General features: G+C 62.8%; 60 protein-coding genes and 1 riboswitch. Of the genes, 34 read left to right on the top strand and 26 right to left on the bottom strand.

Annotated elements, in window-relative coordinates:
• Positions 1-28: 28 nt before the first annotated feature.
• Positions 29-889 carry a hypothetical protein gene (locus tag CCD76_RS10190; RefSeq protein WP_087719415.1) on the bottom strand — a complete coding sequence of 287 codons (861 nt, stop codon included), beginning with the start codon at positions 887-889 and terminating at the stop codon, positions 29-31.
• A 75-nt stretch (positions 890-964) separates the two neighbouring features.
• Positions 965-1,068, top strand: a riboswitch (TPP riboswitch).
• Between the two features lie 31 nt (positions 1,069-1,099).
• On the opposite strand from CCD76_RS10190, the gene CCD76_RS10195 reads away from it, so the two are divergent.
• From CCD76_RS10195 to CCD76_RS10210, 4 genes are all read left to right on the top strand, one after another.
• Positions 1,100-1,843, top strand: coding sequence for an ABC transporter ATP-binding protein (locus tag CCD76_RS10195; RefSeq protein ID WP_087719417.1), 744 nt, complete (start codon positions 1,100-1,102; stop codon positions 1,841-1,843).
• Entirely contained in the window at positions 1,836-2,612 is a 777-nt protein-coding gene (locus CCD76_RS10200) for an ABC transporter permease (protein ID WP_087719418.1), read from the top strand. Before CCD76_RS10195 ends, CCD76_RS10200 begins: the two co-directional genes overlap by 8 nt.
• Positions 2,613-2,697: 85 nt before the next feature.
• The gene (locus tag CCD76_RS10205; protein WP_247643241.1) at positions 2,698-3,720 is read left to right on the top strand and encodes an ABC transporter substrate-binding protein; all 1,023 of its coding nucleotides are present in this window, start codon (positions 2,698-2,700) and stop codon (positions 3,718-3,720) included.
• A gap of 24 nt (positions 3,721-3,744) precedes the next feature.
• A complete protein-coding gene (locus CCD76_RS10210) occupies positions 3,745-4,644 on the top strand; it encodes a hypothetical protein (RefSeq protein ID WP_087719420.1) in 900 nt (299 codons plus the stop codon).
• A 26-nt stretch (positions 4,645-4,670) separates the two neighbouring features.
• On the opposite strand, the gene CCD76_RS10215 is transcribed toward CCD76_RS10210, so the two are convergent.
• Both CCD76_RS10215 and CCD76_RS10220 read right to left on the bottom strand, forming a co-directional pair.
• The gene (locus tag CCD76_RS10215) at positions 4,671-5,462 is read right to left on the bottom strand and encodes an alpha/beta fold hydrolase (protein ID WP_087719421.1); all 792 of its coding nucleotides are present in this window, start codon (positions 5,460-5,462) and stop codon (positions 4,671-4,673) included.
• Positions 5,463-5,604: 142 nt separating this feature from the next.
• Positions 5,605-6,285 (bottom strand): 7-cyano-7-deazaguanine/7-aminomethyl-7-deazaguanine transporter, encoded by a 681-nt coding sequence (locus CCD76_RS10220; RefSeq protein ID WP_087719423.1) that lies wholly within the window; start codon positions 6,283-6,285, stop codon positions 5,605-5,607.
• Positions 6,286-6,555: 270 nt separating this feature from the next.
• Between CCD76_RS10220 and CCD76_RS10225 the strand changes: the two genes are divergently transcribed.
• The gene (locus tag CCD76_RS10225; protein WP_071231228.1) at positions 6,556-6,858 is read left to right on the top strand and encodes an ArsR/SmtB family transcription factor; all 303 of its coding nucleotides are present in this window, start codon (positions 6,556-6,558) and stop codon (positions 6,856-6,858) included.
• Positions 6,859-6,903: 45 nt separating this feature from the next.
• Here CCD76_RS10225 and sohB read toward each other — a convergent pair whose 3' ends face one another.
• Positions 6,904-7,944 (bottom strand): protease SohB, encoded by a 1,041-nt coding sequence (sohB, locus tag CCD76_RS10230; RefSeq protein WP_087719424.1) that lies wholly within the window; start codon positions 7,942-7,944, stop codon positions 6,904-6,906.
• Between the two features lie 238 nt (positions 7,945-8,182).
• Here sohB and CCD76_RS20055 point away from each other — a divergent pair, with 238 nt between their 5' ends.
• Positions 8,183-8,503: an SCP2 sterol-binding domain-containing protein gene (locus tag CCD76_RS20055; RefSeq protein WP_179208896.1), complete on the top strand. Its 321-nt coding sequence runs from the start codon at positions 8,183-8,185 to the stop codon at positions 8,501-8,503.
• A 10-nt stretch (positions 8,504-8,513) separates the two neighbouring features.
• Here the strand turns inward: CCD76_RS20055 and nudC are convergent, their stop codons facing one another.
• From nudC to CCD76_RS10255, 4 genes are all read right to left on the bottom strand, one after another.
• The gene (nudC, locus tag CCD76_RS10240; RefSeq protein ID WP_087719427.1) at positions 8,514-9,284 is read right to left on the bottom strand and encodes an NAD(+) diphosphatase; all 771 of its coding nucleotides are present in this window, start codon (positions 9,282-9,284) and stop codon (positions 8,514-8,516) included.
• Entirely contained in the window at positions 9,284-10,033 is a 750-nt protein-coding gene (dnaQ, locus tag CCD76_RS10245) for a DNA polymerase III subunit epsilon (protein WP_071231232.1), read from the bottom strand. Before dnaQ ends, nudC begins: the two co-directional genes overlap by 1 nt.
• Before the next feature lie 93 nt (positions 10,034-10,126).
• On the bottom strand, positions 10,127-10,585 hold the full coding sequence (gene rnhA / locus CCD76_RS10250) for a ribonuclease HI (RefSeq protein ID WP_071231233.1): 459 nt from the start codon (positions 10,583-10,585) through the stop codon (positions 10,127-10,129).
• 193 nt (positions 10,586-10,778) lie between these two features.
• Positions 10,779-11,660 carry a class I SAM-dependent methyltransferase gene (locus CCD76_RS10255; protein ID WP_087719429.1) on the bottom strand — a complete coding sequence of 294 codons (882 nt, stop codon included), beginning with the start codon at positions 11,658-11,660 and terminating at the stop codon, positions 10,779-10,781.
• 175 nt (positions 11,661-11,835) lie between these two features.
• Here CCD76_RS10255 and gloB point away from each other — a divergent pair, with 175 nt between their 5' ends.
• From gloB to CCD76_RS10285, 6 genes are all read left to right on the top strand, one after another.
• The gene (gloB, locus tag CCD76_RS10260; RefSeq protein ID WP_087719430.1) at positions 11,836-12,603 is read left to right on the top strand and encodes a hydroxyacylglutathione hydrolase; all 768 of its coding nucleotides are present in this window, start codon (positions 11,836-11,838) and stop codon (positions 12,601-12,603) included.
• A gap of 76 nt (positions 12,604-12,679) precedes the next feature.
• Positions 12,680-13,843 carry a transglycosylase SLT domain-containing protein gene (locus CCD76_RS10265; RefSeq protein ID WP_179208897.1) on the top strand — a complete coding sequence of 388 codons (1,164 nt, stop codon included), beginning with the start codon at positions 12,680-12,682 and terminating at the stop codon, positions 13,841-13,843.
• A gap of 105 nt (positions 13,844-13,948) precedes the next feature.
• Complete coding sequence (locus CCD76_RS10270) at positions 13,949-15,808, top strand: extracellular solute-binding protein (RefSeq protein WP_087719434.1); 1,860 nt, start codon at positions 13,949-13,951, stop codon at positions 15,806-15,808.
• Positions 15,809-15,817: 9 nt separating this feature from the next.
• Entirely contained in the window at positions 15,818-16,894 is a 1,077-nt protein-coding gene (locus tag CCD76_RS10275; RefSeq protein ID WP_087719436.1) for a microcin C ABC transporter permease YejB, read from the top strand.
• Positions 16,894-17,997, top strand: coding sequence for an ABC transporter permease (locus CCD76_RS10280; RefSeq protein ID WP_087719437.1), 1,104 nt, complete (start codon positions 16,894-16,896; stop codon positions 17,995-17,997). Before CCD76_RS10275 ends, CCD76_RS10280 begins: the two co-directional genes overlap by 1 nt.
• A complete protein-coding gene (locus CCD76_RS10285) occupies positions 17,994-19,586 on the top strand; it encodes an ABC transporter ATP-binding protein (RefSeq protein ID WP_087719439.1) in 1,593 nt (530 codons plus the stop codon). Before CCD76_RS10280 ends, CCD76_RS10285 begins: the two co-directional genes overlap by 4 nt.
• A 102-nt stretch (positions 19,587-19,688) precedes the next feature.
• Here CCD76_RS10285 and CCD76_RS10290 read toward each other — a convergent pair whose 3' ends face one another.
• Entirely contained in the window at positions 19,689-20,390 is a 702-nt protein-coding gene (locus CCD76_RS10290) for a pseudouridine synthase (RefSeq protein WP_087719440.1), read from the bottom strand.
• Between the two features lie 23 nt (positions 20,391-20,413).
• Entirely contained in the window at positions 20,414-21,217 is an 804-nt protein-coding gene (locus tag CCD76_RS10295; protein ID WP_087719441.1) for an amidohydrolase, read from the bottom strand.
• A 142-nt stretch (positions 21,218-21,359) separates the two neighbouring features.
• Here CCD76_RS10295 and rarD point away from each other — a divergent pair, with 142 nt between their 5' ends.
• On the top strand, positions 21,360-22,310 hold the full coding sequence (gene rarD / locus CCD76_RS10300; RefSeq protein ID WP_087719443.1) for an EamA family transporter RarD: 951 nt from the start codon (positions 21,360-21,362) through the stop codon (positions 22,308-22,310).
• Between the two features lie 74 nt (positions 22,311-22,384).
• Here rarD and fliE read toward each other — a convergent pair whose 3' ends face one another.
• A complete protein-coding gene (gene fliE, locus CCD76_RS10305; RefSeq protein ID WP_087719444.1) occupies positions 22,385-22,711 on the bottom strand; it encodes a flagellar hook-basal body complex protein FliE in 327 nt (108 codons plus the stop codon).
• A 305-nt stretch (positions 22,712-23,016) separates the two neighbouring features.
• On the opposite strand from fliE, the gene fliF reads away from it, so the two are divergent.
• The 13 genes from fliF (at position 23,017) to fliR (ending at position 35,175) form a co-directional block, all read left to right on the top strand.
• Positions 23,017-24,846, top strand: a complete 1,830-nt coding sequence (gene fliF / locus CCD76_RS10310; RefSeq protein WP_087719445.1) for a flagellar basal-body MS-ring/collar protein FliF — start codon at positions 23,017-23,019, stop codon at positions 24,844-24,846.
• Positions 24,843-25,841: a flagellar motor switch protein FliG gene (gene fliG / locus CCD76_RS10315; RefSeq protein WP_071231246.1), complete on the top strand. Its 999-nt coding sequence runs from the start codon at positions 24,843-24,845 to the stop codon at positions 25,839-25,841. Before fliF ends, fliG begins: the two co-directional genes overlap by 4 nt.
• A complete protein-coding gene (locus tag CCD76_RS10320) occupies positions 25,828-26,751 on the top strand; it encodes a flagellar assembly protein FliH (protein ID WP_087719446.1) in 924 nt (307 codons plus the stop codon). Before fliG ends, CCD76_RS10320 begins: the two co-directional genes overlap by 14 nt.
• Entirely contained in the window at positions 26,741-28,162 is a 1,422-nt protein-coding gene (gene fliI, locus CCD76_RS10325; RefSeq protein WP_087719447.1) for a flagellar protein export ATPase FliI, read from the top strand. The genes CCD76_RS10320 and fliI overlap by 11 nt, the downstream gene beginning before the upstream one ends.
• Positions 28,163-28,366: 204 nt before the next feature.
• A complete protein-coding gene (fliJ, locus tag CCD76_RS10330) occupies positions 28,367-28,816 on the top strand; it encodes a flagellar export protein FliJ (protein WP_256961265.1) in 450 nt (149 codons plus the stop codon).
• Between the two features lie 80 nt (positions 28,817-28,896).
• The gene (locus CCD76_RS10335) at positions 28,897-30,345 is read left to right on the top strand and encodes a flagellar hook-length control protein FliK (RefSeq protein ID WP_087719449.1); all 1,449 of its coding nucleotides are present in this window, start codon (positions 28,897-28,899) and stop codon (positions 30,343-30,345) included.
• 481 nt (positions 30,346-30,826) lie between these two features.
• Positions 30,827-31,297, top strand: a complete 471-nt coding sequence (fliL, locus tag CCD76_RS10340) for a flagellar basal body-associated protein FliL (protein WP_256961253.1) — start codon at positions 30,827-30,829, stop codon at positions 31,295-31,297.
• Between the two features lie 18 nt (positions 31,298-31,315).
• A complete protein-coding gene (gene fliM / locus CCD76_RS10345) occupies positions 31,316-32,326 on the top strand; it encodes a flagellar motor switch protein FliM (RefSeq protein ID WP_087719451.1) in 1,011 nt (336 codons plus the stop codon).
• Entirely contained in the window at positions 32,319-32,828 is a 510-nt protein-coding gene (gene fliN / locus CCD76_RS10350) for a flagellar motor switch protein FliN (RefSeq protein WP_071231251.1), read from the top strand. Before fliM ends, fliN begins: the two co-directional genes overlap by 8 nt.
• Positions 32,825-33,268, top strand: coding sequence for a flagellar biosynthetic protein FliO (fliO, locus tag CCD76_RS10355; RefSeq protein ID WP_071231252.1), 444 nt, complete (start codon positions 32,825-32,827; stop codon positions 33,266-33,268). Before fliN ends, fliO begins: the two co-directional genes overlap by 4 nt.
• Before the next feature lie 38 nt (positions 33,269-33,306).
• Entirely contained in the window at positions 33,307-34,038 is a 732-nt protein-coding gene (fliP, locus tag CCD76_RS10360; RefSeq protein WP_373419416.1) for a flagellar type III secretion system pore protein FliP, read from the top strand.
• 59 nt (positions 34,039-34,097) lie between these two features.
• The gene (gene fliQ, locus CCD76_RS10365) at positions 34,098-34,367 is read left to right on the top strand and encodes a flagellar biosynthesis protein FliQ (protein WP_087719452.1); all 270 of its coding nucleotides are present in this window, start codon (positions 34,098-34,100) and stop codon (positions 34,365-34,367) included.
• A gap of 16 nt (positions 34,368-34,383) precedes the next feature.
• Positions 34,384-35,175 (top strand): flagellar biosynthetic protein FliR, encoded by a 792-nt coding sequence (gene fliR, locus CCD76_RS10370; RefSeq protein WP_087719453.1) that lies wholly within the window; start codon positions 34,384-34,386, stop codon positions 35,173-35,175.
• 192 nt (positions 35,176-35,367) lie between these two features.
• On the opposite strand, the gene flgL is transcribed toward fliR, so the two are convergent.
• The 11 genes from flgL to flgB form a co-directional block, all read right to left on the bottom strand.
• Positions 35,368-36,591 carry a flagellar hook-associated protein FlgL gene (flgL, locus tag CCD76_RS10375; protein WP_087719454.1) on the bottom strand — a complete coding sequence of 408 codons (1,224 nt, stop codon included), beginning with the start codon at positions 36,589-36,591 and terminating at the stop codon, positions 35,368-35,370.
• Between the two features lie 69 nt (positions 36,592-36,660).
• Positions 36,661-38,289, bottom strand: a complete 1,629-nt coding sequence (gene flgK, locus CCD76_RS10380; RefSeq protein ID WP_087719455.1) for a flagellar hook-associated protein FlgK — start codon at positions 38,287-38,289, stop codon at positions 36,661-36,663.
• A 127-nt stretch (positions 38,290-38,416) separates the two neighbouring features.
• A complete protein-coding gene (gene flgJ, locus CCD76_RS10385; protein ID WP_087719456.1) occupies positions 38,417-39,487 on the bottom strand; it encodes a flagellar assembly peptidoglycan hydrolase FlgJ in 1,071 nt (356 codons plus the stop codon).
• The gene (locus CCD76_RS10390) at positions 39,487-40,626 is read right to left on the bottom strand and encodes a flagellar basal body P-ring protein FlgI (RefSeq protein WP_087719457.1); all 1,140 of its coding nucleotides are present in this window, start codon (positions 40,624-40,626) and stop codon (positions 39,487-39,489) included. The genes flgJ and CCD76_RS10390 overlap by 1 nt, the downstream gene beginning before the upstream one ends.
• 5 nt (positions 40,627-40,631) lie before the next feature.
• Complete coding sequence (locus CCD76_RS10395) at positions 40,632-41,285, bottom strand: flagellar basal body L-ring protein FlgH (RefSeq protein ID WP_087719518.1); 654 nt, start codon at positions 41,283-41,285, stop codon at positions 40,632-40,634.
• Between the two features lie 59 nt (positions 41,286-41,344).
• Positions 41,345-42,127, bottom strand: coding sequence for a flagellar basal-body rod protein FlgG (gene flgG, locus CCD76_RS10400; RefSeq protein ID WP_071231260.1), 783 nt, complete (start codon positions 42,125-42,127; stop codon positions 41,345-41,347).
• Positions 42,128-42,181: 54 nt separating this feature from the next.
• A complete protein-coding gene (locus tag CCD76_RS10405; protein WP_087719458.1) occupies positions 42,182-42,949 on the bottom strand; it encodes a flagellar basal body rod protein FlgF in 768 nt (255 codons plus the stop codon).
• Between the two features lie 166 nt (positions 42,950-43,115).
• On the bottom strand, positions 43,116-44,408 hold the full coding sequence (flgE, locus tag CCD76_RS10410) for a flagellar hook protein FlgE (RefSeq protein ID WP_087719459.1): 1,293 nt from the start codon (positions 44,406-44,408) through the stop codon (positions 43,116-43,118).
• 63 nt (positions 44,409-44,471) lie between these two features.
• The gene (locus tag CCD76_RS10415; RefSeq protein WP_087719460.1) at positions 44,472-45,173 is read right to left on the bottom strand and encodes a flagellar hook assembly protein FlgD; all 702 of its coding nucleotides are present in this window, start codon (positions 45,171-45,173) and stop codon (positions 44,472-44,474) included.
• 29 nt (positions 45,174-45,202) lie between these two features.
• Entirely contained in the window at positions 45,203-45,613 is a 411-nt protein-coding gene (flgC, locus tag CCD76_RS10420; RefSeq protein WP_087719461.1) for a flagellar basal body rod protein FlgC, read from the bottom strand.
• A gap of 4 nt (positions 45,614-45,617) precedes the next feature.
• Positions 45,618-46,037 carry a flagellar basal body rod protein FlgB gene (gene flgB, locus CCD76_RS10425; protein WP_087719462.1) on the bottom strand — a complete coding sequence of 140 codons (420 nt, stop codon included), beginning with the start codon at positions 46,035-46,037 and terminating at the stop codon, positions 45,618-45,620.
• 216 nt (positions 46,038-46,253) lie between these two features.
• Between flgB and flgA the strand changes: the two genes are divergently transcribed.
• The 3 genes from flgA to CCD76_RS10440 all read left to right on the top strand — a co-directional run bounded on the left by flgA (position 46,254) and on the right by CCD76_RS10440 (position 47,965).
• A complete protein-coding gene (flgA, locus tag CCD76_RS10430; RefSeq protein ID WP_143543274.1) occupies positions 46,254-47,090 on the top strand; it encodes a flagellar basal body P-ring formation chaperone FlgA in 837 nt (278 codons plus the stop codon).
• Between the two features lie 115 nt (positions 47,091-47,205).
• Positions 47,206-47,478: a flagellar biosynthesis anti-sigma factor FlgM gene (flgM, locus tag CCD76_RS10435; protein ID WP_218777018.1), complete on the top strand. Its 273-nt coding sequence runs from the start codon at positions 47,206-47,208 to the stop codon at positions 47,476-47,478.
• A 34-nt stretch (positions 47,479-47,512) separates the two neighbouring features.
• Positions 47,513-47,965: a flagella synthesis protein FlgN gene (locus CCD76_RS10440; protein WP_087719465.1), complete on the top strand. Its 453-nt coding sequence runs from the start codon at positions 47,513-47,515 to the stop codon at positions 47,963-47,965.
• An 86-nt stretch (positions 47,966-48,051) separates the two neighbouring features.
• On the opposite strand, the gene CCD76_RS10445 is transcribed toward CCD76_RS10440, so the two are convergent.
• Complete coding sequence (locus tag CCD76_RS10445; RefSeq protein WP_087719466.1) at positions 48,052-48,432, bottom strand: histone-like nucleoid-structuring protein, MvaT/MvaU family; 381 nt, start codon at positions 48,430-48,432, stop codon at positions 48,052-48,054.
• 560 nt (positions 48,433-48,992) lie between these two features.
• On the opposite strand from CCD76_RS10445, the gene CCD76_RS10450 reads away from it, so the two are divergent.
• The 4 genes from CCD76_RS10450 (at position 48,993) to CCD76_RS10465 (ending at position 52,396) form a co-directional block, all read left to right on the top strand.
• Positions 48,993-49,895 carry a sensor domain-containing diguanylate cyclase gene (locus tag CCD76_RS10450; protein WP_179208899.1) on the top strand — a complete coding sequence of 301 codons (903 nt, stop codon included), beginning with the start codon at positions 48,993-48,995 and terminating at the stop codon, positions 49,893-49,895.
• Positions 49,896-50,061: 166 nt separating this feature from the next.
• Positions 50,062-50,694: a hypothetical protein gene (locus tag CCD76_RS10455; RefSeq protein WP_087719468.1), complete on the top strand. Its 633-nt coding sequence runs from the start codon at positions 50,062-50,064 to the stop codon at positions 50,692-50,694.
• Positions 50,691-51,437 carry a DUF3307 domain-containing protein gene (locus CCD76_RS10460; RefSeq protein WP_087719469.1) on the top strand — a complete coding sequence of 249 codons (747 nt, stop codon included), beginning with the start codon at positions 50,691-50,693 and terminating at the stop codon, positions 51,435-51,437. Before CCD76_RS10455 ends, CCD76_RS10460 begins: the two co-directional genes overlap by 4 nt.
• Positions 51,434-52,396 (top strand): N-acetylmuramoyl-L-alanine amidase, encoded by a 963-nt coding sequence (locus tag CCD76_RS10465; protein ID WP_256961256.1) that lies wholly within the window; start codon positions 51,434-51,436, stop codon positions 52,394-52,396. Before CCD76_RS10460 ends, CCD76_RS10465 begins: the two co-directional genes overlap by 4 nt.
• Here the strand turns inward: CCD76_RS10465 and CCD76_RS10470 are convergent.
• Positions 52,378-52,929 carry a helix-turn-helix domain-containing protein gene (locus tag CCD76_RS10470; protein WP_087719471.1) on the bottom strand — a complete coding sequence of 184 codons (552 nt, stop codon included), beginning with the start codon at positions 52,927-52,929 and terminating at the stop codon, positions 52,378-52,380. The two genes, CCD76_RS10465 and CCD76_RS10470, sit on opposite strands and share 19 nt — an antisense overlap.
• Positions 52,930-53,095: 166 nt before the next feature.
• Between CCD76_RS10470 and CCD76_RS10475 the strand changes: the two genes are divergently transcribed.
• The gene (locus CCD76_RS10475; RefSeq protein ID WP_087719472.1) at positions 53,096-54,286 is read left to right on the top strand and encodes a benzoate/H(+) symporter BenE family transporter; all 1,191 of its coding nucleotides are present in this window, start codon (positions 53,096-53,098) and stop codon (positions 54,284-54,286) included.
• Positions 54,287-54,336: 50 nt separating this feature from the next.
• Here CCD76_RS10475 and CCD76_RS10480 read toward each other — a convergent pair whose 3' ends face one another.
• Positions 54,337-54,756 carry a hypothetical protein gene (locus CCD76_RS10480; RefSeq protein ID WP_087719473.1) on the bottom strand — a complete coding sequence of 140 codons (420 nt, stop codon included), beginning with the start codon at positions 54,754-54,756 and terminating at the stop codon, positions 54,337-54,339.
• A 136-nt stretch (positions 54,757-54,892) separates the two neighbouring features.
• Entirely contained in the window at positions 54,893-55,498 is a 606-nt protein-coding gene (locus CCD76_RS10485; protein ID WP_087719474.1) for a Yip1 family protein, read from the bottom strand.
• Between the last annotated feature and the right edge of the window lie 8 nt (positions 55,499-55,506).

Genomic DNA, 55,506 nt, shown 5'->3' on the forward strand with positions numbered 1-55,506 from the left:
GGCAAAGCCGGGGGATTACCTTATTTATTTAATCTTCTAGCCAGTGTGGATGGGCGATCACCCGCTCCCCGGCGCCTTCTCCATGCAGCGCCAGCAGCACCGCCAGCGCTCGCATTCCGGGGCGATAGTCGGTGAGATCCGGTATCGGATGACGGCGACCATAAGCGGCGATGAAGGCATCGCGGTGGCCGGCGTTTTCCAGCAGCAGTTCTAGCAGGCAGAGATCCAGCTCCAGCGGCGCCCACACCAGCGCTTCCCAGTCGCTCCATAGCCAGTCCGTCGCGCCTTCGAGAAATTGATCGCTGCGCAGATCCGGCAGGCACCAGACGCTCTTCGCGGGCTGCGGCCAGCTCGGCATGTGGCCTATCCAGTCGCGCCGGGGGTGATTCTCCACGAAAGCGCGAGCACGCTCCGGCCAACTCGACAGCGGCGAGATGTCACCAACTGGGTGACCAAACCCCGGCTGTGCCTCCTGGTGCAGTAGCGCCAGTTGATCGCCGAGTCGCGCGGCCAACGTCTCGCTCATTACAGGCGGGGCGGCATGACGCCATGGCAGGCTCCAGAGCGGCGCCTGCTGCAGCCGGTCGAGGAACGTCATCGGCAGCGGCGCCATCGGCAAATGGGGTGGCAGCCACCCCGGCACGCGGGTCAGGGCCTCGGGAACTTGCCAACGGTCGAACCCGAACAGCTGCTGGATACCCCACCAGAAACCGTCGTTTGCGGGCGATCTCCTCGCCAACTTCAGCAACTGCGGGGAAAGCTCTTCGCTACGCCACAGCCAGTTGGCGCTGTCCGGCCAGCGTAGCGCCAACGGCGTCAGCGACTTGCCCGTCAACGCTGTCATGCGCCGGGTGAGTTCGTCATCCGCGCGGATCGCAAGGTCTCGCATCGTCAATGCACTTCGTCCTTGTGTCGGTCCGATCATCGCCGGTGGGCAGGCGGTGATGGTCGGCGTACAATCGCAGGCACTGGATAGGGGTGCCCATGCGACGGGCTGAGAGTGCGGTATGCACAACCCTTGAACCTGAACCGGCTAATACCGGCGGAGGAAATGCCAGCAGTTCTCGCATGACTTCGCCCGGCCCCGATGGGAGTTGTCATGCCACCACCCGGACTCATCGTCCGCCAGGCTTCGCTGACCTTCGGCGATCGCCCGTTGTTCCACGGGCTTCAGGCCCGGTTCGATGCGGGCAGCTGGACCTGCCTGCTCGGTCGCAGCGGCAGCGGCAAGAGTTCCTTGCTGCGCATGATCGCCAGCCTGAGACTGCCTGACAACCATCATCTCGATCTCGCTACCAGCGACGGCGCGCCGTTGGCGGGCCGTCTCGCCTGGATGGCGCAGCAGGACCTTCTCGTTCCCTGGCAGCGCGTGGTGGATAACGTGATGCTGGGTGCGCATTGGCGAGGGCGACCCAAGCCCGAGGATCGCCAGCATGCCGAGCGCCTGCTGGACCAGGTCGGTCTCGCCGACAAAGCCGGCCAGTGGCCGGACGAACTCTCCGGCGGGCAACGCCAGCGCGTCGCCCTCGCCCGCACGCTGTTCGAGGATGCCAGCGTCGTCCTGATGGACGAACCCTTCTCGGCGGTCGACGCCATTACCCGGCTGGAGCTGCATGACCTTGCCAGCCGGCTCCTGGCCGACCGCACGGTAATCATGGTGACGCACGATCCGCTCGAGGCGCTGCGCCTGGCCGATCGAATCCTGATCCTGCAGGGTGAGCCCGCCCACCTGGTATCGATACCCGTGCCCGAAGGCGCTCGCCCGCGCCCGCTCGACAATGTCGACCTGCAGCGTCGTCAGGCCGAGCTCGTCACTCGGCTGCAGGAGTCGGCACATGCTTGAGAAGATTGCACCGGGCCGACTCGTTCGCCCCGTGGGGGCGCTCGTCGTCCTTGTTGCCATCTGGCAGTTGGTACTGATGCTGACCGGCGTGCCACGCTACATCCTGCCCTCGCCGACGGCCGTCGGTAGCGCGCTGATCGAACAGCGCGCGTTGCTTGCTCATCATGCCGGCATCACCGCCATCGAGATAGTGGCCGGGCTGATCGGCGGCATCCTGCTGGGGCTGGCAACGGCGCTGGCGCTGGCTCGCTTCCGCGCCCTGCGCCGCACGCTACTGCCCCTATTGCTGATCAGTCAGGCCATCCCGCTGTTCGCGCTGGCGCCAATCCTGATGCTGTGGCTCGGTTACGGCCTGGGCCCGAAGATTCTGATGGCCATGGTCATCATCTACTTTCCGGTCGCGTCGACCGGCTACGACGGGCTGCGGCAGACACCACAAGGCTGGCTCGATCTGGCCCGCACCTTCGGGCTGAGCCGGCGCCAGCAGCTGCTGAAGGTGCAACTGCCGGCCGCCCTGCCGTCGCTCGCTTCCGGGCTGCGGATGGCAGCCAGCGCGGCGCCGATCGGCGCGGTGATCGGTGAGTGGGTCGGCTCCAGCCAGGGGCTGGGCTACTTGATGCTCAATGCCAATGCACGGTTGCAGATCGACCTGATGTTTGCCGCTCTGGTCGTGCTCGTGGCGTTTGCCGTCCTGCTCTACTTCGGCGTCGATGCGGCATTGAGGCTGTCGATGCCCTGGCACCGGGATCGCGTGGAATCCGGGCCTTGAAACGAGATCACACCGGGTCTTTCCAGCGAATCGTATCAACCATGCATGCCTTCATGAATACATCAAAATGACAGGGGAACAAGCAATGGCAACCCAACGTGCAACCCAACGATCGACACTGTGGCGGCGCGGACTGGCGATGAGCCTGGCGCTGCTGGGCCTGATCCTGGCGACGCCGATCTTGGCGCAGGAAGACGAAGATGCCTTGGCGCCGCCACAGATGATTCCGCTGAGCGTGATGCTCGACTGGTACGTCAATCCGGTTCACGCGCCGATCGTCATCGCCAAGCAGCGCGGGCTGTTCGAGAAACGCGGACTGGATGTCGACATTCAGGCCCCGGCCGATCCCAGCGTCCCGCCCAAGCTGGTCGCCGCCGGGCGGATCGATCTTGCGGTCAGCTATCAGCCGCAGCTGCATTTGCAGGTAGATCAGGGGCTTCCGGTCGTTCGCGTCGGCACACTGATCGCGACGCCGTTGAACGCGTTGCTGGTACGCGCGGATAGCGGTATCGAAGACCTTTCCCAGCTCGCCGGGAAGAAGGTCGGATACTCAGTCGGCGGCGTCGAAGAGGTTCTGCTGTCGGCCATGCTCGAGAACAGCGGCCTGAGCCTGGACGACGTCGACATGGTCAACGTCAATTTTTCGCTGACGCCGGCGCTGATCAGCGAAAAGGTCGACGCCGTCACCGGTGCCTTCCGTAACTTCGAGCCGGCGCAGATGAAACAGGAAGGGGTCGAAGGCAAGGCGTTCTATATCGAGGAACAGGGCGTGCCCACCTACGACGAACTGATCTTCGTCGCCAATCGCGAGACGCTGGACCAGCACCGCGAAGCCGACCGACGCTTCATGGACGCCATCGGCGAGGCGACATCCTGGATCATCAATCATCCGGACGACGCATGGCAGAGTTTCATCGCCTACGATCCGGCGCTGGATACGCCGCTCAACGCGGCCGCCTGGAAAGCCACACTGCCCCGCTTCGCCTTGCGTCCGGCGGCACTCGACAGTAAACGCTACCGCGATTTCGAGGCGTTTTTGCTCGAACGAGGCCAGGTCAAGGCCCAGAGCCCGGTCTCCCGCCTCGCAGTGGATCTCAACGCACCCTAGCGAAAGATCGTCTAGATTGGTGATATGAGTTCAATATCATCGCGTTATGACGCACTGCATTACGACCCGCGGCAGGATCCGACCCAGGCGCTGCCGAGCACGACCGTCGACGACCTCGGGGCATTGCCTGCGCGGCCCGGGGTCTACGTCTTCTTCGGTCAGAATGAACTGCCGCTGTACGTCGGCAAGAGCATCAACATGCGCAGCCGTGTTCGCAGTCACGTGCAGCAGCCGGTTTCCCGTCGCCATGACCAGATGATGGCGCAGACCCGGCGCATCGCGTGGATGCGAACCAGCGGCGACCTGGGCGCTCAGTTGCTGGAGGCCGACCTGATCAAGCGATGGGTGCCGCTCTACAACCGGCAGCTACGCAAGCGTGTACGCATGGTGAGCTGGAACTGGCCCGACGGCGATGATCGCCCGACGCTCACCGACGGCCAATGGGTGGTAACGGCACGGACACGGTTCTACGGCCTGTTTCGGAATCGCCGCGATGCCCAGATGACGCTCCGGGACATCGCCAACGACGAATCGCTGTGTCTGCGTGTCCTGGGGCTGGAAACCGGACAGGGACGCTGCTTCGGCTATCAGATCGGCCGCTGCCTCGGCGCCTGCTGCGGGATGGAAAGCCTGGAAGCGCATACCCAGCGAGCGCGGAATGCCATGGAGAAACTGCGCATCGAGAACTGGCCCTGGCCCGGCCGCGTCGCCTTCAGGGAAAGCGATCGTCAGGGCGAGGTCGGCCTGCACATCGTCGATCACTGGCACTATCAAGGCAGTGTCGAACGACTCGATGATCTGGACACCTTGCCTGACACTCTCGGTTTCGATATCGATACCTATCGTATCCTCAATCGTTTCATCTCGTCCGATGACGCAGGTATCGAGCCGATCCCAATCGATGGCGGAGTCGACCCGTTATAGAACCGAGCCGACATGACGACGGGTCGCTAGGAAGCGGCGGTGAAGCGATTCACGGCATCGCGGAACGCCTCCGGCTGTTCGGCGTGAAGCCAGTGGCCGGCGCCTTCCAGGGTCTGCCATTCGACGTTGGGCATGATTGCTGCGACCGCGTCGCGATGACGATCCAGAACGTAGTGCGAGTCACCGCCACGAATCAGCAAGGCCGGACCTTCGAAGGGCTGATCGCCATCGGGCGGTGCGATGATGTCCTCGTACCCCGCGCCGATCTCGTCGAGCCCGACCCGCCAGCGCATGACGCCATCGTCGCCGCGCACCAGATTGGTCGCCAGAAACTGACGCGTGGGCGCGCTCTCGATCTCTTCTTCCATTATCGCCGCGGCTTCGCGACGGGATGTCGGCTGCCCCGTCTCGACCCGACGCATCGCCGCGAAGATCTCGTCGTGGCCGTGCTCGTACGCCACCGGCGCGATGTCGGCGACGATCAGATGCGCCACCCGCGCGGAATGAAGCCGTGCCAGCGTCATCGCGACCTTGCCGCCCATCGAATGCCCCAGCAGGTCGAAGCGTTCGACATCGAGCTCGTCCAGCAACGCGACGACATCGGACGCCATCGCCGCGTATCGCATCCCCTCGACGTGAGGCGAGCGGCCATGATTGCGCAGGTCGACGGCGATCACGCGTCGATCGACCTGCCACTGCTTGATGTGGGAGCGCCAGTTGTCGGCGCTACCGAACAGCCCGTGCAGCACGACCAGCGGAATCGCGGTATCGACGCTCTCCGCGACGCCGGTATCGATACAGTGAAGTTGCAACGTCATCCCTCCTGAAATCCAATCCGGCGGCTCGAGAGGCCGCCAGGTCGGTCAAGGATAACAAAACCCGGGACTCGACTCCGCCCCTACGCGGGCAGACGCCGTCAGCGCTCGATGACCTGCGCTGCGCGACGACAATCGGCGACGGCTATCCTCGCTGGCGCGACAAGCCAGGAAGATTGAGCCGATCCCCCTGCGTCAGCAGGCGACGTCCCAGGTAGGCCAGCAGAACGCCGTACAGCGGCAGGAAGAAGATCAGGCTGATTGACAGCTTCACCGCGTAGTCGAACCAGGCGATCTCCACCCAGTGCTCACGCATGAACGGATCGGGGCCCTGCCAGAAGGCGATGGCGAAGAACGCGAAGGTATCCGCCAGGTTGCCGAGAATCGTGGAGAGCGTCGGCGCGACCCACCAGGCGCGGAGCCGGCGCAGCCGGTCGAACACGTGAATGTCGAGCAGCTGGCCCAGCACGTAAGCCATGAAACTGGCCAGCGCGATTCGACCGACGAACAGGTTCCACTGGGCCAGCGCCTCCACTCCCTGAAACCGGCCCTGCTGAAACAGCACCGACACGGCATAGGAGATCAATAGCGCGGGCACCATGACCCTGGCGATGATCCTTCTTGCCGGCGCCTTGCCGAACAATCGGACCGTCAGGTCGGTGGCCAGGAAAATGAACGGAAAGCTGAACGCCCCCCAGGTGGTATGGAGCCCCCATAGGGTGAACGGCAGCTGGACCAGATAGTTGCTGGCAGTAATCACCAGCACGTGGAAGCTGACCAGCCACAGCAGGGCGAGTCGGCGTTGTCGATTGTCGAGTGTCAACATGAGAGACCTTTTTCGTTTGCCGTAGCTCTCATTTTCAAAGAGCTATTACCGGAGTTGGCCGAGGGGTTAGGGAACCCTCTGAATGGCGATGGTGGCCGGATGGCTTGAAGCGGGCGCCGATTATAGGGACTCCCGACTGCGATCACCAGCCGCCCGGGAGATACGCGCCAAAAAGCATTGTAACGTTCAGTTACATCACGCTAATATCAGCAATGACTGAACAGCGGGTTCAGTGTAGGCGATCCGCCAACGCGCACGCGGAATTTCACGATGACGACAATGATTACCCCACTCGGCGACCACCAGATCGGTCCTGCCACTGCGACTCTCAAAGCGATCGCCAATGAGAGCCGATTGCGTATTCTTTGCCTGCTGATGCAGGGTGAGCATTCCGTTAGTCAGATCAATAGAGAAATGACGCTGAGCCAATCGGCGCTATCACAGCATCTTGCCGTTCTGCGCCAGGAAGGCCTGGTAACGACCCGCCGCAGCTCGCAGGTGATCTACTACTCGCTCCACGGCGACGTCGCCGAGCGCCTGATCCAGACGCTCGGCAAACTGGATATCGCCTGAGCCGCTTTCGCCCGGCTTGCCTATTGCCGGGCGGTGCCGAGCGGGTCAGCGGCGCTGCCAGCGCAGATCCTCGACCCGCTGGAGAATATGGTCCACGCTTCTTTCCAGACCGCTCTCCATGCCTTTACCCAGTTTGCTTATCAGGCCAGAACGTGATGCCAGCGCCACATTGAGCACGCGTGCCTGCTGGCGCTGCTTTTCCAGCAGATAGGCGTCACTGGTTCCCACTGCATCGATCAGGCCGGCGTCGAGCGCCTCGCTGCCATACCAGATCTCCCCTGTCGCGACGGCCTCGATATCCAGGTTGGGCCGCCGCTGGGCCACGTAATGCTTGAAGAGGTCGTGGGTGGACTCGAGATCCTCGAGAAACTTGGCACGCCCCTCTTCGCTGTTTTCGCCCAGCACCGTCAACGTGCGCTTGTAGCGCCCGGCGGTCAGCAGCTCGACATCCACATCGTGCTTCTTGAGCAGCCGATGGACATTGGGTATCTGCGCCACGACGCCGATCGAGCCGATGACCGCGAACGGGGCGGCGATCAGGTGATCGGCACAACACGCCATCATGTAGCCGCCGCTGGCCGCGACCTTGTCCACGCATACGGTCAGGCGGGCACCGGCATCACGAAGGCGATCCAGCTGCGCCGCGGCGAGGCCATAGCTGTGCACCAGGCCACCCCCGGACTGTAGACGTAACACGATCTCGTCTCCGTCCTTGATCTCTTCCAGCAGCAGCGACACCAGCTCGGCCAACGCCGGCGTTCCGGAAGCTTTCAGATCGCCCTCGAAATCGAGCACCCAGACACGCTCGGCTTCGCGTTTCGCCTCTTGCTTGTGGGCCAGTTTGGAAGACTTCCGCATCTGCTTGGCCAACCGGCGTCGGCCCGCCTTGGGCACCGCCGCCAGATGCAGCTGACGACGCCGACGCTGAAAACGCTCGTCCAGCTCGACGACCTTCAGTGTCGATCCGGCGCTGCCCTGCCCCTTGCGACGCCCATGGGCGATCAGCATCAGAATCACACCGAGGGCGATCACCAGTGTCGCCGTCTTGGCGAGAAAGAGACCGTAGTCGGCCAACCATTCGATCACGTCATACTCCTTGTTCTAGCCAGTCATGATCCTGGCCGTTCATCGTTCTAACCATTCACGGCCCCGGCCGTTCACTATCCGTTCAAATTGCCGTCGCTGCTGGATCGAGATTCGCAGGGCTCGGAACATTCCCGTTCTCGACAGAGGCATCGAAGAAAATCGCCTTCCCCGCTTCCACCGCTTGCATGGCAATAGCGGCGATGATTTGCTTAGCGCTTCTGTTACAGGAGACATCATCATGGATGACGACCAGTTGATCGCCAAACTTCGTGCCCGGTTCGATACCGAGGCTGCCGAGACGGTTTCGGCCGTCTATCAGTTCGATCTCGACGATGTCGACGACTACCACATGACGATCGATCATGGCTCGCTCGACATCCAGCCGGGGCGCCACCCCGAGCCCAGCGTCACCATCTCGAGCGATACCACCACGCTCATGAAACTGGTGAGAAAGGAACTCAATGCCATGCAGGCGCTGCTGACCGGCAAGGTGAAGGTCAAGGGAGACATCGGCCTTGCCAGCCGGCTCCCCAAGCTGTTCGGAAAATCCGCCGTCTGAACCGATACGTTCAGCGTATGGCGACCGCCCCGCGATGTGTCTCGATCAACTGCCGTGAAATCGAATAGGTTGGCGGCAGTTGAGGTAGTTTTTCCGGGGTGAACCAGGCCGCGTCGACGATTTCCTCGCCGTCGATCCGTATTCGACGACTGGCCGCCTCGGCGAAGAACCCCATCATCAACGAATGCGGGAACGGCCAGGACTGGCTCTTGAAGAAACTCACCCGTCCCACCTCGACGCCGACCTCTTCCATCACTTCCCGCCGCACGGCCGCTTCCACCGACTCTCCAGGTTCGATGAAACCCGCCAGCGTCGAGTAGCGCTGCGGTGGGAATCGCGGGCTGCGCGCCAGTAGCATGTCCCTGCCGTGCGTCACCAGCGTGATGATGCAAGGCGAAATACGGGGATAACCGCGCAGGCCGCAGTTGTCGCACTGCATGGCAAACTCGTGGGACAGCCGCCGCGTGGCGTGACCGCAACGGCCGCAGAAGCGATGATCCCGCTCCCACCGTGTCACCTGCAGCGCGGTCGCCAGCAGCTCGCTTTCCGAGGCCGACGCCTGTGCCAGCCAGTCGCGAAACGGCGGCCAGTCTTCGCCGTCTGTCTCGACCACCACGGCCACCGGCTCGCCGTGCCAGTATCCCAGCCGCAGCGCCTGTTCGGGCCATCGTTCGCAATAGACGAGCATGCTGCCGGATTCAGCCCGCGCAACCCCGCTCTCGCCCATGCGCAGCAACCAGCCGCCGACGACATCCATCGGCGGTATCTCGCGGTGTAGCATCAGTGTTGGGTCTCCGGCATTTCCAGGGCATCCCATTGGCACTGCCCGGCCGATTGGCGGATCTGCTCGAGCCGCTGCTGGTGAGCCTGCCACTCGGCTTCGCTCGGCTTGAGCACCGCCAGCGGCACGCCGTTTCGTTCGACCCGACGCATGCCGCTGGCAGCGCCGGGCGCGCGGTCATCACCGTCGTCGTTACCGGCGAGCGACAATGCGGTCTGCCCCCCGGTCATGGCCAGGTAGACCTCAGCCAGGATCTCGGAGTCCAACAGCGCCCCGTGCAGTACGCGCTGGCCGTTGTCGATATCGTAACGCTTGCACAGTGCATCGAGACTGTTGCGCTGCCCCGGATGCATCTTCCGAGCCATCTTCAGCGTATCCAGCACGCTGCAATGCTCGGCCACGGGGCCGAGCACCGGCTCGCCACGCACCGCCTTCAGCAGTTTGAACTCGTGATCGAAGAAGCCGACATCGAACGGCGCATTGTGAATGACCAGCTGCGCGCCGCGCATGAATTCCCACAGCTCGTCGGCGATCTGGGCAAACACGGGCTCGTTGGCGACTCGTTCGTTGGTGATGCCGTGGATCTCGACGGCTTCCGCCTCGATATCCCGCTCCGGATTGACGTACTGATGATAGGTGCGCCCGGTAAAACGGCGATTGATCAGTTCGATGCCGCCGATCTCAATGATGCGATGGCCTTCTCGCGGGTCGATACCGGTCGTTTCCGTATCCATGACGATTTGGCGCATACGTTTTCCTCGCTTGTGCCTGGCGGCAGTCATTCGTGTTTTGACGACAGGATCACGACTTATGGTGTTCGGACCGCTGCATGAAAGACCAGATTATCGTGCCGAAGACCGACGCTTTGCGATGACTTCGTCGATCGCCTCGTTGACCAGCCGATCGGCGGCCTCGTTTCCCTCATGGCCGCTGTGACCCTTGACCCAGTGCCACTCGATGGCGTGGCGATGCGTTTCGGCAAGCAGTTCCCGCCAGAGTTCCGCATTCTTGACCGGCTGCTTGGCCGCGGTCTTCCAGCCGCGTTTCTGCCAACCGTGTATCCATTCGGTGATGCCCTTGCGAACGTACTGGGAATCCGTCCACAGCGCGACGCGGCAGGGCCGGTCCAGCGCACGCAGGGCCTGGATCGCCGCCATCAGCTCCATGCGATTGTTGGTGGTTTCGGCCTCGCCGCCCTTCATCGGCTTCTCGTGTCGACCGGAGACCAGCAACGCCCCCCAGCCGCCGGGGCCGGGATTGCCGCGGCAACCTCCGTCGGTATAGATGGTCACGGCGGGCATCGTCGGCGATTCGGAATTCGGAGCTGGCAAGACGGACTCTCTTCTGGTGATAACGCTTCTGGTGATGACACTTCTGGTGATGACGCTTCTGGTCTTCTGGTGATGACGGCTGTCTATGATGTCAGGCGGTCGTGGAGCTCAGGCAGTCGTCTGCGGAGATCTAGCGGGTGCTTCATCCTGGCGCTCGGCATGGTCACGTTTCGACGAGAGACTCACGTTTCGACGAGCGACACGGCTCGCCTGCCGTTCCCGGCGTCAGCGGCGCCGCAGCGTCGGCCGCTATGCGGCCCGCGGCCTGCATCGACGTTCGATTCGATGTCTGACAACCGTGATGACCGGTCGGCCGGGTCTCCCTGGCCAGCCCCAGCCAGGCGCCGGACTTGCCGCCACCGAGTACCGGGTCGCGCAGCTTGATCGGCTGGACGGGAATACTGCGCCGGCTTGCTACCACCAGATAGGCCGAGGACAGCGGCAGGTTGTAGCGGCGCCCGAGCGTCTCCAGACGGTCGCTGCCCAGCGCGCGGCCGGGCAACCTAAAACCGCAATAGTCTACCCGCTCGATCTCGAAGTCGACAAACGTCAGCCAGTCCCGCAGGCGCGCTGGCGTTCGCCACTGGTGCTGCCACGGCGCGGGGTGATAGCGCCGGCGCAGGCCGGTCGGCCCGAAGGGATGCCAGCCGAATATCACCAGACGACCGTCGTCACGCGTCACGCGAGCCGCTTCCTGCAGAACGTGGTGAGGTTGGTCCACAGCCTCCAGCAGGTGATGCAACACCACCAGGTCGACGCTATCGTCGGCGAGCGGCAGGCTGCCGGGCAGGCAGACCAGGCAGTTCTCGGTGCGAACGAGTTCGGTGGAAGGCGCCCAGTCGAGCGAATGGCGAATCGGGCACATGTCGCTCATCAACGGTGCCATGCCCAGTTGCAGGCTCACCATGCCGCGATGCTGCTCGCAATGCGGCCCCAGGCAGGCGCGCTCGGCACGCCACAGCGCCTGTCCGGGCGGCGATGCCCAGAACCGGCGCCCCTGGCGGACGGCTGCCTGCAGGCTTTGATCCGGCGGCGAGATTGACACGGACGGCTTTACTCCCCAAGGTTATCGCTTTTTGGACGGCAGCCCGCCGCTGAACCTGACGGCGTGAAGGCAGGCAATCCCTTGCGGGAACCCGCGCGTGCTGCACGAGGTCAGACCAACGGCTCGACCCTCGATACCCGAATCCACAGACGAACCTGCCGGAGAAGAATGCCACATGTTGACCGTGAAGCCGATTCCCGCGTTCCAGGACAACTACATCTGGCTGCTGCGCCAGGACTCGCAGGAGCGCGTCGCTGTCGTCGACCCCGGTGACGCCCAGCCCGTCATTGCCTGGCTGGAACAGGAAAACCTGACGCTCGACACCATCCTGATCACCCACCACCATCAGGACCACACGGGCGGGCTGAAGGAACTGATCGAGCGCTACGCTCCCACGGTCTACGGCCCCGCCAGCGACGCTATCTCCGGCATCGACCATCGCGTCGGTGAAGGTGACGAATGTCGCGTTCTGGGGCGCCGCTTCGAAGTCTACGCCGTCCCCGGCCACACACTGGATCATATCGCCTTCTATGCCCCCGGCACACCAGGGCTTTTGTTTGCCGGTGATACGCTCTTCTCAGGCGGTTGCGGGCGCTTGTTCGAAGGCTCCCCCGAGCAGATGCGCAACTCGCTGGCAAAACTCGACGCACTGCCGGAAGACACCCTGGTGTTTGCCGCCCACGAATATACCCTCGCCAATCTGGCTTTCGCCGCGGCCGCCGAGCCCGACAACGCCGTTCGCGACGCCTACCGGCGCGAGTGCCAGACCGCCCGCGATCTGGATCGGCCCACGCTGCCGACCACGCTGGGCCGCGAACGCCAGATCAACCCTTTCCTGCGCGTCGACGAGCCAGGCCTGCGCGAGACATTGCGTGAGCAAGGACCCGTCGATGACAGCATGGCCGCCTTTGCCACGCTGCGCGCATGGAAGGATCGTTTCTAGCATCGCAGAGCGAGACGACGTGATTCGCTGTCGACCTGTCCACTGCGGTGACCGTGTTACCAAGGATCTTGAACGAATGAATTTCCCACCGAGGCGCCGCCATGTCTTCGTCGGCCTTGCCGGTAGTCTGCTGCTGTCCGCGCTTCCCGTGGCCGCCATGGCAAAAACGGCGCCGGAGGCCGCAAGCGGCGCTTCACAACGTACCTTCTGGTCTTCGCTGGTGCTCCAGGAGCGTCGAGCGCCCGATGTCTGGAACCGCCTGCGCAAAGGGTTCCGGATGTCCCACGAGACGGCCAACCCCCGCGTGGCCGAGTGGCTGGCGTGGTATCGCGAGCACCCACAGCACGTCGAGCAAGTGGCGGAACAGGCCAAGCCCTGGCTTCGCTGGGTCACCCGGCGACTGGAGGCCCATCAGTTACCCAGCGAGATCGCGCTACTGCCCTTCATCGAAAGCGGCTACGACCCGACGGCCACCAATCCGGGCGGGGCAGCGGGCCTCTGGCAGTTCATGCCTGGCACCGGTGACGCCATGGGCCTGTCGCGCACGGCCTGGTACGACGGCCGCCACGACGTGGTCGCCGCCACCGACGCTGCCATGAACTACATCCGGCAACAGGCCGACCGCTGGTATGACGGTGACATGCTGCTGGCGCTGGCCGCCTACAACGCGGGCGCCGGCACCGTAAATGCCGCCCGAAACGCCGCGGCCAATCGCGGCGACCCGATCGACTACTGGCACCTGCGCCTGCCCGCGGAGACCATGGCGTACATTCCGCGCCTGCTGGCGCTATCCGAGGTGATCGCCGAGCCGGAACAGTACGGCGTGGCGCTGCCCTCGATTCCCGACAAGACCCAGTTCGCCCAGGTCGATACCGGCGGCCCGCTGACGCTGTCGATGGCAGCGGACCTCGCCGGCGTCGACCCGCAGACGCTGCGCGACCTGAACCCCGGCTTCAAGCGGGCATCGACGCGCCCGCGGGACGACGCCAGCCTGCTGGTACCCGCGGCAGCGAAGCAGCGCTTTCTCGCCAACCTGGCAACGCTACCCGCCGCGGAGCGTACGGCGCTCAACCGCTACGTGGTTCGTCGCGGCGACACTCTCTCCGCCATTGCCGCACGCTTCGGCGCCAGCGTCGGCGAAATCCGTCGCGAAAACGGCCTCGAGGGAAGCATCATTCGTATCGGACAGACGCTTTCCGTGCCCGCCACGACATTGGCGCAGAACGGCGATCGTCGGTAGCGGTTCTCGTCGATCGCGCTTTGACAGGGCAGCGTTTAGCGGTACAACGATTCACAACGTCTGGCGTCCACACGGGCGCTCGCACCGAGATGAAGGATATCGAAAATGGCTGGATTCCGATGGCTCCTGGCTGCTGCCGCGCTGGCGCTGACCATACCGCTGTCGGCGCCGGTCAGCGCCCAGCCGACACAAACGCCGGGGCAGAGCGCTGACGTCCCCACCGTGCATGCCATCGCGCTCTATGACGATCCGGCGCTGCCCGCCGACTTCGACCACCTGCCCTACGCCAACCCCGCCGCCCCCAAGGGCGGGACGCTGCGCCGGGCGGCCAACGGCAGCTTCGATTCCACCAATCCCTTCATCATCCAGGGCACGCCTGCCGACGGCCTCAACCAGATCTACGACACGCTGATGGAATCCAGCGCCGACGAACCTTTCACCATGTATGGGCTCCTGGCCGGCGGCATCCGGCTCGATCCCGACCGTCACTGGATGGAGATCGATATCCGGCCCGAGGCGCGCTTCCACGATGGCGCGCCAGTCACCGCCGAGGACGTGGTGTTCAGCTTCCGGCTGCTCCGCGACAAGGGCTCGCCCTTCTATCGCGCCTACTACGCCAGTGTCGAATCGGCTTCGGCGCTCAGCGAACGCACCGTGCGGTTCACGTTTTCCAACAACCAGTCGCGGGAGCTGCCGCTGATCCTGGGACAATTGCCGGTACTCCCCAAGCACTACTGGCAGGACAGGGATTTCACCAAACCGACCCTCGACAAGCTCCTGGGCTCCGGCCCTTACGAGATCGACGAAGTCGACCCCGGCCGGCGTATCGTCTATCGGCGCGTCGACGACTACTGGGGGCGGAATCTGCCGCTCAATCGCGGGCGCTACAATATCGACCGGCTGGTCTACGACTACTTCCGCGATCAGTCGGTAGCACTGGAGGCGTTTCTTGCCGGCGCGCTGGACATGCGCATCGAAAGCAGCGCCAAGAACTGGGCGACCGCCTACGATACGCCGGCCGTCGAGGACGGCGCGATCCAGCGGGTGATCGTGCCGGACGGCCAGCCGGCGGGAATGCAGGGTTACGTGTTCAATACGCGCCGCGACAAGCTATCGGATCCTCGTGTGCGCCGAGCGCTGGGGCTGGCGTTCGATTTCGACTGGCTCAACCACCATCTTTTCTACGGGGCCTACCAGCGCACCGAGAGCTTTTTCCAGAATTCGGAGATGGCCGCAACCGGGCTGCCCAGCGACGGCGAGCTTGAATTGCTGGCACCCTATCGCGACCAGCTGCCCGCCGCCGTATTCGACCAGCCCCTGCCGATGCCCCACCCGGAGGCGCTGCGTCCGCGTCTGCGTCAGGCGCTCGAACTGCTGCGCGAGGCCGGCTACGACGTCCGCGACGGCAAGCTGGTGAACCTCGAGACGGGCCGGCCTTTCACGCTGGAGTTTTTGCTCTACGACAGCCAGTGGGAGCGCATCACCCAGCCGTTCATACGCAATCTGGAGCGGCTCGGCATCGAGAGCAAGATCCGCGTGGTCGACGTCAACCAGTATCTCGACCGCCTGCGCCATTTCCAGTTCGACATGATCGTCGGCAGTTTTCCGCAATCGGCCAATCCCGGTAACGAGCAGCGCGACTTCTGGACCAGCGACTATGCCGACGTGCCCCAGAGCCGCAACCTGGCGGGCGTCCGGGATCCGGTGGTAGACGTCCTGGTCGACGAACTGATCCAGGCCGACGATCGCGAGACGCTGGACACCGCGTCCCAGGCACTCGACCGAGTCCTGCGATGGGGCTTCTACGTGGTACCGCAGTGGAATTTCGACGGCACTCGCGTCGCCGTCTGGGACAAGTTCGATTACCCTCAGCCGTTCCCGCGCTACACGCCCGATTTCACGGTGTGGTGGGTCGACCCCGACCGCGCCCAGGCCATCACCGCGCGCCAGCGCGGCCAGGAGTGATTGCCCGACATGGCCAGCTATATCGTTCGTCGCCTGCTGCTGATGATCCCCACCCTGCTGGGGATCCTGCTGCTCAACTTCATCATCGTGCAGGCCGCTCCCGGCGGACCGATCGACCAGATGATGGCCCGCTTCGAAGGCTTGAACAGCAATGCCAGCACCGGTCTCGAAAGCGGCGGCGCTGACGGTAACAACAGCGGAGGCAACGCGCAGCGGCTCCGTGGCGTCAACGACGAGCTGCGCCAGCAGCTGACAGAAGAGTACGGCTTCGACAAGCCGGCCTGGGAACGCTTCGGCCTGATGCTCAAGGACTACGCCACGTTCGATCTGGGCGAGAGCCTGTTCCGGGGCCAGCCGGTGCTCGACCTGGTGCTGGATCGGCTGCCGGTATCGATTTCGCTCGGGCTATGGACCACGCTGCTGGTCTACCTGATCTCGATTCCGCTGGGCATTCGCAAGGCCCTGCGTCACGGCAGCGCCTTCGACGTCTGGTCGTCGGGCGCGGTGGTGGTCGGCTACGCGATCCCCGGCTTCCTGTTCGCGATCCTGCTGATCGTGGTCTTCGCCGGTGGCAGCTACTGGAACTGGTTCCCGCTGCGCGGGCTGACGTCCTCCAATTTCAGCGAACTGTCACTGCTCGGCAAGATCCAGGATTACTTCTGGCACATCACGCTGCCGGTCCTCGCCTCGGCCATCGGCAGCTTCGCCACCCTCACCATGCTGACCAAGAACAGTTTCCTCGACGAGATTCACAAGCAGTACGTGCTGACGGCCCGCGCCAAGGGCGCCTCGGATCGGCGCGTGCTCTACGGCCACGTATTCCGTAACGCCATGCTGATCATCATCGCCGGCCTGCCCTCGGCGCTGATCGGCATCCTGTTCACCGGCTCGCTGCTGATCGAGGTGATCTTCTCGCTCAACGGCCTTGGCCTGCTGGGGTTCGAGGCCGTGATGCAGCGCGACTATCCGCTGATCTTCGGCACGCTCTATCTCTATACCCTGATCGGGCTGGTACTCAAGCTGATCTCGGATCTGACCTACGTCTGGGTCGACCCACGCATCGATTTCGGCACCCGGGAGTCGTGATGACATCGAGCCATCGCCGGCGCTTGTCGCCAATCACTCAGCGTCGCCTTCAGGTCTTTCGCGGCAACCGCCGCGCCGTCTGGTCGCTCTGGATCTTCGGGTTGCTGTTCATCGTCAGCCTGGGCGCCGAGCTGGTCGCCAACGACAAGCCGATCGTGATGCAGTACGACGGCCATTGGTACGTGCCGCTGCTGGTGGATTACCCCGAAACCGAGTTCGGCGGTTTCCTGCCGACGACGGCCGACTATCGCGACCCTGTCGTCTACGAACAGATCGCCGACAATGGCTGGATGCTGTGGCCGCCGGTGCCGTTTTCCTACCAGACGCTGGACCGCGACGTGCAGGGGCCGGTGCCTTCGCCGCCTGGCAGTCGCCACTGGCTGGGGACGGACGACCAGGGTCGCGACGTGTTTGCCCGCGTTCTCTATGGGTTTCGGCTGTCGGTGGCCTTCGCCCTGGCGCTCACCATCGGCTCGATCTTCCTGGGTGTGGTGATCGGCGGCGTTCAAGGCTACTTCGGCGGCAAGATCGACCTGATCGGCCAGCGCCTGATCGAAATCTGGTCCGGGTTGCCGGTCCTGTTCCTGCTGATCATCCTGGCCAGCCTGGTCGAACCCAACATCTGGTGGCTGCTGGGCATCATGCTGCTGTTCTCGTGGCTGGGCCTGGTGGATATCGTTCGCGCCGAGTTCCTGCGCGCCAGGAATCTGGAGTACGTGAGGGCCGCGCGCGCCATGGGGCTGCCCTCGCATCTGATCATGCGCCGACACGTGCTCCCCAACGCGATGGTCGCCACGCTGACCTTCATCCCGTTTCTGTTCACCGGCGCCATCACGACGCTGACGGCACTGGATTTCCTCGGCTTCGGGCTGCCGCCGGGCTCGCCCTCGCTGGGCGAACTGGTCGCCCAGGGCAAGAACAACCTGCAGGCGCCCTGGCTCGGCGTGACCGCTTTCGTCACCCTGAGCGTGATGCTGTCGCTGCTGGTATTCATCGGCGAGGGGCTGCGCGACGCGTTCGATCCCCGCCATATCCTCACTGCGAGCCGGGGCGACCGACCTGCCGCCATACCCGATAGCCCGCGTCAGGAAAGCCTGCCATGAGCGACAAGCGACTGTTCGAACTGCGCCGACTGACCATCCGCTTCGGTGCCCAGGCGGCGGTGACCGCGCTGGATTTGCATGTCGATCGCGGGGAAACCGTCGCCGTGGTCGGGGAATCGGGATCGGGCAAGTCGGTCAGCGCACTGGGCGCACTGGGGCTGCTGCCGACGGGCACCGATATCGAGGGAGAGCGCTATTTCGACGGCCGCGATATCGGCCATCTCTCGCCTCGCCAATGGAACGCGCTGCGCGGCGGGCAGATCGGCTTCATCTTCCAGGAGCCGATGACCTCGCTGAATCCGCTGCATAGCATCGGCAAGCAGCTGGGAGAAACGCTGCGCCTGCATCAAGGGCTTCGAGGCGAAGCTGCCAAACGCCGCATCAAGGAACTGCTGACACAGGTCAGACTGCCCCGGGTCGAGGAGCTGATCTCGGCCTGGCCCCACCAGCTTTCCGGCGGGCAGCGCCAGCGGGTGATGATCGCCATGGCGATCGCCAACGACCCGAAACTGCTGATCGCCGACGAGCCCACCACGGCACTGGACGTGACGGTACAACAGGAGATTCTGGCGCTGCTGGACGACCTGCGGGATCGTCACGACATGGGCCTGCTGCTGATCAGCCATGATCTCAATCTGGTGCGTCGCCATGCCGACCGGGTCGTCGTCATGCGTCGTGGCGAGCGCGTGGAGACCGGCCCCACGCCCGTCGTCTTCGACACGCCGCAGGCCGCCTACACGCGACAGCTGATCGATGCCATTCCCAGCGGCCGGCCGGCGCCTCCGGAACAGGACGGCGAAACACCGCTGCTGGCCGCCGATCGCGTCAGCGTGGCGTTCTCCCGGCCCAAACCCTTTCTGCGGCCTCGCCCTCCGGCTTTCGTCGCCGTCGAGCCGCTGTCGCTGCAACTCCGCAAGGGGGAAACACTCGGCATCGTCGGTGAATCCGGCTCCGGCAAGACGACGCTGGCCTCGGCCCTGATCCGGCTACTGCCCGCCAGCGGCGAGATCCGCTTCGCCGGACAGCGGCTCGATACCTTGAGCGGCGACGCCCTCAGGCGCCAGCGACGCGGGTTCCAGATCGTGTTCCAGGACCCCTACGGCTCGCTGTCACCGCGCATGCCGGTGGCCGATATCATCAGCGAGGGACTGCGTTTCCATCATCCCGAGCTCGATGAAGCGACCGTGGCCGAGCGCATTGCCGAAGCGCTTCGCGACGTCGACCTGCCGCCGGACTGCGGCGACCGCTATCCCCACGAGTTCTCGGGCGGTCAGCGCCAGCGTATCGCCATCGCCCGCGCCCTGATCCTCAAGCCGAGTCTGCTGGTCCTCGACGAACCGACCTCGGCCCTCGATCGCACGGTGCAGAAGCAACTGATCGAGCTGCTGCGCAGCGTCCAGGCCAGACACGGCCTCGCCTACCTGTTCATCAGCCACGACCTCGCCGTGGTCAGAGCGATGGCACACAGAATACTGGTGTTGAAGGATGGCAAAGTCGTCGAACAGGGAGAGTGCGAAGCGCTGCTCGAGAACCCGCAATCGGCTTACACACGGGCACTGATCGACGCTTCCTCCCTCTCCCTGCCTTGATGACGAATTCAAGGTGATCTGAAGATGTCTTGCCAAAACAAGATAACGGTATAAACCTTGAAATCCGCGCCCCACGGCTCCCGCTTCCCGCTGGAAGGCAATTCAGAACGCGGCTATCTCTTCCGGGCGCAGATAGCGACATTCGCCGGGTTCGAGATCCGGATCGAGCTCCAGCGGCCCGATCGCTTCACGGTGCAGCGTCTCGACCGTATGCCCCACCGCCGTCAGCATGCGCCGGACCAGGTGGTAGCGCCCCTCGGTGACACCGATCAGCACTTCGGTATCACTCACGGCTTCGAAGGTGGCCGGCCGGGTCGGCTTATCGTCACCGTTCAACTCGACGCCCTCGGCAAACTGTTCCGCGATGCGCTCAGCCTCACCCGCTGCCAGAGGTTCACCCAATGTCGCCCGATAGCGCTTCACACAGGCGCGGTTCGGCGAGGTCACGCGGTGCGTCCACTTGCCATCGTCGCTGATCAGCAGCAGTCCCGAAGTATCGAGATCCAGCCGCCCTACCGGATGTACCCGCTCGATCTGCGGGATATCGATCAGACTCAACACGGAGGGATGATGCGTCGGGCGCAGGGAGCACTCGACACCTACCGGCTTGTGCATCATCAGGTATCTCCAGCCAACCCGTTCCAGTATGTCGCCCTGCCACCGCACCACCTGGTCGTCGGAAACCTGATACGAGGCGTCTCGCGTCACTTCGCCGTCGACGCTCACCTCGAACTGGCGCAGCGCACGCTTGGCCTGGCTGCGCGTGAGTTCCGTGGCCTCGCTAAGAAATCGATCCAACCGCATTGTCAGTCATCCCAGTGAAAAGGTCAGTCACCCCAGTGAAAAGTGTCGGCATCTTGCCACGCCGGGAACTTGTCGCGAAATGTCTTTAACGCATCGCTGGAAATCGTGACGGTTTCGACGAACGCTTCGCCCGGCGGATGATCGGCCAGCGGCTCGCCCTTGAAGTCCACCACCATGGAGTCGCCGGCGTAAGGCAGCCCGTTGCCATCCTCTCCCACCCGGTTGACGCCGATCACGTAGCTCAGATTCTCGATGGCACGCGCCTGCAGCAGCGTTCGCCACGGGTGTCTGCGCGGCGCCGGCCAGTTGGCGACGCACAGCAGCGCCTCGTATTCGAAAGGTTGCCCGGCGCCGGGTTGCTGGCGCAGCCACACCGGAAAACGCAGGTCGTAACATACCGACAGCAGGATACGGACGCCCTTGATCTCGACCACCTGGCGCCGGGTGCCCGCCGCGTAATGCCTGGGCTCATCGCCCATGCGAAACAGATGCCGCTTGTCGTAATGGGTCATCACCCCTTCCGGCGTCATCCAGACCAGCCGGTTGTAGCGGCGTCCACCGTCGGCGATCGCCAGGCTCCCGGTGATGGTGCAGCCTCGCTCCTGCGCCTGGCTGCGCATCCAGTCCAGCGTCGGGCTGGCGTCGAAGGGCTCCGCCATGGCTTCGGCATTCATGGTGAACCCGGTGGCGAACATTTCCGGCAGCACGATCAGATCGGTCCGGCTGCCATCCAGCATCCCCATGCGGCTATCCAGCAGGCGTCGATTGGCTGCCGGATCTTCCCAGTGCAGTTCGCTCTGCACCAGACTGACGCGTAATTCACTCATGGCTTTCCTCTCTGGAATCGCCGCCCTCGTCTGACGCGGGTCATTTCAGTACATTTCCCGTCGACGTCGGGCAGCCTGCGTGACGTGGTCATGATAGATTACGGGCCCGAGATATGGAGCGTCGATCGTGTCGAGCCCTGCAATGGATGATTCCCAACCTCAAACCACCGAGACGGCAACCCCGGAGCGGCAGGCTTCCGCGAGCGATGCCCGCCTTGGCGTCGTGTTCGGCGTTGGCGCGTACGCCATGTGGGGCTGCTTCCCCCTGTTCTTTTCGCTGTTCGACGGCGTGCCCGCGTTCGAGGTGCTCATCCAGCGCATCCTCTGGTCCTGCGCGTTCCTGATCGTCGTGGTCACGCTGATGAGACGCTGGGCCGCGTTGCGCCGCAGCTTTCGAAGCCCGCGCGAACTGGTTCGCGGGCTGGGCTGGAGTCTCGGCTGCGCGCTGCTCATCGCGCTGAACTGGGGGCTCTATATCTACGCGGTGGAAACCCACCATGTGCTGCAGGCGAGCCTGGGCTACTTCATGACGCCGCTGGTCAATGTGGCGCTAGGGATGCTCGTGCTGCGCGAGCGGCTCGGGCGCTGGCAGATGCTGGCGATCGGTCTCGCGCTCGGCGCCGTTCTGCTGCAACTGGTGATGCTCGGCAAGCTGCCCTGGATCAGCCTGGTGCTGGCCATGACATTCGGCACCTACGGGTTGCTGCGCAAGCGCGTCTCCCTGGATGCGCTGTCGGGGCTGCTGGTGGAAACGAGCCTGTTGCTGCCGTTGAGCCTCGCCGCGCTGGCGTGGCTGACCTGGCACGGCCAGTCTCACTTCGGCGAGACGTCGAAGACCACCGCATTGATGATCGTCAGTGGCGTGGTCACCACCCTGCCGCTACTCGCCTTTGCCGGCGCCGCCCGGCGGCTGACGCTCTCTACCGTCGGCTTTCTGATGTATCTCAACCCGACGCTGCAGTTCCTGCTGGCGCTATGGGTATTCGACGAAACCATCTCCTGGCCTCAACTGTTCACCTTCGTCCTGATCTGGATCGGGCTCGGATTCTACTCGGTGGAGACATGGCGCCAGCATCGCAAGCTTGGTGCCTGAGGCACGCGAAAAGCCCGGCGGTCCGAACGACGGCCGAGCTTGGGCGAGGCGCAAAATAAGGCCGGAAAGATGCCTTAAATCTGCAGCCCCATGATTTCCTTGTACGCGGTCACGAGACGATTACGCACCTGGACACCCATGTCGAAGGCCACGCTCGCCTTCTGGGAATCGATCATCACGTCGTTCAGCGCCACATCGGGATCGCCGGCCTGGAAGGACATGGCCTGCTGGTTGGCAGTTTGCTGCATCTGGTTGATTCGTCCGAGCGAAGCCTGCAGCTCCCCGGCAAAGCTGCCGTGAGTCTCGGCAGCAGGGCTCTGCGCGCCCATGCTCTGTCCGCTCGCCTGAGCCGAGAGAGCCTGCATTTGCTGAAGCGCCGCTTGAATGGCTGGAGCACTCATGAAGATTTTCCTGTATGACGGCGCCCTGTGGGAAAGCGACACGACCGCCGGTGGATTCGACACTGGCAGCCTATCAACAGCAAGCCAATCACTATCGCGGTAAATGCGCGTGAAAACATCGGCTTTTCCCACCTTCGCCATTAACGTACCGACACATAATGGCTGCCATCAAACTAACGCCCCGGCCAGGGCCGCATCGGACTGACTCTCCGAGCGTGTCGAGGCACGGATGAGCAGACGCGTTGCAGGGAGCAGACTACTGCTATGTTGTCGAGTCGCACCACGTGCCATGAGCGGAGTCCGACATGAGCACGGCCACGTCGTCCAACGACGCTCAGAGTTCAACCAACGCATCCGCCCGGAATCCGAATCGGCAAGCCGCTTCGGCGGCGACGTCCGGCGGTCGCGACTGGTTGAACAAGTTGCAACAGAACCCCCGTATCCCGCTGATCGTAGCCGGCGCTGCTGCCGTGGCTATCGTCATTGCCCTGCTGCTATGGGCCCGCAGCCCGGAATATCGGGTTCTCTATTCGACACTGACCGACGCCGACGGCGGTCGAATCATCACCCAGCTCGATACCATGGGCATCCCCTACGAGTTCAGCGAGGGCGGCCAGGCCCTGCTCGTTCCGGCCGATCAGGTCCGCCAGACTCGTCTCCGGCTGGCCGAACAGGGGCTGCCCGAAGCCAGCGGCGTCGGCTTCGAGCTGATGGATGACCAGGCATTCGGCATCAGCCAGTTCGCCGAACAGGTCAACTACCAGCGCGCTCTGGAGGGCGAACTGGCCCGCACCATCGGCACGCTGGGCAGCGTCGAGCGGGCCCGCGTTCACCTCGCCATGGCCAAGCCGTCCGTCTTCGTCCGCGAGAGCGAACCCGCCTCCGCCTCCGTCGTCCTCGACCTGCAGCCGGGTCGGGTACTGGGCGAAGGCCAAGTCAATGCCATCGTCCACATGGTCTCCAGCAGCGTGCCGCAACTGGCCGTCGACGACGTTACCGTCATCGATCAGAACGGCGATCTGCTGAGCCGCTCCAACCGCAACACCAACCAGCTGGATGGTAGCCAGCTCGATTACGTCAATAATCTCGAGGACCAGTACGCCCAGCGCATCGAGGCGATCCTGGCGCCGATCGTCGGCGCCAAGAACGTACGCGCGCAGGTCACCGCGCAAATCGACTTCTCCCAACGGGAACAGACCGCGGAGCGTTACGGCCCTAACCAGGCGCCGAACGAGGCTGCCGTGCGCAGCGAACAGAGCAGCTCGTCGTACCAGCGCAATGGCGACCTCGCCATGGGCGTACCAGGCGCACTGAGCAATCAGCCGCCGGGCGTTGCCGCCTCCCCGATCAATGCGCCGGATACCCAAGCCCAGACCGATGGGGCCGACAACGCCGGTAACGCTAATAATGCCGACAACCAGAACGCGGATACGCAGGGCGCCGCCACCGAGACCGCTGACACCACCGAGACCGGCCGGGTACGTCACGACAGTACCGTCAACTATGAAGTCGACCGCACCGTCGAGCACATCAAGCAGCACAGTGGCGACATCGAGCGCCTGTCGGCAGCCATTGTCGTCAACTATCGCGAAGGAGTCGACGAGGACGGCAATCCGACCCAGGTCGCACTGAGCGACACGGAGATGGAGCAGATCCGCGGCTTGGTACGCCAGGCGATGGGCTTCTCGGCGGCTCGCGGTGATGCGCTCGAGGTCGTCAACAGCCCGTTCCAGATCGATGCACAGGATTTCGACACCCTGCCCTGGTGGCAGACGCCGGAAGTCTGGAGTCTCGGCAAGAGCGTACTGAAGTATCTCGTCGTCGCCCTGGTCGCCCTGTTCCTGTGGTTCAAGGTGGTGAAACCGCTCCTGCGTCGCCAGACCGCAGAGCCCGCTCCCGCGCCGGTGGCGGCACCGACACCCGCCACCGGCGCGGCGGCAGCCGCCGGTGCCGCGAGCTACCAGGCAGTCAGTGACAGCGGCGTCAGCGATGAGCCTGTAGAAGGCTCGAGACGCGAACGCAGCCGTCGCGGCGCCTCGAGCTACGAGCAGGATCTCAAGGAAGTTCGTGAAATCGCCCAGGAAGATCCCCGCCTGGTCGCCATGGTCGTCAGAAGCTGGATGGACAAATCATGACGGTGGAAATGACTGGCGCTCGACGCGGCGCCATCCTGTTGCTCTCCCTGGACGAAGACAGCGCAGCGGAAGTCTTCAAGTACCTCTCCAGCCGAGAGGTGCAGGAGATCAGCCAGGAAATGGCCAAGCTCGGCCAGGTCTCTCATCAGGAGATGGCGGCGGTATTACGCGATTTCTACGAGGAAGCCGAGCAGTTTACGGCCATCAATCTGCACTCCAGCGATCATATCCGCGCGGTTCTGACCAAGGCACTGGGCAGCGAACGCGCCAGCAGCCTGATCGAGGACATTCTCGAGACCAGCAATACGGCGTCGGGCATCGACTCGTTGAATCTGATGGAAGCGTCGATGGTCGCCGAAATGATCCGCGACGAGCACCCGCAGATCATCGCCACGATCCTGGTGCACCTGGAGCGCTCTCAGGCCGCCGACATTCTCGAACTGTTCGGCGACAAGCTGCGCGAAGACGTCATGCTGCGCATCGCCACCTTCAGCGGCGTACAGCCGGCAGCGCTGCAGGAACTGACCGAGGTACTCACGTCGATGCTCGACGGCACCAACCTGAAGCGCAGCAAGATGGGCGGGGTCAGGACAGCGGCCGAGATTCTCAACCTGATGAACTCCACTCAGGAAGAACAGGTCATCGAAGTGGTTCGCGCGCATAGCGAGGACCTGGCGCAACGCATCATCGACGAGATGTTCCTGTTCGAGAACCTGCTGGATATCGACGACCGCGGCATCCAGATGATTCTGCGCGAAGTCGAAACCAACTCTCTGGTGATTGCACTGCGCGGTGCCGAAGAAGCGTTGGTCGACAAGTTCACTCGCAACATGTCTCAGCGTGCGGCGCAGCTGATGCTTGAAGACATGGAAAACCGAGGACCGGTTCGTCTATCGCAGGTCGAAAACGAACAGAAGTCGATTCTGGCGGTCGTACGGCGTCTGGCGGATTCCGGCGAAATCGCCTTGACGGGTGGCGACGATGGCTACGTCTGATCGCGGCAATCGGACCGAGTCTGACCGTGTCGAATGGCACCGCTGGCAGATGGAAGAGCTCGCGCGCGCCCCGTCCCCGGCTCCCGGTCAATCCGCCGCAGACGCCGAAGCGCAGCGTCGTCGTCGGCAACGGGAAGACGCCGAGGAGAAGGCGCGCCGAGCGATCGCCGAAAAGGCCCGGCAACAGGGTTACGAAAGCGGCTACAGCGAAGGGCACGAGCAAGGCTATCAGGCAGGTTACAAGGAAGGTCTCGAAGCGGCCAACGCAGCCGCCGAACTGGAATTCAACAAGCGCCTGGACATGACGCTACGCCCCCTTGCCGAGCTGGCCAGCAATTTTCGTCAGGCATTGGCGACGCTGGATACCGAAGTCGCCGATCAACTGGTCGAACTGGCGCTGATCACAGGCCGCCAACTGGCGGGCGAGTCGCTGGCCGCAAACCCCGAACACATTCTGAGCGTCGTGCGCGAGCTGCTCGATGCCGACACCACCCTGAACGGCAAGCCCCGTCTGTGGCTGCATCCGGATGATCTCGAGCTGGTAACGACCACCATGGGCGATGCACTCGAGGCCAGCGGCTGGGAGTGTCACGCCGACCCCACGCTCGAGCGCGGCGGCTGCCATGTCACCAGTGCCGCCGGCGGACTCGACGCCAGCCTGAGCACCCAGTGGAAGGCGATTCTCGACCAGCGGCGTCAACGCAAGACGACGTCGAGCGGCCAACCGGCAGAGCCTGAATCTCAGGACGGCGGGCTCGAGTCCGGCCATGACCGCTCCAGCCATGGTGGCTCGGAGCAAGAAGGTGCCGATCACAGCGGTAAGGATCACAAAGGTCCGGGTCACGAGAGTTCTGATGGCGAAAGTTCCGGTGGCGAGAGTTCCGGTGGCGAGAGCTCCGATGACGAGTGACGCCACAGAGTCCTCGATCTCATCGGGGGCCTCCCAGCACCACCAGCATTGGCGTCAAGTGCTGGGCAAGATCAGCCATCGCGTCGAATCGCTCTCCCATTACCGCCACGAAGGCCGGGTGACTCGCGCCACGGGGCTAGTGCTGGAAGCCATCGGAATCCGCCTTCCGCTTGGCAGTGCCTGCCTGATCGAACTCTCCCCCGGCAACGGCCACGATGACGAACGCTATGCCGAGGCGGAGGTGGTCGGGTTTGCCGGGGACAAGCTGTTCCTGATGCCATTGGCAGACACCAGCGGCCTGTTGCCGGGCGCCCGGGTACTCGCGCTCAGCGGCAACCGCCTGGACATCGCCAGCGCCAGGCGCTTCCCGCTGGGCGACGGGCTGCTGGGCCGCGTCGTCGACGGTAACGGCCGGCCACTCGACGACCACGGCCCGCTCGAGCAGGCACCCCACGCCCCGCTGGACACGCCGCCGATCAACCCGTTGGCCCGTGCGCCCATCGATACCGCCATCGACGTGGGCATCCGTGCCATCAACGGGCTGCTCACCGTGGGCCGCGGCCAGCGCATGGGCCTGTTCGCCGGCTCCGGAGTCGGCAAGAGTGTGCTGCTGGGCATGATGGCGCGCTTCACCAATGCCGATGTCATCGTCGTCGGCCTGATCGGTGAACGGGGGCGCGAAGTTCAGGACTTCATCGAAAACATTCTGGGCGACGAGGGCCTGGCCCGAGCCGTGGTGGTTGCCGCCCCGGCCGATACCTCGCCGCTGCAACGCATGCAAGGCGCGGCCTACGCGACGCGGCTGGCGGAAGACTTTCGTGATCAGGGGCGCAACGTGCTGTTGATCATGGATTCGCTGACCCGCTATGCCATGGCGGCTCGCGAGATCGCGCTGGCCATCGGCGAGCCGCCGGCAACCAAGGGTTACCCCCCCTCCGTCTTCGCCAAGCTCCCGGCGCTGGTGGAGCGGGCCGGCAACGGCAAGCGCGGCGGTGGCTCGATTACCGCCTTCTATACCGTGCTGACGGAAGGTGACGACCAGCAGGACCCCATCGCTGACTCCGCCCGCGCGATCCTCGATGGCCACATCGTGCTTTCAAGACAGCTGGCGGAGAGCGGCCACTACCCGGCCATCGATATCGAGGCCTCGATCAGTCGTGCGATGCCGGCGGTGGTCGACACCAGGCGCCTGCGCCAGGCGCAAGGCTTCAAGCAGATGATCTCGCGCTACCAGCGCAACCGCGACCTGATCAACGTTGGCGCTTACATCAGCGGCCAGGACCCCCAGCTGGATCGCGCAGTCGCGCTCTATCCACGACTCGAGGCCTTCCTGCAACAGCGTATGAACGAGATCGCCGAACTGGCTCCTACCCAGGCCGATCTCGATAGACTCATACCGATCGACGACTGACCTTCCGCCGCACCCCGTCGAGTGGCAAATCGGCGCGCGCAGTACCGGAATAGTGGCATTTTTCATCGCTTATCAATCCTTTGACGGGACGGCCCGAGCGCCACAATGGCAATCGGTGGATTGTCCCGGTGGATTGTCCCGGCGGATCGCCTCGGTGAATCGCCCCCGGTCGACGGACGGATAGGAGGTAACGCTTTGGCCAACATGCACGCCATGCAGATGCTTCGAGATCTGGCACAGCGCAGCAGCGACAAGGCTGTCGAGAACCTGGGCCACCTGCAGCGTCAACAGCAGGAGGCTCAGAATCAGCTCGGGCAGCTGCAGCGTTATCGTGACGAGTACCAGCGCAAGCTCCACGACAGTCTGACCCGGGGTGTCTCATCGAGCCAATGGCGGGACTATCAACAGTTCATCGCCTCTCTCGACAAGGCGATCGAACAGCAACAGCGACGGCTCGGCGAGCACCAGACCCGCGTCGAGAACGGCAAGCAGCACTGGCAGGGCGAACGCCGAAAACTCAACGCCTACGACACGCTGCATACACGCAGCCAGCATGAAGCGGCCCGCCACCAGGCTCGTCACGAGCAACGTCACAGCGACGAAATGGCGGCGCAGTTACGCCGCCGTCAGCAAGACGCCGGGCACCAGTGGTAATACCGAAACACTGAATGGAAGCCCTGCTCAGCAGCACCGATTAGAAGCTCTATCCGATAACGAAACTGGCGGCGTAGTCCATGGAACTTTCCTCTCTCACCAGCGTGACCTCATCCTCGACGCGTGGCGCCAATACCGGGAACAGCGCGTCCAAGGAAACGGCCAGCGCGCCCTTCGCCGATGTCATGCAGCGGGCCGCAGGGGCAGAAAAACCCCAGCGATCCGCAGCCGGCGGCAGTTCAGCGTCGCAGGCAACGAACACCACCGAGCGGTCGAATACGCAAGAAGCCGATGACGCGTCGTCGGCCCTCGCCTCGAGCCGCCAAGCGACAAAGGATTCGCAGGCAGCGGATGCCGAATCCGACGCCACTCGACAGACGAGCGAGGACGCGCGCGAGATTCTGCAAGCCCTGGAAGAGGGAGACATGGCAGGGCTTCACGCCGTCCTGGCCAGCCTCGAAGGCAAGACCGACGGCAAGGCGCCATCGAACGCCAAGGCGAGCGATAGCGACGCAGGGCCGATCGACGCGGAAGATCTTGCCGCCATCATCGCCGCGCTTCCGCTGACGACGGGCGCGCAACCAGCCGGTAACGCTTCGGCGGCTGCCGCCAGCAATGGCACCGCGACACTCGGTGCCGGACAATCCACCTTGCAGCAGATGACCCTGACGGCCAGCGACGCCGCGCGAAGTGTGGCCGCGATGCTGTCCGGCAAGGTGTCGGATGACGGCGAGCAGCCCGGCGCCTCGACTCGCGTCAATGCGACCTCCGGACAGCCCGGGCTCGGCGAGCTGCTTTCGGCGATCGAAGGAAACCGTAGCGGCAACCCGACCTCGTCCTCGTCCTCGGGGCTGCTGGCCGCCGCCGGCCAGGTTCTGTCCCAATCCCCGTCAACGGGAGACCCTGCCGGTGCAGCGCTGACGAACGCGCTCGCAGACGCCCTGTCGGCATCCGGCGCGGAACGTGACGGACTGGATAGCGCCCTCTTCACGAGCCCGCGGCCCGATGGCGGATCTCTGACACATCTGGCGTCGCCGCTATCGAACGGCACGGGGTTGGCATCGGCAGCCGCGGTGACCAACGGCGCCATCTCGACCCCGGTTCAGTCACCGCAATGGCCCGCCTCCTTCGGCCAGCAAATCCTGCAGATGCATCAGCGCGGTGATCAGCAGATGTCGCTACGCCTTCATCCTCAGGAGCTCGGTCCGCTGAGCGTATCACTGACGGTACAGGACCAGCAGGCACAGCTTCAGATTCTCTCTGCCCACGCCCCGGTTCGGGCTGCCGTCGAGGCCGCGATTCCCCAGCTCCGCCAGGCGCTCGCTGACAGCGGCATCGCCCTGGGTGAAGCGATGGTCGGCGACCAGGGGCAGTTCCAGCAAGGCCAGTCATCGGACGACGATCGCCCGCGTGGCACGTCGAGCGCCTCCGGCCCGCTGCTTGCCGCATCGGGAGTCGATACGAGCGATGACGCCACCCTGCGCCAGGTTGCCCTCACCCCAAATGGCAACATCAGCCTTTACGCCTAGGATCTATTGACGTTTCATGCACGGCCGCGCCGGAGCCAGTTTTTGTGCGGGGCAAGGCGTGAGGAGCGTTGTTTGGTCGTTCCAAATGAACGACGAATAACGCAGCACCGTGCAAAAACTGGCCCGGCCCTTCGGGTTGCGCGACAAATGGCGCCATGCGGCGTTGCGGGATTGGAAAAGGGAACCACCCTTCTCTGCATCCCGCGCCTGGCCTGGCGCCATTTGGCGCAGCAACGCGGTTCGCGCTGAAACGTCAACAGATCCTAATCAGCACTGCCGATAACACGGATAGCGGCGGGCACTCCCGCCGCGACATCAAGTCATGCGGCGCCGTTCGCGATTGGCACGCCTTCATCTTCCGATCCCGGCGCATGAAAGGGGAAGTTAGCAGACCGGAAGGCGTCTTTTCCGTCGATCGCGACGCTCTCCAGCACCGCATAATCCGCTGCAACTTTCAGAGATCACCGTAATGGCAGAATCAATGGCCGCATCCCCTAAAAGCCGCTCCCTCTTGTTGATAGGGCTACTGATCGTCCTGCTGGCGGTGGCCAGTTCGGTCGCCGTGTACTTCTTCCTCGACGCCCGCGACGGCAGCGAGGCGACCGAGGTCGTCGATGACGAGCCGGTCGAAGCGCCGGTGCCGATTTTCGTGACCATCAACCCCTTCACCGTCAATTTGCAGAGCGATTACGGCGACCGCCTGCTCTACGTCGGGCTGTCGCTGCGCGTCGGCGACGAGGCGACCAGCACGTTCCTCACTCAGCACATGCCCGAGGTTCGCAGCCGGCTGCTGATGCTACTATCCGGCAAGAGCGCCGAAGAGTTGATCAAGCCCGAAGGCAAGGTCCAGCTGAAGCAGCAGATTCTCGACTTGTTCAACGAGCCGATCACCACGCCGCAGCCCACGTTATCCATCGACGACGTGCTGTTCTCCGATTTCATCGTGCAGTAAGCGGACGCCAGGCCAATCATGTCCCAAGACGATTTGCTGTCGCAGGAAGAGATCGACGCCCTTCTCAACGGTGTCAGCGGCGATACCGACGCGCCCGCCAAAGCGCCCGAGAGTAACCGTCGCGACGCGCGCCCGTTCGACCCGGCCAACCAGCACCGGGTCATCCGTGAGCGTCTGCAGGCGCTGGATATCATCAACGAGCGGTTCGCGCGTCTCTTCCGGGTGGCCCTGTTCAACCTGATTCGACGCAGCGCCGATATCACGGTCGCCGGCGTGCGCTACCAGAGCTACAGCGAGTTCGCGCGCAACCTGCCGGTACCGACCAACCTGAACCTGATCAGCCTCAAGCCGCTCAAGGGCACCGCCCTGCTGGTGTTCCCGCCGGGTCTGGTCTTCATGGTGGTGGACAACCTGTTCGGCGGTGATGGCCGGTTTTTGACCAAATCCGACGGTCGCGAATTCACCGCCACCGAACAGCGAATCATCCAGCGGCTATTGTCGCTGGCGCTGGAGGGTTACAGCGACGCCTGGAAATCGATCTATCCCGTGGACGTCGATTACATGCGTTCCGAAATGCAGGTGCGCTTCGCCAACATCACCAATTCGCCGAACGAGATCGTCGTCAACAGTACGTTCCATCTCGAGGTCGGCAACCTGACCAGCGACTTCAACATCTGCATTCCCTTTTCCATGATCGAACCGATCCGGGACATTCTGTCCAGCCCGATCGGAACGCTCGACAGCGACGATACCCAGTGGGAGTCGCGCATGGCCGGCGAGATCAAGCAGACCCAGGTCGAATTGATCGCCGATTTTGCCGAGATACCCTCGACCATCGGTGACGTGATGACACTGAAGGTCGGCGACATTCTCCCCTTCGATCTCCCCAAAGCCATCGACGTGCGTGTCGACGGTGTACCGGTCATGGCCTGTGAATACGGGACCCGGCAAGGTCAACGCGCGCTACGGGTGAAGCATCTTATTGACCATGGTACGTACTCCGCCATGAAGGACTTCGACAATGAGTGATGATCAAAAACCGGGATCCCAGAAGGGAGCTTCCGATACGGCCAGCGACAACAACCAGGATGCCGACGATCTTTGGGCAGCGGCCATGGCGGAACAGGGTGTCGAGCCTGAAGCCGACGAGTCCGAAACGGTCGAGGAAGCGACCAAGCCCACCGGCACGGCGGGTTCCGGCGAGGCACAATCGGCGGAAGCCGGCGTTTTCCAGTCCTTCGATCAAGGCAGCGGCAACACTCGCGAGGCTCGGGATCTGGCCGTCGTCATGGATATCCCGGTCAAGCTCTCGGTCGAGCTGGGCCGAACGCGCATCACCATCAAGCAACTGCTCGAACTGGCCCAGGGCTCGGTCGTGGAGCTGGACGGACTGGCCGGTGAACCGATGGACATCATGATCAACGGCTATCTCGTCGCCCAGGGCGAAGTCGTCGTCGTGGATGACAAATACGGCATCCGCATCACCGAGATCGTCACGCCGTCCGAACGCGTCCAGAAACTGAATCGATGAACGACGATACGCTACAGCAGGCGGCGCAGACCACGGCCGGCAGCGGCGACAGCATCGGCCTTCTGATGATGGGCAAGACGGCAATGTCGTTGCTGATCGTCGTGGCGATCATCCTGGCCTGCGCCTGGCTGCTGAAGCGTATCGGTCCTAACCGTCGTGCCGGAACGCAGCATCTGCGTGTCGTGGCCAGTACGCCGGTCGGGCAACGCGAGCGCGTGGTCATCGTCGAGGTCGATGATCGCTGGCTGGTTCTGGGCGTCGGTGGCGGTCAGGTAACCAAGCTGGACAGCATGACCCCGCCCCCCAATACGCCTGTCGCCTCTGGGTCGGCACCCTTGAGCGGCTCCTTTGCCAGTCGCCTGGGTCAAGCCCTCAAACAGAATGCGAGTGACTCGCTCAAGCGCCAAAAGCCCAGGCGGGACAACGGGGTCGACAACTAGTGGCTATTGCGGCTAATTCCAGATTGCGTGGCGTCGTCGTGGGGTTGGGCGCCCTGGCGGCGTTGACGGCCAGCCAGTGGGCGGTGGCGCAGGCGATTCCCGGCATTGTCAGCGAGCCGATGGCGGACGGCGGTCAGCGCTGGTCGCTGAGCCTGCAGACGCTGCTCTTTTTGTCTTCGCTCGCCTTTCTGCCGGCGATGCTGCTGATGATGACCTGCTTTACCCGGATCATCATCGTGCTGGGGCTGTTGCGTACCGCCATGAGCACGCCCTCGGCGCCGCCGACGCAGGTTCTGCTCGGGCTCGCGCTGTTTCTGACGTATTTCGTCATGTCGCCGGTACTCGACCGGGCCTATGAAGAAGCCTGGCAACCGTTCTCGGCCGAAGAAATTTCGATGGAGGAAGCGCTGGAGCGAGGCAGCCGGCCATTCCGCGAGTTCATGTTCGCCCAGACCCGGCAGGCCGATCTGGCAATGTTCGCCCGCATCGCCGACGTCGGCGAGATGCAGGGTCCCGAAGACGTGCCGATGCGTATCCTGGTGCCAGCCTATGTCACCAGTGAATTGAAGACGGCCTTCCAGATCGGCTTCACGATCTTCATCCCGTTTCTGATCATCGACCTGGTCGTCGCCAGCGTACTGATGGCTTTGGGGATGATAATGGTGCCACCGGCCACGATCTCGTTGCCGTTCAAGCTGATGCTTTTCGTGCTGGTCGATGGTTGGCAGCTTCTGATCGGCTCGCTGACCCAAAGTTTCTATTTCTCGTGAGTCGCACAGACACGAACCGTGTCGTCAGCCCCCGCTTCGCGACCGCATGGAGGTAAGCAATGTCTCCCGAAATGGTAATGAGCATGGCCTACCAGGGTATGAAAGTGACCCTGATGATAGCCGCCCCGCTACTGCTGACCGCGCTACTGGTCGGCCTTCTGGTCAGTCTTTTCCAGGCGGCGACCCAGATCAACGAAATGACGCTGACGTTCATTCCCAAGATCCTGGGCGTCTTCGCCATGCTGATCCTCTCCGGCGCCTGGATGATTCAATTACTGGTCAACTTCACCCGGGAACTGCTGCAGAACATTCCCCAGATGGTGAGCTGACCCGTCAGCGCGATCGATGATTGATATTACCTCCGCGCAATGGGAGAGCTGGATACGGCTCTTCTTCTGGCCCACGGTTCGCATTCTCGCCTTCTTCATGGCCTCACCGCTGTGGAGCTTGCCGAGCGTGCCGACGCCGGTAAAGGCGCTGCTTGGGGCCGCAATCGCTGTGGCCATCGCGCCTGCCCTGCCACCGATGCCGGCGATTCCCCTGTTCTCGCTGGCAAGCTTCGGCATCATGCTTCAGCAGATCCTTATCGGTATCGCCATGGGCCTGGTGCTGCGGATCATGATCGCCGTGGTGCAGACTGCCGGCGAGTTCATCAGCATGCAGATGGGCCTCGGGTTCGCGACCTTCTTTCAGCCGGATGCCGGCACCAATACGATGGTGCTGTCACGCCTGCTGGAGCTTTTGACGCTGCTGATGTTCCTGGCGATGGACGGACATCTGATCACCATCGAAATTCTCGCCTGGACCTTCGAGGTGCTGCCCATCGGTTCGACCTCGATCGATGCCACCTTCGCCGAGACGCTGGCCCGCTGGGGCGGCACCATCTTCTCCTCCGGCCTGCTGATGGCGATTCCCATCGTCACCGCGCTGCTGCTGATCAATCTCTCACTGGGCATTCTCAATCGCGCATCGCCACAGCTCTCGATCTTTTCGGTGGGCTTCCCGATGACACTGACCGCTGGCCTGGTGCTGATTACCGCACTGATTCCGGATATGGGAGGCTTCTGGAGCGATCTGTTCGAGCAGCAGCTTCGTTTCATGCAGGGCATGATCGAACAGATGGCCGGCACGCCCTGACCTGACATCGCAACGGGAATCGATCTCGACCCGAGCCCCTCTCCAATTCGCCAATCGACAGCTCAACCAAACAAAAGGGGCGCATCCTGCAGGATGCGCCCCTTTGACTTCGAACCGGGCCGTTAACGGCCCGATACGTTGGCGGTTGAAACCCGACGCCGCGTCAGGTCGAAAGTCGCGCCAGGTCGAACATCACATCAAGTCGAACAACGAAGTCCCCTGCAAATCGACGAAGGCCTTCTGCGACGCCTGCAACCCCACCTGCCGCAGGACATAGTCCGAAATGGCGGTGGTGTAATCCAGATCGATCAGATCGCTCTGGGTCTGGGTGTAACTGATCTTGCGATCACCCCCCACGGTGTCGAGCGTGTCCAGCTCGTTCAGTCGCGCACCGACGGACGCGCGTACGGTCAGCACATTGTCCAGCGCGTTATCCAGTTCCCGGCTGGAAGTCGACAGCGTATTGGCGAAGGCTGCCTTGTCGGCGTCGGAATCCAGCGGATTCTCCAGCGCCGAGAGCATGTTCTCCAACGTCGCAAAAACGTCGGGATCCATATCCTCAGCTGGTCCAACTTCTAGCACGTCACCCGGCTCCGGTGTACCCTCAAGCGTCAACTTGATACCGGCAAACTCGATCGACTGGCCTGCCGCGTAATCACCATTAGAGACCTCATCACCTGTTGTCGAGTCGGTTACCTGATAAGTCGTCGGCTCTACTGTAGTATCGAAGGTAACGGTATAACTTTCTCCATAGCCCGTGACGGTAGTGTCCGTCACCTGCGGGCCGGTGAAAGTCAGTGTTCCGCTGTTGTCACCCGCCTTCGCCACGTAACCCGCGCCGGCCGTCACGCTCTGGAAGACCTCTTTCCCGGTGTTGCCGACGTCCATCATTCGAGAAGAGTCGACCTTCTGCTGGCGAACCTTATCGGAGCCATCGTACTTTACGGATACTTTCTCGGGGTCTGAGTCATCCTTGACGAAGGGCGCGGAACTATCCTTGTAACCGCCGAAGAGATAGCTTCCGTTACCGTCGGTAGAGTTGGCCTGCCCCAATAGCGCCTCGTAGACGCCGCGCAGCTCCGACGCCTGGGACTGGCGATCGGCGTCGCTCAGCGTGCCATTGCCGGCCTGGACCATGAGCTCCTTGGCCCGGGTCAGAGCGTCGGAAACACTGTCGAGAACGCTCTCTTCCTGGCTCAGCGAATTGCGCACCGTCACCCGGCTGTCGCTCTGCTGGGCATTGGTGGCCAACGATTGCGACACCCCGACCGCACGTGACGCGGCCTGAGGATCATCGGAAGGGCGCACCACACGCTTGCCGGAGGCAATCTGCTCGCCGACTTCCATGAAAGCGCTCTGCTGGCGGTTCATCGAGCTGACACTGCGCTCGAACATCATCACGGTGCTGACACGCACGGCTCTCTCCTCGACGGCGCCCGATCAGGCGCACTCAATGATTATTCAAAAACGGCGCTTCGACAGCTCTCAAGCGCGCAGCCCCAAAATCGTATCCAGGATGGTCGAACCGGCTTCGATGACCTTGGCATTGGCCGAGTAGTACTGCTGATACCGCATCAGGTTGGCGTACTCTTCGTCCAGGTTCACGCCCGAGTCGGCCTGCTGGTAGGCGTAAAGCTGATCGCTCAGCCCCTGCTGGGTCGTGAGGTTGGCATCGGTGATCGCCGCCCGGTTGCCCACATCGCTGACCAGCGAAGCGTAGCCGCCACTGAAGGTGGCACTGCCACCGACCAGCGTCTGATTCTGCAGGTCGAGTAACGCCAAGGCATTGCGGTTGTCACCGGAGTCACCGCTTTCCGAAGCGGCGATCTGGCTGGTATCGCTCAGCGCCAGATCGAATCCGGCAGCCGCATTGCGCGTCGGCTGTAGCGTGAAGACGTCGCCTTCAGCCGGGGGCGGGGTACCGGGAGCCAGCGTCACCCCGCCGAAGGACAGATTGCCATCAGCATCCGGAGAGACATCAGGAAGCTTCTCGCCGCTGCTCAGATTCTCGACCTTGAGGGAGCCATCCGCCTGATAGGTCAGCTGATAGTCGTCCGCCGTCAACTGGCTGATGTCGCCATACTCGGCATCCAGCGAACCGCTGCCTGCGTTATTGGCACTGGCAATGACGGTCGGGCCACCGATTTCGAAAAACGCTTTGCCGGAATCACCGTTGATATCCACGCCAGCCTCATGCTGGTCATTGAATTCCACTGCCAATGTCACCGCCAACTGACCGAGCTGGTTCTGAACGCTGTCGAGGGTTTCGCTACGAAAGCTCAACAATCCACCCAGTTCACCGCCTTGAATGACGGACTCCTTGAGTGGCGAACGCGAGCCGGCACCATCTTCGTAGGCGATCGTGATATTGGAAGGATCTTCATCGCTCTTGACGGCGACGAGATCGAAGGACTTGTTGCCGGCGACCAGCGGCGTGCCGTTGGATAGCGATACCTGGTAGGTCGAACCATCCTGGACCTGCACGTTGACGTCCACCAGCTCGCCGAGATCGCTGACCAGCTTGTCGCGCTGGTCCAGCAGCGCGTTGGGCTCTTCGCCGCTTCTGGCACGGGCTAACGTCACCTGCTTGTTGAGATCGGCAATCTGATCACTGAGATCGTTGACCTGGGTGACCACGTCGCCGATCTGGCCGTTGATGCCCTCACGCATGTCGCTGAGATAGCCATCGTAAGCACGGAACTGTGCGACCATGCTGCGAGCGCTGCCCAATACCCCTTCGCGCGCGGCTGCGTCCGAAGGCGCACCGGTCAGATCCTCGAGGCTGGAGAAGAAATTCTGCATCAGCGTGGTCAAGCCGGAATCGCTGTCCGCCAGCAGATCGTCGATCTGGTTGACCTGGCTCTGGTAGGTTTCCAGGGCCGACTCGCGGCTATTGACCTGATTGAGCTGCGAACTGATATAGCTGTTGTACTGGCGCTGGATGCCGTCGACGCTGACGCCGGACCCGCCACCCTCGCCGCTGCTGTTCTGTCCCAACAGCGTCAACTGTCGGCTATAGCCATCGGTGTAGACGTTGCTGATGTTGTTGCTGGTCGTCGAGAGCGCATTCTGCGCCGCGCTCAAACCGCTAAGGCCAATCGAAAACAGGCTCATATCGCTATCCCGTGAAACGCCATGACGATGCTGGCGATGTCCGTGCAAGGTTATGATTTCTATCGGCCGCGAGAGCCGCTTCTTGACCCCTTCAGGCAGCGATTTCGCAACCAATTGTTACCGCCGATCAGAAAATCGCCGTGGGCAGGTCGTCAGGGCCGAACGAGTTGCCGGCATTATTCGCTGCCGCCAGCAGATCGCGACCCGCCGAGGATTCGAGCGAGCCCAACTGCGCCATGATGCCGCGAAGCTTCTCGGCATAGCGTGGATCCGTGGCGTAACCGCCCTGCTGCAACGCCTGAGCCGCCTGGTCGGGTGTCGAAGCCGCCACGACCCCCTGGTAGCGAGGGTTGTCACCGATCAATTTGGCGTAATCGTTGAAGGCGTCGGTATAGGAGTCATAGACGCGGAAGCGATCGACCATCTTGACCGGTCGCCCATCGACATACTCGGTAGTGGTGATATTCATGGTGTCGCCCTGCCAGGACTGGCCGGCCTTGATGCCAAAGAGATTGTGGCTGTTGCCGCCGCTGGCCGTGGGAATTTCCCGTTGACCCCAGCCGGTTTCGAGCGCGGCCTGGGCCAGAATCAGCTCGGCCGGCACGCCCGAAGTCTGTTCCGCCTGCCTGGCCGGCCCTGCCAGACTGTCGAGGAAGGCGCGGACGTGCACCGGACGATCGTCGGTCTCGTCTGCCATCAATGCCGATGTCGATGACGAGCCGTTGGCCGTGGCAGCGCTGGCAATCTCATGCCGTGACAGATCCGGCGCAAATCCCGGCGTGCGCAGGCCACCATGCAACAGCCGTGGCGTACCCCGCGGAATGCCGGCGATCAGGGCCGAGGCATCGTCGCCCGTAGCGCCCGAGGCGGCGGGCAGTGCCGAGGTTCCCGGCAGGCCGCTACCCTCGAGCTGCGCGACCAGCTGATCGGCAAGCCCCAACCCTTTGCCCGCCAGCTGCTGCGCCCACTGCTGATCCTGCATCGAGCGCATCATGTCCATCTGATTGCTCTGTAGTAGACCGGACTGGGGGCTGGCATCGCGCATGCTCTTGAGCATCATCTGCAGGAACACGGCCTCGAACTGACGCGATGCTTCCCTCAGACTCCCCTGCGGCGAGTTGGCCGCACTGTACTTGAGCTTCTGCACACTCTGGACGTCGAGCGCAAACTGCCCCGAAAGATCGTTGGTGATCGCCATCAGATGATATCCAGTTCGGCGTTGAGCGATCCCGCAGACTTCAGCGCTTGCAGAATCGACATCAGATCCTGGGGAGAGGCGCCCAGTGCGTTCAGCGCGTTGACTACCTCCATCAGGTCGGCACTGGTCTGAACCATCTGTAGCGCACCGCCCTCCTGCTGTACGGTGATATCGGCGTTGGGAACGACCGTCGTGTTGCCGCCAGCCAGCGCGTTGGGCTGACTGACCTGCGGATTGGAGTCGATGACGATCGACAGGTTGCCGTGGGCCACCGCGGCACGATTGAGCGTGACGGTGTCCGACAGCACCACCGAGCCGGTACGCGCGTTGACGATCACCTTGGACGGGCCGCGCTCGGTGGTGACGTTCACCCCCTGCACACGAGCCAGAAAGGTAACGCGATCATTGTCGTTGGCCGGCAGCTTCAACTGCACCGTACGCCCGTCGAGCGCGGCAGCGACCGGCGCGCCGAACTCCTGATTGATCGCCGCGACCATGCGTCGGGCATTCTCGAAGTCGGCATTCTTGAGGAACAGATCCAGCGTGCCACTGGCGTCGCCCAGTCGCATCGGCACTTCCTGCTCGACGAGGCCGCCCCCCGGAATACGACCGGCGGCCAGATGGTTGACGGAGACACTGCTACCCGCCGCTTCCGCTCCGGCGCCGCCGACGTAGACGTTGCCCTGAGCCAGCGCGTAGACGCGACCGTCCGCCCCCTTCAGCGGCGTCATCAGCAGCGTGCCGCCGCGCAGACTATCGGCATTGCCCATCGACGACACGGTGACATCGATCTCCTGCCCTTGGCGGGAGAACGGCGGCAGTCTGGCCGTCACCATGACCGCCGCCACGTTGCGCAGCTGCATGTTGGTGCCCGCGGGAACCGTGACGCCCAGCTGCGACAGCAGGTTAGTGATGCTCTGCCCCGTGAACGGCGCCTGAGTGGTCTGGTCGCCTGTGCCGTCGAGACCGACCACCAGACCATAGCCGACCAACTGGTTGTCGCGTACGCCGGCAAAATTGGCCAGATCCTGAATGCGCTGCGCCTGAGCGCCCAGGCTGAACAGCAGGATCGCCAGGAACAGAAGCGCTCTGGCCAGCGGCGAGCGACGCGATCGGAATGAACGAAGCGGAGCGGACATAGGCATCAGAACGGCGAAATGTTGAGGAAGAAGCGCTGCAGCCAACCCATGGTCTGCGCTTCGTTGATATAGCCGTCACCGACATATTCGATACGGGCATCGGCGACCTGCGTCGACTGCACGGTATTGGAACCACTGATCGCGCGTGGATTGACCACGCCGGAGAACCGAATGTATTCGGTGCCCTGGTTGATCGCGATCTGCTTTTCCCCGCGAACCTTCAGGTTGCCGTTGGCCAGCAGATCATAGACGGTCACGGTAATAGTCCCGGTGAAGGTGTTGTTGGCATTGGCGCCCCCCGAACCGTTGAAGATGTTCTCGCCTTCGAGGTCCATGCCATAGTCGGTCAGGGTATCGAGAGCGTCCGGCACCAGCGTCGGCGTGAAAGTCGCCGAACCGTCTCGTGACGCATTCGCCGCCGAGCTCTTGCTGGCACTGACCTGCTCGTCGAGCACGATGGTGATGATGTCCCCGATCTGACGCGGACGACGGTCCTCGAACAGTGGCTGGAAGCCGAAGCGCGCCTGATAGATCGAGCCGTTGGCCTGCGTCGGCGGTGTCGACGGGATCTCTACCGGGGACGAATTCTCGACCACGGAGTGGCGCGGAATCTGGGCACAGCCGGCCACGATCAGCACCAGACAGAGGCCGGTCAGCATCAACACCCTGCGCCACACCGTGGCCAATTCTGCGGTCAGCAACACGCGCCTTCCCCGGTTTATAGCTGTGTCAGACGCTGGAGCATCTGATCGGATGTTTCGACGGCCTTGCTGTTGATCTCGTAGGCGCGCTGCGTCTCGATCATGCTGACCATCTCTTCCACCACGTTGACGTTGGAAGTCTCGACGTATCCCTGATAGAGCACGCCAGCGCCATCCAGCCCGGGGTTGAGATCGTTACGCGGGCCGGAAGCGTCGGTTTCCAGGTACAGGTTCTGGCCGATGCTCTGCAGCCCCGTCGGGTTGATGAACGTGGAGAGCATGATCTGCCCCACCTCGTTGCTCTGGGAAGTCCCCGGCTGCATCACGGAAACCACGCCATCCTGACTGACGGTGATCGACAGCGCGTTCTGCGGGATCACGATCGGTGGATCGACCGGATAACCGCCCGCCGTCACCAGCTGGCCGTTCTCGTTGACCTGGAAGCTGCCGTCACGGGTGTAGCCCGTGGTGCCGTCCGGCATCTGCACGGCAAAGAAGCCCTTACCGTTGATCGCGAGATCGCGGGAGTTCTCGGTATTCTGCAGACCGCCCTGGGTGTGCAGCCGCTCGGTGGCGACCGGACGCACGCCCGTACCGACCTGCATGCCGGATGGCAGCGTATCGACTACCGAAGACTGCGCACCGGGCTGACGCACGTTCTGGTACAGCAGATCTTCGAAGACGGCACGAGACCGTTTGAAGCCATTGGTCGAGACGTTGGCCAGGTTGTTGGAAATCACATCCAGCTTGACCTGCTGCGATTCCAGGCCGGTCTTGGCCGTCCATAAAGATTTGATCATGACAAAACCTCGTTGTCGGTAAGCCAGCCAGCGACCAGCATCATCTGGTCAGAGTCAACTGGTCAGAGAAAGCAGGCTGTTGGCGCGTTGCTCGTTCTCGTCCGCGCTTTCGATCACCTTCATATGCATGTCGTAACGCCGAGCGCTGTCGATCATCGAAATCATGGCGTCGGTGGCGGTGACGTTACTGCCCTCGAGCGCCCCCGGGATCAGCCGCAGGGTATCGTCGGCCGGAATCGGCGCCGCCACGTCCTGCCCCTGGGCGGGTGGCACCCGGAACAGGCCGTCTTCACCGCGTACCAGGTTGTCGTTCCCCGGCGCGACCATCTTGAGACGAGCGAGCGGCGCGATGGCATCCGGGTTCTGGCCCGGCTCGAGCACGCTGATCGAACCGTCCGGCGCGATGGTCACGTCGCCCCCCAACGGTACGACGATGGCCTGGCCGTTGTCGGAAAGCACCGGGTTGCCGAGCGATGTCAGCAGGCCGGTGGAATCGACCTGGAGGTCGCCGCGGCGGGTATAGGCTTCGCCGCCGTTCGGCGACTGCACCGCCAGCCAGGTATCGTCGCCCTGCAGCGCCACATCGAGACTGCGCCCAGTGGTACTGATGGTGCCCGGCGTGAAATCGGCACCCGGCGTCGTCATCATCGAGGCAACACGGGTCGGCAGGCGCGCCTCGCCTTCCACCGGCACGGCACGAAACGCCATCAGCTCACCGCGAAATCCCGGCGTGCTGACGTTGGCCAGATTGTTGTTGACCACCGATTGCTGCGCCATCGTCTGGCTCGCGCCACCGCCGGCGGTGTAGAGAATTCTATCCATGCCCTATGCCTTTCATATCGGCGCCTTTCATATCGGCGCCTTTCGAAACCGTGGCTATCGAAACAGTGCTTGCCGAAATCGTATCTATCGAACCCGGCCTATCGAAGCGGGATCGTTGCCGGCCGACTCGCGACCGGCAACGCCACTGCTGTTGGCGACAGAACTATCAGCGCAGCTGCGCGATCTGGTCCATGACTTCGGACTGGGTACGGATCGAGTTGGTGTTGGCCTGATAGTTGCGCTGCGCAATGATCAGGTTGACCAGCTCCTGCGTCAGATCGACGTTGGAGGCCTCCAGCGTTTCGGACTCGATCGAGCCCAGCGTGCCGGTACCTGCAATGCCCAGCAGTTCGTTACCGGAGGCCGCCGTCGCCGCGAACAGGTTGTCGCCGGAAGGCGTCAAACCCTCGGGGTTACGGAAGGTGGCCAGGGCAATCTGGCCAAGATCGACGGTCTTCTCGTTGGAGTAGTTACCGACGATGGTGCCGTCGTCAGCGAAGCTGATGCCGACCAGCGCGCCGGCGGAATAGCCATCCTGCGCCAGGCTCTTGACGGTGGAGTCACCAGCGAACTGCGTGCTGCCCGCCATGTTGAAAGTGGCATTGATCGGATCGACGCCGTCACCGAGCTCGTTGGCATCGAATGATAACGTTGGCCAGATGACTGGGTTGTCCGTGGCATCCTCGCCGTCGATCGTCGCCAGCTTGCCGTCATTATCGAAAGTTGCAGCGAGCGTCTGATCCGTCAAAACGCCATCGAGCGCCGTGCGTGCATCCCAAGTATTTTCACCGGTCTTCTGGAAATATAGCGTCGCGTTATGCTGCGCGCCCTGGGAATCGTAGACGGTGAAGCTGGTGGAGTAGTTGTAGGCGATAGAGGTCTGCTGGTCCGTATCCTCGATGGTCTTCGCATTGAGGTTGTCATATAGAACCGCCGTCGAGGTATCGTCGGCGACCGTGGCGGAATCCAGGTTGAGCAGGATGTTGATACCGGTGCCGGTGGCGCCCGTCGCGCTGGCCGGCATGTCGGCCGCAGGGATGTTGAGCACGCCCGGCTGGCCACCGGTAACGACGCCGGAGTTGACATCGGTGGCATCAGCCAGCCCGTAACCCATCAGCCGCGCGCCCTGGGCATTTTCCAGGTAGCCGTCCGCGGTCATCGTCAACTGGCCATTACGCGAGTAGCCCACCTGGCCTTCCTGCTGGAAGCGCAGGAAGCCGTCACCGGCGATGGCGATATCCAGGTTGCGCCCGGTGGCTTCCAGGCTGCCGCTGCTGAAGTCCTGCAGAATGCCGGAAACCCGGGTACCCAGACCGACGGCGCTGTTGGCGAAGACGTCGGAGAACTGGACCGACCCGCTCTTGAAGCCTTTGGTCTGCGAGTTGGAAATGTTGTTGCCGATGACATCCAACTGCTGGGAAGCGGCGTTGACGCCGCTCAATGCCTGTGAAAAGCCCATGATTCATCCCCTACGTTTATCGGTTGCGTACGCTCAAGCGGTTTCGTGTCGTCAATGCTTTGCTCAGAGAATCTGACGCACTTCCGAGAGCGCCACGGGATCCCGAGCAGGTCCCAAGTCTAGTTGCGGTCCACTGGCACCCTGGATCACGCCATTGACCAGGGCGTAATTCAGGGCTGCCGGTGCGTATGTCTCGTCTCCCACCGTCGCTGTCAGGGAGGCGGTATAGATACTGTCGGTGGAGGCGCTGGAGCCGTCAGCCAACTCGCCATCCCAGTTGAAGCTGTGCACGCCGGCCTCGAGCGGACCGGTGGACAAGCTGTCGATGATCTCGCCGCTGGGGCCGCGAATATCGATCTGCAGATCCTCGACGGCGCTATCCAGATTCACGCCGATCGGCGTCGCGACCACGCCTCCCGTGTCACCGGTCGACCCCACCAGGATCTCGTTGCCCGGCACCATCACGCCCTGGCCGATCAACGCCGTCGCCTGCAGCGCCTGCCCTGCGTCGATCTGGTCGTTGATTCTGGTAAGGCTGTCGTTGAGCTCTTCGATACCACTGACGGTACTGATCTGCGCCAGTTGCGCGGTCATGTCCGAGTTTTCCATCGGACTGGTCGGATCCTGATTCTTCAACTGGGTGACCAGCAGCGTCATGAAGCGATCGTTGAGCTCGCTGCCGGACTCCATTCCCGTGGTGGCGCTGCTGGCGGCCGTGTCATTGATATTGGCTAACGTACTGCTACCGATCACCGGACTGGACATGACATCTCCTTGATGTGGCCCGACACCGATCAGCCTTCGCCGATGGTGAGAGTTTTGGTCATCAGCGTCTTGGCGGTATTCATGACCTCGACGTTGGCTTGGTAAGAGCGGGAGGCTGCGATCATGTCGACCATCTCGTTGACCGGGTCGACATTGGGCATCTGCACGTAGCCCTGATCGTCGGCCAGCGGATGGCCGGGACGGTACTCCATGCGCATCGGCGTGACGTCGTCCTCGACCACGCCGGTAACGCGAACGCCGCCCGTGCCGCCGCCCTGCTGGCTCAGCGCCTGGAACATGACCTGCCTGGCGTGGTAGGGCTCCCCATCGGGGCCGGCGACGCTATCGGCATTGGCGAGGTTGCTCGCGGTGACGTTCATGCGCTGTGAATTGGCCGACAGCGCCGAACCGGAAATATCGAATACACTGAACATGGACATCGTGTTACTCCGGCTGCATGGCTTTCTTCAGCCCCTGGATCTTGCGGCTGACGAAAGTGACGTCCGCCTGATAGCGGAGCGAGTTGTCGGCAAAGGCCGAGCGCTCCCGATCCATATCGACCGTGTTGCCATCGAGGCTCGGCTGATCGGGAATGCGGTAGAGCAGATCCTGAACGCCCGCCCCGCCGGATGCCTGCCCCGGAATATGCCGTGCGGACGTCCGCGCCAGCGACAGCCCACCGGAGCCCTCGCTGCGCCCCTGCTCCATGACCCGATCCAGTTCCGCGCGAAAATCGAAATCCCGCGCTTTGAAATTGGGCGTATCGGCATTGGCGATGTTGTTGGCCAGTACCTGCTGACGCTCTGCGCGCAGATTGATGGCCTCCTGCTGGAAGCGCAGCGCGTTATCCAACTTGTCGAACATGCCGTGCACCTCGGATGGCGTTCGCTGGAAAATTGACAGGATGGAGAATAGCGGCGGGCGGCGCGATTCAAACCCGTAAACAGACCGTCAATTGCGCGCCATTTTCATCAATGCTCGATGACGGGCACGCCTACAATCGTTTTCCAACGTGGGGGATTGCGTCCACCGACACGCTGTGCCGGGACGCGCTTGGTCCTGGATCCGTGACCTGGATCCGTGACATGGACCCAGCCCCGAGAACAGCCCCACGAGATCCGCGAACAGCCCGAGACCCGTGATATGCGTGCCGATCCGACAGAAGCGTTCCCGCGTACCCGGTTGAAACATCGACCGTCTCGACGGCTCGTGCTCCGAGCCGGCGCCGCCACGCTGATGGCGCTGCTTTTCGCGCTATCGTTGCTGCCGCTTCCTTCGATCGCCCGCGCGGAACCGGCGGGTGAATCCTCCGAGGCCGTCGTCGCCAGCGTGCGGCAGTTCCTCAAGGAGCGCACTGCCCCTCTCGGCGACCAGGTGACGATCGATATTCGGGAAAGCGGTGTCGACCTCGGCGACTGCTCGACACCGCAGCCGTTTCTGCCGCGCCCCGGCGTGCCTCAAGGCCGGGTTACGGTAGGCGTTCATTGCGGCAGCGACGGCAGCCGGACGCGCTATCTGCAGGCCACGGTTTCGGCGATAGTTCGCCACCTGGTCGCACTCCAGCCGATTGATCCCGGTCAACGGATCGATGCGACGATGCTGGATTGGCAGGAGGCGGATATTTCCCGCCTGCGCCGCGGCTACCTCGATGATCTCGACCAGGCGGTCGGCAGGGTTGCCACGCGACGCATCCCGACCGGAGCAACGCTGACCGACAACATGATCAGAAAGCCGTGGATGGTGAAACGCGGTGATACGGTCGTACTGACCGCCGTGGGCCAGGGGTTTCGCATCAGTCGCAGCGTCGAGGCGCTGGATAACGGTGAATTAGGCAGCACCATTCGCCTCAAGACGGAGGATGATCAGATTCTACAGGGAAGAGTGACGGGACAGGATCGGCTGCGCGTCGACCTGTGAGCCGTCCAGATAATTTTTTTAACAAATCTCTGTTCGAATTTCGTTCAGCTTCCGCTGGCCTTGCCGATAACGTAAGCAAGTACGTGATTGTGCATCCAGCCATGAGGTAATGACCTTGAAAATCGATCAAACGCAACCGCTGACTCGCCCGCCCCAGAACGAGGCCGCCGAGCAGCGCAAAAGCGCGGAGTCGCTGGGAGCCGCCAAGACGACGGCCGGCTCCAGGACAACGTTGAGCCAGATCCCGAGGGGCGACGAGAGCGGAGATATCGATACTGCCCGTGTCAACGATATCCGCCAGGCGATCTCCGAAGGCCGGCTCGAACTCGATACCAGCAAGATCGCGGACGGTCTGGTCCAGAGCGTTCGCAATATGTTGGGTGAATAATCCCTGACTTCAGGTCCAGTTTCAGGAATTCTGCATGACGCCAGCTGAATTGATTGCCGAACAACAGACCCTGTTGCAAGCGCTCGCGGAAACACTCGATGCGGAGGCCAGCTGTCTCGGTGCCGGCAGGGCCGATGGAGAGCGTCTCGGTGAATTGGCCACGCTCAAGCAACAGCAGCTGAATGACCTCGACCGGATCGAGAGTCTCCGGCGAGAGCATCAGCAATCGCAAGGATTCGGCATGGGAAGTCGGGGCGCGGAGCAGTTTGCCCTGTCACTGGACAAGCATGAAACCTGGCAGCGGATTCGAGAACTGGCAGAGCAGGTCCGTCGGACCAATCGCCTCAATGGCCACATCATCTCCACGCGGCTGGAGCACAATCAACAGGCCATCGATTTTCTGAACCGCGCCATCGGGGGCAGCGTCTACGGACCCAAGGGCGAGTCCCGCCACAACGGCTTCGGCGGCATCAGCTCCAAGGCTTGAGGTCAGAGAACCGCTAAATACGAAACCCTCCGCCGAGACAACGGCGGAGGGTTCTTTGGCCAAGCGCATGAAGAAGGAAAAGGCGCTCAGTCTTCCGTTCTGACGACCCAGGATTCGACGGCGTCGCTACCGTGTTCGTCTTTCCACGCTTTCAAGGTCTTGTGATTGCCACCGCGTGTCTCGACGACTTCCCCGGTGTTGGGGTTCTTGTAAATCTTGAGCTTGCGCTTGCGGCGGCTACCGGTCGATCCGGTTTGCGCAGCCGCGGGCTGGGCGTTGTCAGATTTCGGGTTCAACAATTCGATGACGTCACGCGTTGTCTTACCGTACTCCGCCATCAAGGCTTCGAGCTTCTCCTTGAACTCGAGTTCGGACTTCAGACGTTGATCACCCTCCATCCGCTTCAGCTCTTCTTCAAGCTGCTTCAGGAGCTGTTCTTTCTTGACGTAATCGCTAAGTAGAGACATTCGTTGGTCCGTTGCGGATTGGTTTAAGCGTGGACATTATTGCGGATATTTAAAAACTTTCAAGTCTTGCCGAAATGTTTTTTAAAGCGAAACGATTACCAGTATTTATTTAACCAATGGGTCGTTAATGACTTAGCGTAATATCTACCCCCGGCATCGCAAAGGTGTCATTCCATCCATTGCCCCCGTTCGTGTTATTTACTTCACCCCAATCTCAATGCGCAAGGAGGAGAACAGCTCGGATAGAACCACAGGCATCGAGGAGTCTGAACGGTAATTTCAGGACACGGTGAAGCCTAGAAATTCCCTGCTGCAAATAGCGATGAATAAGCGCAACCTAAATCAATGATATCTAATTGGTTATGCGTATCTTGAGTGAGCTACAATCCCGCCCCCGCCTGCCGTCGCCATTGAACGGAAGACTCGATTCACTTCAGGTTCCCTATGAATGAATTCGAGTTCCGGCTATCTAGCGAGGCCAGGCGTTTTCGATGACCAGGACATCGGTTCAGGACATGACAAAAAAGAAAAGTCGCTTATCGACCCGTACGATAGTGGAATTGGCTGGAATCTGGCTGGGCTCCTCGCTGTTGATGCTGGGCGCGGCTTGGCTGGTTAGCGCCGGCGGGCCATTCATGATTGCCGTGCTGGTCTGCCTCGTCAGTGGGCTGTCGGGCCTGGTTGCCAGTCTCTGGCTGCTTAATCGTCGACTACTGGCCCCGGTCAGGCGGCTAGCGGATCACGTGCGTTTTGCGCATGAATTCCGCGACATGCCGCAGCAGGTGCCCTTCGATCTCTCCCGCCGCTCCGACGCCGTGGGCTTGCTGACGCAGAATTTGCAAAAACTGATCGAAGAGTCGAGAAGCGACCATGCCGCTCTGCTGGAACAGACGCTGAACGATCCACTGACCGGACTCGGCAACCGGCGCATGCTGGAAAGCCAGCTCGACGTGCTCATCCCTCTCAGCCGGCGCCTGAGCTGCACGGTGTCGGCGATGATGATCGATGTCGATCACTTCAAGGCATTCAACGACCACTACGGCCACCCGGCCGGCGATGTATGCCTCGTGGATATCGCTGGCGTGCTGAAAGACACCTTCCGTCGAGAAACCGATGTGGTGGTACGCCTGGGTGGCGAAGAGTTCCTGGTACTGCTGATCAATGCCGACAAGGACGAAGCCTGGGCGCTGGCCGATGCCATGCGCGCCATGATTCAGGCGCTGGGCATTCCTCACGAATATTCCTCGGTGGCTTCCGTGGTCACCGTCAGCGTCGGGGTGGCCACCAGCCCTCATGGCTTGCTGGTCGATATCGACGACATGATCGCTCATGCCGATGAGGCGCTTTATGACTGCAAGGCCCGGGGCAGAAACCAGGTGGCATCCAGGCTGATGGGGGCCGACACCGCGCCACAGGCACCTCAGCCGTCCACCAAATCCACGCATGACCCTTCGAGACAATAATCTTTACAGTAGAATACTGGATATAAATACAGCTTTTCTTTACCTTGTCCTCATCGACGCTACCGACACCGCCATTGCGGCTATAGCTATATTTGCGCATAAACGCAGAAATAGCTTTTTTAAGCTATAGTCCAAACCGTATGGACGGCTATCGATGAGGGTTCTCATGTCAGCGATTGGCGTGCTCAGCGGGGATATCGTCGCGTCGCGCGATATCAGCGACAAGCGCAAGCTTAGGCGGGCAATAGATACCGGTATCGAACGCCTCGGACAGTCACTGGGCGCCGTGGGTACCCGGTTTCGGGGGGATGCGTTCCAGGTGGCGATTCCCGAGTCGCGGGATTCGCTCGCCGCCGCCGTGATCATGCGCGCCAGCCTGATCGAGCACTCCCCTTCCAGACAGCAGATGTGGGACGCAAGAATCGCGGTCGGTATCGGCGAGGGCACGGTGCCCACGCTCGAGAATTTCATCGATGCCGATGGCGAAGCGTTCATCCGTTCCGGGCAGGGGCTGGATGCGTTGAGCCAGGGCGATCGACGCCTGGGGCTGTTTCTGGCGACCCCGCAACCCGAACTGGACCTGCTGATCCGGTTTGCCGATGACATCGTCAGCCACTGGAGCCATAACGCCGCGGAAGTGATTCGCTTCAATCTGACGACCGACCATTCGCAAAGCGAACTTGCCCGGCGTCTGGGTCGTTCTCAACCGACGATCAACCGGCGCCTGAGTGCCGCACGCTGGCCGCTGATCCGTGACTTTCTGGCGTTCAGCCGGCAGCGCCTGGAGACACTGACATGAACGAGACGAGTCTGTCGCTGCTGTTGGCGTTGCTGCTGTCGCACACCATTGCCGACTTTCTGTTGCAGAGCGATACCTGGGCGGCTCGGAAGCAGCAGCACCATTTCCGCACGCTATCGCTTTACTGGCACGTCGGCATTCACATGTCGCTGAGCCTCGCCGTGTTGCTCGCTTTCGGTACCGGCGTGCACGGCGCACTGATCGCCACCTCGGGAATCGGCGCATCCCACTGGCTGATCGATACGTTGAAGAGCTACGCCCCGGCGCACCGGGTTCGCTTTTTCCTTCTCGACCAGTTTCTGCATCTGCTGATACTGGGACTCGTCTGGTGGTGGGTCGTGGACGGCGACATGGCCGTGCCGATGGTCCAGCTGGCGCTATTGTGGCAACCCCGGACGCTGCTCGTCGCGCTGGCTTATCTGGTGGTCCTGCGCCCTGCGTCGATACTGATCGCGCTGATCATGCGGCGCTGGAGCGAAGGCGTCGACACACGCGGCACGCTGGCCGACGCGGGTGCCCGGATCGGCATGCTCGAACGCTTTCTCATTCTGACCTTCGTTCTCAGCCATCAGATGGCCGCTATCGGCTTTCTGCTGACCGCCAAGTCAGTGCTTCGCTTCGGCGATCTCTACGAAGACCGCGATCGAAAGCTGACCGAGTACGTACTGCTCGGCACCATGCTGAGTTTCTCGATCACGCTTACCCTGGGTCTGTTGACCCGTTATCTGCTGGGTGTGCTATGAAGTCTCGACGACAGGATCATCCGCGTGGCACCAGGAGTCTGCTGACCGGCTGGATGCTACTGACGATACTGGCCGGCTGTGCCGGCTCACCGACGATGGAGACCCGAAACGGTTATATCGCCGACCGCGCGCACCGCTCCGATGCCTACAACCAGCGCATTCGCTATCTGATTCTGCATTACACCGACTCAGAGGCGTCCCGGGCGATGCGCACCCTGCTCGGGCCCGATGTCAGCTCACACTATCTGGTGCCCCGCTCCCCCTCCCTGTCGGATGATCTGCCGCAGATCTGGCAACTGGTCGACGAGAAAGACCGCGCCTGGCATGCCGGCGTCAGCGCCTGGGAAGACCGCACCCAGCTCAACGACACCTCCATCGGCGTGGAGATCGTCAACCGTGGCCCGCAGGAGACGCTCGAAGGTCAGCGATGGGAGCCTTATCCCGAGGACCAGATCCGTGCGGTCATCGCCTTGGCGAAGGATGTGATTCGCCGCTATCGGCTGCCGCCGACTGCCATCCTGGGACACTCGGACATCGCGCCGTCGCGCAAGATCGACCCTGGCCCGCGCTTTCCCTGGAAACGCCTGCATGATGCCGGCGTCGGCGCCTGGCCGAGAGACGAGGATATCGCCAGCTTTCGTCATCAATTCGCCCAGTGCTCGCCCTCGATCACGCAATATCAACGAGCGCTGAGCGCGTACGGTTATTCCCTGACGGCGACCGGGATGATCGACGACGAGACACGGGACGTGACGCGCGCCTTCCAGATGCATTTTCGCCCGGCCAACTATTCGGGCCAGCCGGACCACGAGACGGCAGCGATTCTCTGGGCACTGCTTGCCCGTTATCGGCCGCAAGCGCTGCTGGATACCGGCCTGGCCGAACCGACGGGCTGCAGGAAACCGGAGAAAGGCAATCCATTCACGCCCGAAACGGCGCTTCAGTCACCGAAGGGATAGTGAATCAGATCGTGGATTCTCGCGGGCTCCGGGTGACGATTACGGTAAGCGTGGGGCTGATCCGCGGAAAACCGGATCGCATCGCCGGCGGATAGTGTCTGCCAGCCACCGTCGATGAAGAGCTCCATTCGCCCTTCCAGCACGACCAGATGCTCCACCACCCCAGAGGCGTGGGGCGCGGACTCGCTCAAGGTATCCTGGGGCAGCTCGATCGCGAACATCTCGAACCCCAGGGCCGGATCGAACGCAAACAGCGGAGTCACGATCATTCCCGAAGCATCGTGATGGCGAGGCATCGCATTCAGTCGCTGCAGCGCGACGCCCTCGGGCACCAGGAATCGCGATAGCGGTACCTGCAGGCCACTGGCGATCTTCCAGAGCGTGGAGATGGTCGGCGTCGACTCCCCCCGCTCGATCTGCCCCAGCATCGCCTTGCTCACCCCGCAGATATCGGCCGTCCGGGATAGGCTCCAACCACGCTCGGCGCGCCGCTTTTTCATGTACCGGCCGATCGCCGAGACATCCGCGTCCATCTCTCCTCCGCTCGTTTTCCATCATCGCCCGGATTTCGAGCCGTGCCCGGCTCTCGCCATGGCGAACATCGTACTCGCTCGATTGTGCGTGCGCTATAGCGCACGTTGCCGGGGTCGGGCGATGTGCGTTATAACGCACACTCTACTGATCATAAGGAACGCGTTCATGGCACCTCCATCGGCCGACCACCGGCACGCCACGAGGGTAACGGCCTCCCACGTCACGGCGGGATTCGTCGCGGTCCTCGTCGGCTATACGAGCTCAGCGGCCATCATCTTTCAGGCGGCCGCGGCAGCCGGCGCGACACCGGCCCAGATCGGCGGGTGGCTGAGCGCGCTGGGGCTGGCCATGGGCGTCACCTCGATCGGCTTGTCGCTACGCTATCGACAGCCGATTCTGACGGCGTGGTCGACGCCGGGCGCCGCGCTCCTGGCCGTCAGCCTTCCCGACCTGCCGCTGAGCGAGGCGATCGGCATCTTCGTCTTCAGCGCCGTGCTGATCCTGATCTGCGGCATCACCGGCTGGTTCGCCAGGTTGATGCAAATCATCCCGCAGTCCATCGCCGCCGCCATGCTGGCGGGGGTTCTCCTGCGTTTCGGCCTGGACGCCTTCGGTTCGCTGAACGGCGACTTCGTGCTGGTGTCGTCGATGTTTCTGACCTATCTCGCCGCCAAACGCTGGCAACCGCGCTACGCCATCGTGCTGGTGCTAATGGCAGGGCTCGGCGTTGCCGGCGTGCTGGGCGAAATCGATACACGGCAGGCGCAACTGATCGTCAGCGTACCCCATTGGATCTGGCCGACCTTCTCGCTGTCGAGCCTGATCGGCGTGGGAATCCCGCTGTTCGTGGTGACAATGGCCTCGCAGAACGCGCCTGGCGTGGCAACCCTGCGTGCCGCGGGTTACGACACGCCGATTTCTCCCTTGATGATCTGGACGGGGCTGGCCACCCTCCTCCTGGCGCCTTTCGGTGCCTTCAGCGTCTGCCTGGCCGCGATTACCGCCGCGATCTGCATGGGGCCGGATGTCGACCCCGATGCCGACCGACGCTATCCGGCAGCGATCTGTGCAGGGGGCTTCTATTTACTGGCGGGTCTTTTCGGCGGTTCGATCGGCACGCTGTTCGATGCCCTGCCCCAGTCGCTGGTGCTGGCGGTCGCCGGGCTGGCGCTGCTCTCGACCATCGGCGGCAGCCTTCATCGCGCCCTGCTGGAGCCGCATCAACGCGAACCGGCACTGATCACTTTCCTGGTTACCGGTTCCGGCGTGACGCTGTTCGGAGTCGGCGCTGCCTTCTGGGGCCTGGTAGCCGGCATGCTGGCGCTGCTCGTGGCGCCGAAATCGCGACCGGCCTGATTCGGGAGCCGTTTAGGTAGTCGAGAGCCGTTCAGGTAGCCGGGAGCGATTCATATAGGCGGCACTGCGGGGCCGAATTCGATTCTCGACACCGCCTGATCCAGCGTCGCGACCTGCTCGACGATGGGCGCTTGCGACTCTGCAGCGAGATCGTGACCGGTACGTGTCTCGATCATCGAGGCCAGCGAGTCGGCGCTCAAGCGGCCCTCGTAATGAACGCGATCGATCGAGGCCTCGTGGGAGCCCGGGAGATAGATGGTGTTGTTGGAAAAATCCACGGCATAGGCGATCACGCCCGGCACGATGAACAACAGCAGACCCAGCCCGTCGGCAATCGCCACGCCAGGGTCGATACGCCCCTGAAGCTGTCCCTTGCGCTCGGGATAGAAGAGCGTGCCGCAGCCGGTCAGCGGCAGAATCAGGCCGATCACGACAGCGCCAGCGATCAGGCGTCGAAACGGAGGTTGCATCGCGGAAATCCCAGTGACGGAGAGGTAACGCGGAGTAACCTAATCCATAGAGCCGGGTCGCGTCCAGATGCTGCCAGCTCCCAAAACGACGCCCGCCATACAGGCGGGCGTCGCGTGTCGAGAGAAACCGTGGAAGTCAGACCAGCGAGGCGCCGTAACCCCACAGCAGCACGGTGATCGCCAGCAGCGCCTCGAGCACGAGAACGCCGATCGCCAGCGCCGCACTCGAGGCACGCATGCCCTCGTGCTGGTCGATGCCCAGGAAGGATGGCAGGCCCGCATAGACGAGATAGACCGTGTAACAGAGCCCTGCGATGCCGGCCAGCAGGCACAGCCATATCAGCGGATAGAGCGCGACCACGCCGCTCAGGAACATCGGCGTTGCCATGTAACCAGCGAACACGACGCAATGACTGAGATCCGGTCGCTCCGGGTAGCGACGCGCCAGCCAGTGAATCACGTTGCCCATCAGCCAGACGGCGCCCAGGATCAGCGCATAGAAGATGATCGCCAGCAGTACCGCGGTTGCAGGCGCGACAGTGACGGTCTTCGCCAATCCGTCTTTGGTCGTGCCGAAATGCCAGCCCACCAGCGTGGTACCGATGAAGGCGCAGACCACCGGAATGGCAGCCATCACCAACACATGGGAGCCGTAAAAGTGCGATACGGTTTCGTTTTCGCCGCGGATCTGCTGCCACTCGCGATTGGGATGCGTAAGCAGTCCCCAGACGTGATGAATCATGACACACC

Origin of the sequence: Salinicola salarius (genome assembly GCF_002179555.1) — a bacterium.
Taxonomy (GTDB): domain Bacteria; phylum Pseudomonadota; class Gammaproteobacteria; order Pseudomonadales; family Halomonadaceae; genus Salinicola; species Salinicola salarius_A.

Excerpts from the sequence above, each read along its gene's own strand:
- CCD76_RS10190 (WP_087719415.1), bottom strand. The coding sequence starts at position 889 with ATGCGAGACCTTGCGATCCGCGCGGATGACGAACTCACCCGGCGCATG.
- CCD76_RS10195 (WP_087719417.1), top strand. The coding sequence starts at position 1,100 with ATGCCACCACCCGGACTCATCGTCCGCCAGGCTTCGCTGACCTTCGGC.
- CCD76_RS10200 (WP_087719418.1), top strand. The coding sequence starts at position 1,836 with ATGCTTGAGAAGATTGCACCGGGCCGACTCGTTCGCCCCGTGGGGGCG.
- CCD76_RS10205 (WP_247643241.1), top strand. The coding sequence starts at position 2,698 with ATGGCAACCCAACGTGCAACCCAACGATCGACACTGTGGCGGCGCGGA.
- CCD76_RS10210 (WP_087719420.1), top strand. The coding sequence starts at position 3,745 with ATGAGTTCAATATCATCGCGTTATGACGCACTGCATTACGACCCGCGG.
- CCD76_RS10215 (WP_087719421.1), bottom strand. The coding sequence starts at position 5,462 with ATGACGTTGCAACTTCACTGTATCGATACCGGCGTCGCGGAGAGCGTC.
- CCD76_RS10220 (WP_087719423.1), bottom strand. The coding sequence starts at position 6,285 with ATGTTGACACTCGACAATCGACAACGCCGACTCGCCCTGCTGTGGCTG.
- CCD76_RS10225 (WP_071231228.1), top strand. The coding sequence starts at position 6,556 with ATGACGACAATGATTACCCCACTCGGCGACCACCAGATCGGTCCTGCC.
- CCD76_RS20055 (WP_179208896.1), top strand. The coding sequence starts at position 8,183 with ATGGATGACGACCAGTTGATCGCCAAACTTCGTGCCCGGTTCGATACC.
- nudC (WP_087719427.1), bottom strand. The coding sequence starts at position 9,284 with ATGCTACACCGCGAGATACCGCCGATGGATGTCGTCGGCGGCTGGTTG.
- dnaQ (WP_071231232.1), bottom strand. The coding sequence starts at position 10,033 with ATGCGCCAAATCGTCATGGATACGGAAACGACCGGTATCGACCCGCGA.
- rnhA (WP_071231233.1), bottom strand. The coding sequence starts at position 10,585 with ATGCCCGCCGTGACCATCTATACCGACGGAGGTTGCCGCGGCAATCCC.
- gloB (WP_087719430.1), top strand. The coding sequence starts at position 11,836 with ATGTTGACCGTGAAGCCGATTCCCGCGTTCCAGGACAACTACATCTGG.
- CCD76_RS10265 (WP_179208897.1), top strand. The coding sequence starts at position 12,680 with ATGAATTTCCCACCGAGGCGCCGCCATGTCTTCGTCGGCCTTGCCGGT.
- CCD76_RS10270 (WP_087719434.1), top strand. The coding sequence starts at position 13,949 with ATGGCTGGATTCCGATGGCTCCTGGCTGCTGCCGCGCTGGCGCTGACC.
- CCD76_RS10275 (WP_087719436.1), top strand. The coding sequence starts at position 15,818 with ATGGCCAGCTATATCGTTCGTCGCCTGCTGCTGATGATCCCCACCCTG.
- CCD76_RS10280 (WP_087719437.1), top strand. The coding sequence starts at position 16,894 with ATGACATCGAGCCATCGCCGGCGCTTGTCGCCAATCACTCAGCGTCGC.
- CCD76_RS10285 (WP_087719439.1), top strand. The coding sequence starts at position 17,994 with ATGAGCGACAAGCGACTGTTCGAACTGCGCCGACTGACCATCCGCTTC.
- CCD76_RS10290 (WP_087719440.1), bottom strand. The coding sequence starts at position 20,390 with ATGCGGTTGGATCGATTTCTTAGCGAGGCCACGGAACTCACGCGCAGC.
- CCD76_RS10295 (WP_087719441.1), bottom strand. The coding sequence starts at position 21,217 with ATGAGTGAATTACGCGTCAGTCTGGTGCAGAGCGAACTGCACTGGGAA.
- rarD (WP_087719443.1), top strand. The coding sequence starts at position 21,360 with ATGGATGATTCCCAACCTCAAACCACCGAGACGGCAACCCCGGAGCGG.
- fliE (WP_087719444.1), bottom strand. The coding sequence starts at position 22,711 with ATGAGTGCTCCAGCCATTCAAGCGGCGCTTCAGCAAATGCAGGCTCTC.
- fliF (WP_087719445.1), top strand. The coding sequence starts at position 23,017 with ATGAGCACGGCCACGTCGTCCAACGACGCTCAGAGTTCAACCAACGCA.
- fliG (WP_071231246.1), top strand. The coding sequence starts at position 24,843 with ATGACGGTGGAAATGACTGGCGCTCGACGCGGCGCCATCCTGTTGCTC.
- CCD76_RS10320 (WP_087719446.1), top strand. The coding sequence starts at position 25,828 with ATGGCTACGTCTGATCGCGGCAATCGGACCGAGTCTGACCGTGTCGAA.
- fliI (WP_087719447.1), top strand. The coding sequence starts at position 26,741 with ATGACGAGTGACGCCACAGAGTCCTCGATCTCATCGGGGGCCTCCCAG.
- fliJ (WP_256961265.1), top strand. The coding sequence starts at position 28,367 with ATGCACGCCATGCAGATGCTTCGAGATCTGGCACAGCGCAGCAGCGAC.
- CCD76_RS10335 (WP_087719449.1), top strand. The coding sequence starts at position 28,897 with ATGGAACTTTCCTCTCTCACCAGCGTGACCTCATCCTCGACGCGTGGC.
- fliL (WP_256961253.1), top strand. The coding sequence starts at position 30,827 with ATGGCCGCATCCCCTAAAAGCCGCTCCCTCTTGTTGATAGGGCTACTG.
- fliM (WP_087719451.1), top strand. The coding sequence starts at position 31,316 with ATGTCCCAAGACGATTTGCTGTCGCAGGAAGAGATCGACGCCCTTCTC.
- fliN (WP_071231251.1), top strand. The coding sequence starts at position 32,319 with ATGAGTGATGATCAAAAACCGGGATCCCAGAAGGGAGCTTCCGATACG.
- fliO (WP_071231252.1), top strand. The coding sequence starts at position 32,825 with ATGAACGACGATACGCTACAGCAGGCGGCGCAGACCACGGCCGGCAGC.
- fliQ (WP_087719452.1), top strand. The coding sequence starts at position 34,098 with ATGTCTCCCGAAATGGTAATGAGCATGGCCTACCAGGGTATGAAAGTG.
- fliR (WP_087719453.1), top strand. The coding sequence starts at position 34,384 with ATGATTGATATTACCTCCGCGCAATGGGAGAGCTGGATACGGCTCTTC.
- flgK (WP_087719455.1), bottom strand. The coding sequence starts at position 38,289 with ATGAGCCTGTTTTCGATTGGCCTTAGCGGTTTGAGCGCGGCGCAGAAT.
- flgJ (WP_087719456.1), bottom strand. The coding sequence starts at position 39,487 with ATGGCGATCACCAACGATCTTTCGGGGCAGTTTGCGCTCGACGTCCAG.
- CCD76_RS10390 (WP_087719457.1), bottom strand. The coding sequence starts at position 40,626 with ATGTCCGCTCCGCTTCGTTCATTCCGATCGCGTCGCTCGCCGCTGGCC.
- CCD76_RS10395 (WP_087719518.1), bottom strand. The coding sequence starts at position 41,285 with ATGCTGACCGGCCTCTGTCTGGTGCTGATCGTGGCCGGCTGTGCCCAG.
- flgG (WP_071231260.1), bottom strand. The coding sequence starts at position 42,127 with ATGATCAAATCTTTATGGACGGCCAAGACCGGCCTGGAATCGCAGCAG.
- CCD76_RS10405 (WP_087719458.1), bottom strand. The coding sequence starts at position 42,949 with ATGGATAGAATTCTCTACACCGCCGGCGGTGGCGCGAGCCAGACGATG.
- flgE (WP_087719459.1), bottom strand. The coding sequence starts at position 44,408 with ATGGGCTTTTCACAGGCATTGAGCGGCGTCAACGCCGCTTCCCAGCAG.
- CCD76_RS10415 (WP_087719460.1), bottom strand. The coding sequence starts at position 45,173 with ATGTCCAGTCCGGTGATCGGTAGCAGTACGTTAGCCAATATCAATGAC.
- flgC (WP_087719461.1), bottom strand. The coding sequence starts at position 45,613 with ATGTCCATGTTCAGTGTATTCGATATTTCCGGTTCGGCGCTGTCGGCC.
- flgB (WP_087719462.1), bottom strand. The coding sequence starts at position 46,037 with ATGTTCGACAAGTTGGATAACGCGCTGCGCTTCCAGCAGGAGGCCATC.
- CCD76_RS10440 (WP_087719465.1), top strand. The coding sequence starts at position 47,513 with ATGACGCCAGCTGAATTGATTGCCGAACAACAGACCCTGTTGCAAGCG.
- CCD76_RS10445 (WP_087719466.1), bottom strand. The coding sequence starts at position 48,432 with ATGTCTCTACTTAGCGATTACGTCAAGAAAGAACAGCTCCTGAAGCAG.
- CCD76_RS10455 (WP_087719468.1), top strand. The coding sequence starts at position 50,062 with ATGTCAGCGATTGGCGTGCTCAGCGGGGATATCGTCGCGTCGCGCGAT.
- CCD76_RS10460 (WP_087719469.1), top strand. The coding sequence starts at position 50,691 with ATGAACGAGACGAGTCTGTCGCTGCTGTTGGCGTTGCTGCTGTCGCAC.
- CCD76_RS10465 (WP_256961256.1), top strand. The coding sequence starts at position 51,434 with ATGAAGTCTCGACGACAGGATCATCCGCGTGGCACCAGGAGTCTGCTG.
- CCD76_RS10470 (WP_087719471.1), bottom strand. The coding sequence starts at position 52,929 with ATGGACGCGGATGTCTCGGCGATCGGCCGGTACATGAAAAAGCGGCGC.
- CCD76_RS10475 (WP_087719472.1), top strand. The coding sequence starts at position 53,096 with ATGGCACCTCCATCGGCCGACCACCGGCACGCCACGAGGGTAACGGCC.
- CCD76_RS10480 (WP_087719473.1), bottom strand. The coding sequence starts at position 54,756 with ATGCAACCTCCGTTTCGACGCCTGATCGCTGGCGCTGTCGTGATCGGC.
- CCD76_RS10485 (WP_087719474.1), bottom strand. The coding sequence starts at position 55,498 with ATGATTCATCACGTCTGGGGACTGCTTACGCATCCCAATCGCGAGTGG.